Annotated in this window: 56 protein-coding genes and 1 tRNA gene; 14 read left to right on the forward strand and 43 right to left on the reverse strand. The window is 55.5% G+C overall.

Features of this window, described 5'->3' with window-relative positions:
• Positions 1-201 (forward strand): transposase (locus tag ACFPLB_RS06140; RefSeq protein ID WP_378228495.1); only part of this gene is annotated, 201 nt, incomplete at its 5' end.
• 150 nt (positions 202-351) lie between these two features.
• Here ACFPLB_RS06140 and clpA read toward each other — a convergent pair.
• The 3 genes from clpA to ACFPLB_RS06155 form a co-directional block, all read right to left on the reverse strand.
• A complete protein-coding gene (clpA, locus tag ACFPLB_RS06145; protein WP_378228496.1) occupies positions 352-2,811 on the reverse strand; it encodes an ATP-dependent Clp protease ATP-binding subunit ClpA in 2,460 nt (819 codons plus the stop codon).
• A 6-nt stretch (positions 2,812-2,817) separates the two neighbouring features.
• Entirely contained in the window at positions 2,818-3,144 is a 327-nt protein-coding gene (clpS, locus tag ACFPLB_RS06150; protein WP_378228557.1) for an ATP-dependent Clp protease adapter ClpS, read from the reverse strand.
• Between the two features lie 420 nt (positions 3,145-3,564).
• On the reverse strand, positions 3,565-3,897 hold the full coding sequence (locus ACFPLB_RS06155) for a phasin family protein (RefSeq protein ID WP_378228497.1): 333 nt from the start codon (positions 3,895-3,897) through the stop codon (positions 3,565-3,567).
• Between the two features lie 314 nt (positions 3,898-4,211).
• On the opposite strand from ACFPLB_RS06155, the gene ACFPLB_RS06160 reads away from it, so the two are divergent.
• Positions 4,212-5,585 carry an SPOR domain-containing protein gene (locus tag ACFPLB_RS06160; RefSeq protein WP_378228498.1) on the forward strand — a complete coding sequence of 458 codons (1,374 nt, stop codon included), beginning with the start codon at positions 4,212-4,214 and terminating at the stop codon, positions 5,583-5,585.
• 51 nt (positions 5,586-5,636) lie between these two features.
• Entirely contained in the window at positions 5,637-5,894 is a 258-nt protein-coding gene (locus tag ACFPLB_RS06165; protein WP_378228499.1) for a hypothetical protein, read from the forward strand.
• A gap of 64 nt (positions 5,895-5,958) precedes the next feature.
• Here ACFPLB_RS06165 and ACFPLB_RS06170 read toward each other — a convergent pair whose 3' ends face one another.
• From ACFPLB_RS06170 to ACFPLB_RS06195, 6 genes are all read right to left on the reverse strand, one after another.
• On the reverse strand, positions 5,959-6,396 hold the full coding sequence (locus ACFPLB_RS06170; protein ID WP_378228500.1) for a DUF1489 family protein: 438 nt from the start codon (positions 6,394-6,396) through the stop codon (positions 5,959-5,961).
• 85 nt (positions 6,397-6,481) lie between these two features.
• Positions 6,482-7,885 carry an L-serine ammonia-lyase gene (locus ACFPLB_RS06175; RefSeq protein ID WP_378228501.1) on the reverse strand — a complete coding sequence of 468 codons (1,404 nt, stop codon included), beginning with the start codon at positions 7,883-7,885 and terminating at the stop codon, positions 6,482-6,484.
• Between the two features lie 144 nt (positions 7,886-8,029).
• Entirely contained in the window at positions 8,030-8,830 is an 801-nt protein-coding gene (locus ACFPLB_RS06180; RefSeq protein WP_378228502.1) for a YdcF family protein, read from the reverse strand.
• A gap of 21 nt (positions 8,831-8,851) precedes the next feature.
• Entirely contained in the window at positions 8,852-10,333 is a 1,482-nt protein-coding gene (gene gatA, locus ACFPLB_RS06185) for an Asp-tRNA(Asn)/Glu-tRNA(Gln) amidotransferase subunit GatA (protein WP_378228503.1), read from the reverse strand.
• A gap of 57 nt (positions 10,334-10,390) precedes the next feature.
• Complete coding sequence (gene gatC / locus ACFPLB_RS06190) at positions 10,391-10,678, reverse strand: Asp-tRNA(Asn)/Glu-tRNA(Gln) amidotransferase subunit GatC (RefSeq protein ID WP_378228504.1); 288 nt, start codon at positions 10,676-10,678, stop codon at positions 10,391-10,393.
• 81 nt (positions 10,679-10,759) lie between these two features.
• The gene (locus ACFPLB_RS06195) at positions 10,760-11,470 is read right to left on the reverse strand and encodes a metal-dependent hydrolase (protein WP_378228558.1); all 711 of its coding nucleotides are present in this window, start codon (positions 11,468-11,470) and stop codon (positions 10,760-10,762) included.
• Between the two features lie 74 nt (positions 11,471-11,544).
• On the opposite strand from ACFPLB_RS06195, the gene ruvX reads away from it, so the two are divergent.
• Positions 11,545-12,021, forward strand: coding sequence for a Holliday junction resolvase RuvX (gene ruvX, locus ACFPLB_RS06200; protein ID WP_378228505.1), 477 nt, complete (start codon positions 11,545-11,547; stop codon positions 12,019-12,021).
• Positions 12,022-12,085: 64 nt separating this feature from the next.
• Here the strand turns inward: ruvX and ACFPLB_RS06205 are convergent, their stop codons facing one another.
• Positions 12,086-13,717, reverse strand: a complete 1,632-nt coding sequence (locus ACFPLB_RS06205; RefSeq protein WP_378228506.1) for an acyl-CoA dehydrogenase family protein — start codon at positions 13,715-13,717, stop codon at positions 12,086-12,088.
• A 199-nt stretch (positions 13,718-13,916) separates the two neighbouring features.
• On the opposite strand from ACFPLB_RS06205, the gene ACFPLB_RS06210 reads away from it, so the two are divergent.
• The 5 genes from ACFPLB_RS06210 to ACFPLB_RS06230 all read left to right on the forward strand — a co-directional run bounded on the left by ACFPLB_RS06210 (position 13,917) and on the right by ACFPLB_RS06230 (position 19,142).
• The gene (locus ACFPLB_RS06210) at positions 13,917-14,897 is read left to right on the forward strand and encodes an aspartate carbamoyltransferase catalytic subunit (protein WP_378228559.1); all 981 of its coding nucleotides are present in this window, start codon (positions 13,917-13,919) and stop codon (positions 14,895-14,897) included.
• On the forward strand, positions 14,894-16,180 hold the full coding sequence (locus tag ACFPLB_RS06215) for a dihydroorotase (RefSeq protein ID WP_378228507.1): 1,287 nt from the start codon (positions 14,894-14,896) through the stop codon (positions 16,178-16,180). The genes ACFPLB_RS06210 and ACFPLB_RS06215 overlap by 4 nt, the downstream gene beginning before the upstream one ends.
• 152 nt (positions 16,181-16,332) lie before the next feature.
• Positions 16,333-16,920 carry a glycerol-3-phosphate 1-O-acyltransferase PlsY gene (gene plsY / locus ACFPLB_RS06220; protein WP_378228508.1) on the forward strand — a complete coding sequence of 196 codons (588 nt, stop codon included), beginning with the start codon at positions 16,333-16,335 and terminating at the stop codon, positions 16,918-16,920.
• Entirely contained in the window at positions 16,917-18,047 is a 1,131-nt protein-coding gene (gene dprA / locus ACFPLB_RS06225; RefSeq protein WP_378228509.1) for a DNA-processing protein DprA, read from the forward strand. The genes plsY and dprA overlap by 4 nt, the downstream gene beginning before the upstream one ends.
• A 159-nt stretch (positions 18,048-18,206) precedes the next feature.
• Entirely contained in the window at positions 18,207-19,142 is a 936-nt protein-coding gene (locus ACFPLB_RS06230; RefSeq protein WP_378228510.1) for a glycosyltransferase family 92 protein, read from the forward strand.
• 237 nt (positions 19,143-19,379) lie between these two features.
• Here the strand turns inward: ACFPLB_RS06230 and ACFPLB_RS06235 are convergent.
• Positions 19,380-19,454, reverse strand: a tRNA-Lys gene (locus ACFPLB_RS06235).
• A gap of 303 nt (positions 19,455-19,757) precedes the next feature.
• Here ACFPLB_RS06235 and ACFPLB_RS06240 point away from each other — a divergent pair.
• Entirely contained in the window at positions 19,758-20,261 is a 504-nt protein-coding gene (locus tag ACFPLB_RS06240; protein ID WP_378228560.1) for a BA14K family protein, read from the forward strand.
• 61 nt (positions 20,262-20,322) lie between these two features.
• Here ACFPLB_RS06240 and glpK read toward each other — a convergent pair whose 3' ends face one another.
• The 16 genes from glpK to coaD all read right to left on the reverse strand — a co-directional run bounded on the left by glpK (position 20,323) and on the right by coaD (position 35,146).
• A complete protein-coding gene (gene glpK, locus ACFPLB_RS06245) occupies positions 20,323-21,840 on the reverse strand; it encodes a glycerol kinase GlpK (RefSeq protein ID WP_378228511.1) in 1,518 nt (505 codons plus the stop codon).
• A gap of 78 nt (positions 21,841-21,918) precedes the next feature.
• On the reverse strand, positions 21,919-23,643 hold the full coding sequence (locus ACFPLB_RS06250; protein ID WP_378228512.1) for an ABC transporter substrate-binding protein: 1,725 nt from the start codon (positions 23,641-23,643) through the stop codon (positions 21,919-21,921).
• A gap of 85 nt (positions 23,644-23,728) precedes the next feature.
• Positions 23,729-24,016: a DUF2160 domain-containing protein gene (locus ACFPLB_RS06255; RefSeq protein ID WP_378228513.1), complete on the reverse strand. Its 288-nt coding sequence runs from the start codon at positions 24,014-24,016 to the stop codon at positions 23,729-23,731.
• A 2-nt stretch (positions 24,017-24,018) separates the two neighbouring features.
• Positions 24,019-24,933, reverse strand: coding sequence for a carbohydrate ABC transporter permease (locus ACFPLB_RS06260; RefSeq protein WP_378228514.1), 915 nt, complete (start codon positions 24,931-24,933; stop codon positions 24,019-24,021).
• A 1-nt stretch (position 24,934) separates the two neighbouring features.
• Positions 24,935-25,801, reverse strand: coding sequence for a carbohydrate ABC transporter permease (locus ACFPLB_RS06265; RefSeq protein WP_378228515.1), 867 nt, complete (start codon positions 25,799-25,801; stop codon positions 24,935-24,937).
• A 1-nt stretch (position 25,802) separates the two neighbouring features.
• Entirely contained in the window at positions 25,803-26,900 is a 1,098-nt protein-coding gene (locus ACFPLB_RS06270; RefSeq protein WP_378228516.1) for an ABC transporter ATP-binding protein, read from the reverse strand.
• A 9-nt stretch (positions 26,901-26,909) separates the two neighbouring features.
• Entirely contained in the window at positions 26,910-27,989 is a 1,080-nt protein-coding gene (locus tag ACFPLB_RS06275; protein WP_378228517.1) for an ABC transporter ATP-binding protein, read from the reverse strand.
• Entirely contained in the window at positions 27,982-29,562 is a 1,581-nt protein-coding gene (gene glpD, locus ACFPLB_RS06280; protein WP_378228518.1) for a glycerol-3-phosphate dehydrogenase, read from the reverse strand. The genes ACFPLB_RS06275 and glpD overlap by 8 nt, the downstream gene beginning before the upstream one ends.
• 104 nt (positions 29,563-29,666) lie before the next feature.
• Positions 29,667-30,449 carry a DeoR/GlpR family DNA-binding transcription regulator gene (locus tag ACFPLB_RS06285; RefSeq protein ID WP_378228519.1) on the reverse strand — a complete coding sequence of 261 codons (783 nt, stop codon included), beginning with the start codon at positions 30,447-30,449 and terminating at the stop codon, positions 29,667-29,669.
• Between the two features lie 94 nt (positions 30,450-30,543).
• Entirely contained in the window at positions 30,544-30,780 is a 237-nt protein-coding gene (locus tag ACFPLB_RS06290) for an Lrp/AsnC ligand binding domain-containing protein (RefSeq protein ID WP_378228520.1), read from the reverse strand.
• 60 nt (positions 30,781-30,840) lie between these two features.
• Positions 30,841-31,971, reverse strand: coding sequence for a tRNA guanosine(34) transglycosylase Tgt (gene tgt / locus ACFPLB_RS06295; RefSeq protein WP_378228521.1), 1,131 nt, complete (start codon positions 31,969-31,971; stop codon positions 30,841-30,843).
• The gene (queA, locus tag ACFPLB_RS06300) at positions 31,968-33,044 is read right to left on the reverse strand and encodes a tRNA preQ1(34) S-adenosylmethionine ribosyltransferase-isomerase QueA (RefSeq protein WP_378228522.1); all 1,077 of its coding nucleotides are present in this window, start codon (positions 33,042-33,044) and stop codon (positions 31,968-31,970) included. Before queA ends, tgt begins: the two co-directional genes overlap by 4 nt.
• Positions 33,044-33,493 (reverse strand): DMT family transporter, encoded by a 450-nt coding sequence (locus tag ACFPLB_RS06305; protein WP_378228523.1) that lies wholly within the window; start codon positions 33,491-33,493, stop codon positions 33,044-33,046. The genes queA and ACFPLB_RS06305 overlap by 1 nt, the downstream gene beginning before the upstream one ends.
• Positions 33,494-33,512: 19 nt before the next feature.
• On the reverse strand, positions 33,513-34,028 hold the full coding sequence (locus ACFPLB_RS06310; RefSeq protein ID WP_378228524.1) for a peptidylprolyl isomerase: 516 nt from the start codon (positions 34,026-34,028) through the stop codon (positions 33,513-33,515).
• A 25-nt stretch (positions 34,029-34,053) separates the two neighbouring features.
• Positions 34,054-34,629, reverse strand: a complete 576-nt coding sequence (locus ACFPLB_RS06315) for a peptidylprolyl isomerase (protein WP_378228525.1) — start codon at positions 34,627-34,629, stop codon at positions 34,054-34,056.
• Between the two features lie 16 nt (positions 34,630-34,645).
• Positions 34,646-35,146 (reverse strand): pantetheine-phosphate adenylyltransferase, encoded by a 501-nt coding sequence (gene coaD / locus ACFPLB_RS06320; protein ID WP_378228526.1) that lies wholly within the window; start codon positions 35,144-35,146, stop codon positions 34,646-34,648.
• Positions 35,147-35,419: 273 nt separating this feature from the next.
• Here coaD and ACFPLB_RS06325 point away from each other — a divergent pair, with 273 nt between their 5' ends.
• The gene (locus tag ACFPLB_RS06325) at positions 35,420-35,560 is read left to right on the forward strand and encodes a hypothetical protein (RefSeq protein WP_378228527.1); all 141 of its coding nucleotides are present in this window, start codon (positions 35,420-35,422) and stop codon (positions 35,558-35,560) included.
• A gap of 95 nt (positions 35,561-35,655) precedes the next feature.
• Here the strand turns inward: ACFPLB_RS06325 and gyrA are convergent, their stop codons facing one another.
• A complete protein-coding gene (gyrA, locus tag ACFPLB_RS06330) occupies positions 35,656-38,478 on the reverse strand; it encodes a DNA gyrase subunit A (protein ID WP_378228528.1) in 2,823 nt (940 codons plus the stop codon).
• 240 nt (positions 38,479-38,718) lie between these two features.
• Between gyrA and ACFPLB_RS06335 the strand changes: the two genes are divergently transcribed.
• The 3 genes from ACFPLB_RS06335 (at position 38,719) to ACFPLB_RS06345 (ending at position 40,040) form a co-directional block, all read left to right on the forward strand.
• Complete coding sequence (locus tag ACFPLB_RS06335; RefSeq protein ID WP_378228529.1) at positions 38,719-39,348, forward strand: MarC family protein; 630 nt, start codon at positions 38,719-38,721, stop codon at positions 39,346-39,348.
• A 92-nt stretch (positions 39,349-39,440) separates the two neighbouring features.
• Positions 39,441-39,647, forward strand: a complete 207-nt coding sequence (locus ACFPLB_RS06340) for a hypothetical protein (RefSeq protein ID WP_378228530.1) — start codon at positions 39,441-39,443, stop codon at positions 39,645-39,647.
• 12 nt (positions 39,648-39,659) lie between these two features.
• Positions 39,660-40,040: an MliC family protein gene (locus tag ACFPLB_RS06345; protein WP_378228531.1), complete on the forward strand. Its 381-nt coding sequence runs from the start codon at positions 39,660-39,662 to the stop codon at positions 40,038-40,040.
• Positions 40,041-40,059: 19 nt separating this feature from the next.
• Here ACFPLB_RS06345 and ACFPLB_RS06350 read toward each other — a convergent pair whose 3' ends face one another.
• From ACFPLB_RS06350 to nuoG, 15 genes are all read right to left on the reverse strand, one after another.
• Positions 40,060-40,740: an ABC transporter ATP-binding protein gene (locus ACFPLB_RS06350; protein WP_378228532.1), complete on the reverse strand. Its 681-nt coding sequence runs from the start codon at positions 40,738-40,740 to the stop codon at positions 40,060-40,062.
• Positions 40,740-42,023, reverse strand: coding sequence for a lipoprotein-releasing ABC transporter permease subunit (locus ACFPLB_RS06355; protein ID WP_378228533.1), 1,284 nt, complete (start codon positions 42,021-42,023; stop codon positions 40,740-40,742). The genes ACFPLB_RS06350 and ACFPLB_RS06355 overlap by 1 nt, the downstream gene beginning before the upstream one ends.
• Complete coding sequence (gene proS, locus ACFPLB_RS06360) at positions 42,020-43,384, reverse strand: proline--tRNA ligase (protein ID WP_378228534.1); 1,365 nt, start codon at positions 43,382-43,384, stop codon at positions 42,020-42,022. The genes ACFPLB_RS06355 and proS overlap by 4 nt, the downstream gene beginning before the upstream one ends.
• Positions 43,385-43,846: 462 nt before the next feature.
• Positions 43,847-44,116, reverse strand: coding sequence for a DUF1467 family protein (locus ACFPLB_RS06365; RefSeq protein ID WP_378228535.1), 270 nt, complete (start codon positions 44,114-44,116; stop codon positions 43,847-43,849).
• Positions 44,113-44,520, reverse strand: coding sequence for a methylmalonyl-CoA epimerase (mce, locus tag ACFPLB_RS06370; RefSeq protein ID WP_378228536.1), 408 nt, complete (start codon positions 44,518-44,520; stop codon positions 44,113-44,115). The genes ACFPLB_RS06365 and mce overlap by 4 nt, the downstream gene beginning before the upstream one ends.
• A 152-nt stretch (positions 44,521-44,672) precedes the next feature.
• Positions 44,673-46,343 (reverse strand): ribonuclease J, encoded by a 1,671-nt coding sequence (locus ACFPLB_RS06375; RefSeq protein ID WP_378228537.1) that lies wholly within the window; start codon positions 46,341-46,343, stop codon positions 44,673-44,675.
• 112 nt (positions 46,344-46,455) lie between these two features.
• Positions 46,456-47,322 carry a biotin--[acetyl-CoA-carboxylase] ligase gene (locus ACFPLB_RS06380; RefSeq protein WP_378228538.1) on the reverse strand — a complete coding sequence of 289 codons (867 nt, stop codon included), beginning with the start codon at positions 47,320-47,322 and terminating at the stop codon, positions 46,456-46,458.
• Positions 47,322-48,758, reverse strand: coding sequence for an NADH-quinone oxidoreductase subunit NuoN (gene nuoN, locus ACFPLB_RS06385; protein ID WP_378228539.1), 1,437 nt, complete (start codon positions 48,756-48,758; stop codon positions 47,322-47,324). The genes ACFPLB_RS06380 and nuoN overlap by 1 nt, the downstream gene beginning before the upstream one ends.
• An 18-nt stretch (positions 48,759-48,776) precedes the next feature.
• A complete protein-coding gene (locus ACFPLB_RS06390; RefSeq protein WP_378228540.1) occupies positions 48,777-50,282 on the reverse strand; it encodes an NADH-quinone oxidoreductase subunit M in 1,506 nt (501 codons plus the stop codon).
• Positions 50,279-52,252, reverse strand: a complete 1,974-nt coding sequence (nuoL, locus tag ACFPLB_RS06395; RefSeq protein WP_378228541.1) for an NADH-quinone oxidoreductase subunit L — start codon at positions 52,250-52,252, stop codon at positions 50,279-50,281. Before nuoL ends, ACFPLB_RS06390 begins: the two co-directional genes overlap by 4 nt.
• 9 nt (positions 52,253-52,261) lie before the next feature.
• A complete protein-coding gene (gene nuoK, locus ACFPLB_RS06400; RefSeq protein WP_378228542.1) occupies positions 52,262-52,570 on the reverse strand; it encodes an NADH-quinone oxidoreductase subunit NuoK in 309 nt (102 codons plus the stop codon).
• A 1-nt stretch (position 52,571) separates the two neighbouring features.
• On the reverse strand, positions 52,572-53,192 hold the full coding sequence (locus tag ACFPLB_RS06405) for an NADH-quinone oxidoreductase subunit J (protein WP_378228543.1): 621 nt from the start codon (positions 53,190-53,192) through the stop codon (positions 52,572-52,574).
• Between the two features lie 133 nt (positions 53,193-53,325).
• Positions 53,326-53,817, reverse strand: coding sequence for an NADH-quinone oxidoreductase subunit NuoI (gene nuoI, locus ACFPLB_RS06410; RefSeq protein WP_378228544.1), 492 nt, complete (start codon positions 53,815-53,817; stop codon positions 53,326-53,328).
• Positions 53,817-54,863 (reverse strand): NADH-quinone oxidoreductase subunit NuoH, encoded by a 1,047-nt coding sequence (gene nuoH / locus ACFPLB_RS06415; protein WP_378228545.1) that lies wholly within the window; start codon positions 54,861-54,863, stop codon positions 53,817-53,819. The genes nuoI and nuoH overlap by 1 nt, the downstream gene beginning before the upstream one ends.
• A 3-nt stretch (positions 54,864-54,866) precedes the next feature.
• Positions 54,867-56,948: an NADH-quinone oxidoreductase subunit NuoG gene (gene nuoG / locus ACFPLB_RS06420; RefSeq protein ID WP_378228546.1), complete on the reverse strand. Its 2,082-nt coding sequence runs from the start codon at positions 56,946-56,948 to the stop codon at positions 54,867-54,869.
• Between the last annotated feature and the right edge of the window lie 36 nt (positions 56,949-56,984).

Raw genomic sequence — 56,984 nt, forward strand, 5'->3', positions numbered from 1 at the left:
CTGATGCCAACGCGCAAACGCTTCCCCGCCTTCGACCACCAACTCTATCGCAAGCGCAATGTGGTTGAGCGGTTCTTCAACAAACTCAAACAGTTCCGTGCGGTCGCAACTCGCTATGACAAGCGTGACGACAATTTCCTCACTTCAGTCCAACTCGCCGCAATCCGAATATGGATCAAAGAAAATGAGTCGGTGACCTAGAGCTTTTTGTGAGCACAGATGAAATCATCTGGCGTCGCACAAATGCGGCTAAAATAAGAGATTAGAGCATTTCATCCGTTTCCATGAAAACAAGAAATGCTCTAATAAATTGGCAACCATGTAAAAAGGTCCCGTTTCCGGGGCCTTTTTTTATTTCCGCGGCAATTGCGGCACAAGGCTGCGCTTGCCACCATCCTTTTTCGGTCCCGGTGTCAGCTTGGCAACGACCGCCTTTTTCACGGGTGCCTTTTTTGGAGCCGCTTTGCGCGTCTTTGGCTGTTCTTCCGGCTCTTTCCTGGGCCGCACCTTCGTTTCATCGGGCAGGCTTTCAAGCTTCAGACCGGTTTCACCCGCCTCCTTGGTCTCGACAGTCACACGCACCGTGCCGCCTTTTTTGAGCTTGCCAAACAGCACTTCCTCAGCCAGCGGCTTCTTGATGTGTTCTTGAATGACACGGCCAAGCGGGCGCGCGCCCATACGCTCGTCATAGCCCTTGTCAGCCAGCCAGGCGATGGCCTCATCCGACAGGTCAAAGGTCACACCACGCTCCGAAAGCTGGGCCTCAAGCTGCATGACAAATTTCTGCACCACCTGGTGAATGACCGGCACCGGCAACGATCCAAAGGGAATGATGGCATCGAGACGGTTGCGAAATTCAGGCGTAAACAGCCGGTTGATCGCCTCCATATCATCACCTTCCCGCTTGGAAGAGCCAAAGCCAATGGCAGATTTTGCCATTTCGGAAGCCCCCGCATTCGTGGTCATGATCAAGATCACATTGCGAAAGTCGATCTGCTTGCCATTATGGTCGGTCAGCCTGCCGTGGTCCATCACCTGCAACAGGATATTGAACAGGTCTGGATGGGCTTTTTCGACCTCATCGAGCAGCAACACGCAATGCGGATGCTGGTCAACACCATCGGTCAAAAGACCGCCCTGATCAAAGCCGACATAGCCCGGAGGCGCACCAATCAGCCGCGAAACCGTGTGGCGCTCCATATATTCGGACATATCAAAGCGCAGCAGTTCCACACCCAAAGACGCAGCCAACTGCTTGGCCACTTCGGTCTTGCCCACGCCGGTCGGGCCTGAAAACAGATAAGAGCCAATCGGCTTTTCAGGCTCACGCAAGCCCGCCCGGGCCAGCTTGATGGCTGAACTGAGCGCCGTGATGGCAACATCCTGACCATAAACAACCCGCTTCAGCTCTTTTTCCAGACCTGCCAGAACCTTTTCATCATCCGCAGAAACAGTTTTTGGCGGAATACGAGCCATGGTGGCGATGGTGGCCTCGATTTCCCGGATGCCGATGGTTTTCTTGCGCTTGCCCTCAGGCAACAGCATCTGTGAAGCACCGGTCTCGTCAATCACGTCGATGGCCTTGTCCGGCAGTTTACGATCGCTGATATAGCGCGCCGACAATTCCACCGCGCCCTTGATGGCGTCAGGCGTATATTTGACCTTGTGATACTCCTCGAAATAGGGTTTCAGCCCCTTCATGATCTCGATGGCGTCTTCAACGCTTGGTTCTTGCACATCGATCTTCTGGAAACGGCGCACCAGCGCCCGGTCCTTCTCGAAGAACTGACGAAATTCCTTGTAAGTCGTTGAACCAATACAGCGAATGGCTCCAGATGAAAGTGCTGGCTTGAGCAGGTTGGAGGCATCCATTGCCCCGCCCGATGTTGCCCCTGCACCAATAACCGTATGAATCTCATCGATAAACAACACGGCGCCAGGAAACTCTTCCAGCTCCTTGACCACCTGCTTCAAGCGCTCTTCAAAATCACCCCGATAGCGTGTTCCAGCCAGCAACGTGCCCATGTCGAGCGCAAAGATGGTGGCGTCCAGCAGCACTTCAGGCACGTCGCCTTCCACAATGCGCTTGGCCAGCCCTTCGGCAATCGCCGTCTTGCCGACACCAGGATCGCCTACATAAAGCGGATTGTTTTTGGAGCGGCGACACAGCACTTGAATGGTGCGGTTGATTTCCGGGCCACGGCCGATCAGCGGATCAATCTTGCCCGCACGGGCCTTGGCATTGAGATCCACACAATAGGCGCTCAGCGCATCCTGGGCCTTCTTCTTGCTCTCATCATGCTGCTCACCTGTGCTGTCGCCAGGCTGCTCCTCCTCGGCGCCGCGCGGGACGCGGGTTTCGGCAGCGCCGGGTCGCTTGGCGATACCATGAGAAATATAATTGACCGCATCATAGCGGGTCATCTGCTGTTCCTGAAGAAAATAGGCGGCATGGCTTTCGCGCTCGGCAAAAATGGCCACCAGCACATTGGCCCCCGACACTTCCTCACGGCCAGAGGATTGCACATGGATCACCGCACGCTGGATCACGCGCTGAAAACCGGCAGTCGGCTTGGAATCCTCATCATAGCCGGTAATTAGATTATCCAGTTCAGTGTCGATATAATGAAGGACCACCTGCCGCAATTCATCCAGATCAACATTACAGGCGCGCATGACGGCAGCGGCTTCCGCATCATCGATCAGCGCCAGAAGCAGATGTTCCAGCGTTGCATATTCATGGTGACGCTCATTAGCGATTGTCAGCGCCTGATGCAGCGCCTTTTCCAGACCTTGGGAGAAAGCTGGCATATTACCTCACTTCTTCTCCATCACGCATTGCAGCGGATGTTGATTTTGTCGGGCGAAATCCATGACCTGAGACACTTTTGTCTCGGCTACCTCGAATGTGTAAACGCCACATTCCCCCACTCCGTGGTTGTGCACATGAAGCATGATCCGTGTGGCTGCTTCCCTGTCTTTCTGGAAAAAGCGCTCCAGAATGTGAACGACAAACTCCATAGGCGTGTAATCATCGTTCAAAATCAGGACACGGTAAAGGCTGGGCCGTTTGGTCCTTGTCTGGGTGCGCGTGATGACAGCCGTTCCCCGGCCCCCGCTATTGCCATCCCGGTTTTTTTGCATTGTCACCGCATTCTGTGCGGCAATCGCCCTGCCAATCACCTTGTTTCCTGCCTTATGCTCCAACCCAATTTGTCCCAGTGGACAAATCGTCATGTAGGTTATTATTGACGGATTTTAAGCCCTTCGCCATGGCTGGCAATATGTTAAAGTCCGTCTCCCGAATTTAAGAACCGGTTTCGGGTTCAAGACACGCTCCAAGCACCCCAATTATTCATTAAGGCCTGTCTCCCGAGACTTGAGAAGCAGTTTCGGGATAAAGACATGCGTAAAACAAAGGCTTAAAGCGGGTCGCGTGAATCTGAAAGAAAAGCGACACGCTTTAATGGCTCAAATTATGTGTCAGGGGCTGCTCAAATGCAAAAGCCCGACTGCGCAAGACACAGCCGGGCCCAAAATTTGAAATACGAAATAAAAAAAGTTTTAGCCAGCCTTGGCGACAAGACCTTCAAACGGCTTATAGGCTTCGCGGGCAAGCTCCAGATAAAGATCGCCAAAGCGGGTCGCTCCGGAAACAAAGGTCTCATAAGACTGCTTTGCATAATCGGTCTGGATGCTGACAGCTTCTTCAAACGATTTTGCAGCAATCAGTTTTTCAAAGGCGGCACTGCCAGCCTGCAGGTTTTTCTTTGAATATTCACTGGCCTCGACTGCGATTGCCTGTGCGCCCTTGGAGAGCGAGGCAAAGCTGCGCAGACCGGAATCGGTAAATTCCTTGCCATATTTACTGAATTCTTCGTGAACTGTTGTGGACATGGGAGTGTCCTCCTTTCCTGAAAACATTTTGCAACCAGATGATTTTATCCAGCACCGCCTCTGCGGCCCGATACATAAATCCGACCGTTGATTTTTGCACTAGCGAATAGATATTGTGCAGCGCACAAAATGTCAAGACATGCCACGACGGGCAATTGCTAAAATTTCGATAAAAATTGTGATGACTGCGCCGAAAATGGTGAACGACGCGGTTACCATAAACACATTGGTAACGGTACGCAGTTAGGCTGCATAAAATCAGACCGGGACTGGACCTTTGCCATCCCGGCCAATGAAAGCCAAAGGAAGTAGCAGTGCGTCAGGCATTTTCGGGTATCATTCCCCTTTCCGTGCGTTTTTTTCGGACAGTGGCAATCATCGCCGTAGCAACAGGTATTGCCATCGGTGCAAGCACACCAGGTCAGGCTGCTCCCAAAAATGCCGCCATCGTGATTGACGCCAATACAGGCAAGACACTTTATTCATCAAATGCCAATGCGCGCCGCTACCCGGCTTCGCTGACCAAGATGATGACCCTGTATTTAACCTTTGAAGCGCTTTCCAAAGGCAAGATTTCCAAGTCAACACAGGTGACATTTTCTGCCAATGCCGCAGCCGAGCCGCCAACCAAGCTGGGCGTGCGCAAGGGCGGGTCGATCACCGTCGAGACCGCCATCCGGTCCATGGTGACCAAATCAGCCAATGATTCCTCCACCGCAATGGCCGAATTGCTGGGCGGCAGCGAAGCAAATTTCGCCAAGATGATGACGGCAAAGGCGCGCTCGCTTGGCATGGCCAACACTGTGTTTCGCAATGCCCATGGCCTGCCCAACACGGGCCAGTTTACCACAGCGCGCGACATGGCAACGCTTGGCATCGCACTGCGTGAACATTATCCGCAATATTACAGCTATTTTGCCGAACGCTCCTTCATGTATGGCAAACAGCGCATCAATGGCCATAACCGGCTGCTTGGTCGCATCAAGGGCGTGGACGGTATCAAGACCGGCTACACACGCGCTTCCGGTTTCAATCTGGTCTCATCGGTTTCCGTAGATGGGCGCAAGCTTGTCGCCGTCGTCATGGGTGGCTCCTCCGGGGCGTCCCGCGACAATGAAATGGCGCGTCTCATCAAGGCTTATCTGCCCAAGGCCTCAAAACGCAGTGGTGGAGCCCTGATTGCCCTCAACAATAATGATCAGGCTTCACAACAGATTGCCCGGATCGTGCTGCCCAAACATGGCGCGCCGACACCGGATGCAAAGCCGGTAACGGTTGAGGCCATTGTGGCTTCAACTGCGGCCCTGCCTTCACGCAAGCCCGCCCCGCCACAGCCTGTCGGCCAGCAGGCAGCCGAACCGGCTGACATACCCTTTGCACAGGCCTATGCCGGCGCAGAACCCTCCCAGCAGATCGATCCCGTCAACACCGCTTCCCTGCCATCTGGCTGGGTGGTTCAGGTGGCTGCCTCGCCCAGCAAGACCGATGCCGAGGCGGCACTTGACAAAACCGCTGCTCAAGCGCGCGCCATTCTTGCCAGTGCGTCAGGCTACACCGTTCCTTTCCGCAAAGGCGGTGTGACCTATTTCCGCGCCCGCTTCGGCGGCTTTGAAACCCAGACCGCCGCACTCAGGGCCTGCACGGCGCTGAAAAAACAGCGCATCGAATGCTTTGCCGTACAGCAGTAAACACCGCCATCCATTCCTTAAAAAGTTCAGGGCCAAACAGGAGTTGCAGTCGTGATCGGAAATCAGCAGGAGACCGGCCTTGCCAATCCGCTTCGCCAGTATAATGACGCCGGAACACAGGCTCTCCAGCAGGCTGCCACACGGCTGAAAACCATGCGCCCCGGCAATTCGCGCTTCAGAACCAAGGATCTGGTGGGGCTGCTGATGAGCCATGGGGCGCGCACATGGCGCAACACCCAACCTCTGGTGCAAATTCGCCTGAAAGCGGCCACGCCCGATGGCAAAGCCGCCATCCGCCTTAAATTCTAAAGCCTGTCTCTCGAGACTTGAGAACCAGTTTCGGGAGACAGGCTTTAGATGAAACCATCTGTGCTCACAAAAGCCCGAGTTCGGCCAGTTCCTGCCGCAATTCGGGTGACATTTCAGCGATACCGGTTGCCCCTACCCCCAGATCGGCAGGCGCATCCTCAGGCTTCAGATAGCGCCAGCCCTGAAATGGCCGCCGCGGTTGCCATTGGGTATGGATGATTTCCGCATCCAGAACGATGCGGCAGCGCCTGATGCCTTCAGGGTCGATATAGGGGCGTATATCGGTGATCAACTGCCGACACTGAACATTGCCCTTGATCACCCAATAGAGCGACCCGGCTCCAATGATTTCATCGGCACGGGTGGGCACCATGCGGGTTGTGTGCCAATGCTCGACCGGCTCGCCATTGCGACGGCGCTCTTCCAGCCTGTGCGCAACCCACGCCTCAAGCTCTTCAACACTATCGCAACCGACGCATAATTTGAGAATATTTAATGCCATAGCGGCAAACTAGCGGCTGAACCCTTGCCATTCAACGCGACATCCTGTGCTATCCGGCCCCGTTTTCCACAGGGCCGACTTTGTTTCAGCACTCCACCACATTGACGGCAAGGCCACCAAGGCTGGTTTCCTTATAGCGCTCATTCATGTCCGCGCCGGTCTGGCGCATGGTCTCAATAGCCGCATCAAGCGGCACAAAATGCGTGCCATCCCCCTTGATCGCCAGCGACGCTGCCGTCACCGCCTTAACCGCGCCAAGTGCGTTGCGCTCAATGCACGGCACCTGAACCAGCCCGGCCACCGGATCACAGGTCATGCCCAGATGATGCTCCAGCGCAATTTCTGCCGCATTTTCCACCTGTTCCGGTGTGCCGCCCATCACGGCGCACAGCCCTGCCGCCGCCATGGCCGAGGCAGATCCGACTTCACCCTGACAGCCCACTTCCGCACCGGAAATCGACGCATTGGTCTTGATGATGCCGCCAATGGCTGCCGCCGTTAACAGAAAATCGCGGATCGAAGTCTGATCGGCCTCGGGGTGAAAATGCAGCCAATAGCGCAATACAGCAGGCAGCGTTCCTGCTGCACCATTGGTCGGAGCAGTCACAACCCGTCCGCCCGCCGCATTTTCCTCATTCACCGCCATGGCATAGATGGAGAGCCAGTCATTGGCCAGCACCGGATTGGGCCGATTGCGGCTCCATTCTTCCTGCAACTTGTCGTGAAGCTGGCGTGCACGGCGGCGCACCTTCAGGCCGCCCGGCATAATGCCATCCTGTGTCAGCCCCCGCTCGATACAGGCCAGCATCGCCGCCCAGATATCATCCAACCCGGCATTGAGTTCTTCGCGCGACATATGGGTTTCTTCATTGACGCGTTTCATTTCGGCAATAGACACGCCCTTTTTGGCAGCCATAGCCAGCATTTCAGCAGCGTTTTTAAACGGATATGGTACTTTCTTGCCTTCGGTCGTCACCGAACCGCGCTGCTTCATCAATTGCAGCTCTTCTTCCGAGACGACAAATCCACCGCCAATGGAATAATAGATGCGCTTCAGCAAAAGCCGGTCACTGGCGTCATAGGCATAAAACGCCATGCCATTGGCGTGCCCGGTCAGCGGCGTCTTTTTATCCAGCACCAGATCACGGGCCGGATCAAAGCGATAGGCAGGATGGCCGGGTGGCATAACGCGCTTTTCAGCCTCGACCCGAGCCACGATCGCATCGGCCTGATCGGGATCGACCTTAACGGGAACCAGCCCGGTCAGGCCAAGGATCACGGCGCGGTCACTGCCATGACCGATGCCGGTATAAGCCAGCGACCCATGCAGGCTTGCCCCCACCCGGTCCACCTTGGCGCCAGCCGGACGTGGCCAGTCACTGGCAAGGATTTCCGACAGGAAGCGCGCTGCTGCTGTCATCGGTCCCATAGTGTGGGAACTGGACGGGCCAATGCCGATCTTGAAAAGGTCGAAAACCGAAAGAAACAAGAATATTTACTCCAAAAAATCAGCCCGCAAGTGATCGCTGCTCCTCATATAGGATACAGTCACGATTTTCCGCACTTTTCAATCAGGCTGCGCTGTCCGCGCCGACCTTGCCTGCTCCTTGCACGACATGAGTTGCAACCAGCATTAAGCTTCCGGCCCCGGCAATGGCGAGCCAATCCGCCCCGTCAGCCAGTAAGCATAAAGCCCGATCCATTCGCGAATTGCCAGCGTCAGGTTTTGAAGCGAATCCTGCACATTATCCTGCGCCAGACCAAAATACTCATTCCCGGCCGTGCGATAATCCACCGGCCAGGGCACCACATCAAAGCCGATCTTTTGAAACAGGCCCATTGAACGCGGCATGTGAAAGGCAGACGTCACCAGAAGCCAGATTTCACCGGGCTCCGGCTTCACCATTTCATGCGTAAAGAGGGCATTTTCATGCGTGTTGCGCGATTTTGTCTCCAGAATCAATCGCGCTGGCGCAACCCCCAGCGCCGTCAGCAGGCGCGGCGCTGTCTCACCGTCACCTTCGCCTTCCAGCATCAGGCTGCCGGAGCCTCCGGTCACCACCACAGATGCATCAAGATAACGGCGCGCCAGAATGGCGGCCTCAACAAAGCGGTCACCGCTTGAATTCAATTCATACCCGCCGCGCACAAGGTTGACGCCCCCTTCAAAGCCGCCGCCCAGCACAATGATACCGGCAATAGAGGATGGTGCAGGATCAGGGCGCTGGAACCGATCCTCCAGCGGATGCAGCAAAAGCGCACCGGTTGAGGTCCATGCGCCGACAGCAAGGATCAAAAAACCCAGACAAGACCCCAAAAGCGCCAGACGACGCCTGCCAGACAGCGCAAGAACAATGCTGGCGCACAAAAGCAGGCCAATCAGATTGATCGGCTGCGCGCCAAACCAGAACAGTTTGGAGAGATAATAAAACACATCATCCCCCCATCTATTTGCCTACCACCATTTTTCAGGCTGGAAGCCACCAGCTGCCTGTTCAACGACATGAGCCGTGCGCAACAGTGTTTCTTCCTCGAAAGGCCGACCAATCAATTGCAGACCAAGCGGTAGACCTTTCGCATCCAGTCCTGCCGGGACCGAAATGCCGGGCAGGCCAGCCATGTTGACGGTTACGGTAAAAATGTCGTTCAGATACATTTTGATCGGGTTTTCGTCCTGATCATGGCCGCCAAGACCAAAGGCGGCAGAGGGGGTTGAAGGTGTCAAAAGCACATCCACACCCGCGGCAAAAGCCTCGTCAAAATCCTTCTTGATCAGTGTGCGCACCTTCTGGGCGCGCACATAATAGGCATCATAATAACCGGCCGAGAGCACAAAAGTGCCCATCAGGACACGCCGCTTCACCTCGTCGCCAAAACCGGCGGCGCGGGTGTTTTCATACATTTCGGCAATATCCTTGCCCGGAACGCGCAAACCGTAGCGCACACCATCATAACGGGCGAGATTGGAAGACGCTTCAGCCGGTGAGATGATGTAATAGGTCGGCAGCGCATATTTGGTATGCGGCAGTGAAACATCGATAATTTCCGCGCCCGCATCCTTTAACCAGGCAATACCCTGCTGCCACAGGCTCTCAACCTCCTGCGGCATGCCCTCAACCCGGTATTCGCGCGGAATACCGACTTTTAGACCTTTCAGCGACTGGCCAAGAGCAGCCTCATAATCGGGCACCGGATGATCTACCGAGGTGGTATCCTTCTCATCGACAGACGCCATGGATTTGAGCAAAATGGCGGCATCGCGAACATCACGCGCGATTGGACCGGCCTGATCAAGCGACGAGGCATAAGAAATAATACCCCAGCGCGAGCAGCGGCCATAGGTGGGCTTAAGGCCAACCGTTCCGGTAAAGGCGGCTGGCTGGCGGATCGAACCGCCCGTATCGGTGGCGGTTGCACCAGCGCATAAAAAGGCGGCAACGGCCGCTGCCGAGCCACCCGACGAGCCGCCAGGAACATAATCTGCCTGTGAGCCCTTGGCCCGCCACGGGTTTTTCACCGGACCATAATAAGAGGTCTCATTGGAAGAGCCCATGGCAAACTCATCCATGTTGAGCTTGCCCAGCATCACGGCCCCATCGGTCCACAGATTGGCGGTCACCGTTGATTCATAGGCCGGCTTGAAACCATCCAGCACATGGCTGCATGCCTGTGTGTGCACACCTTGCGTGGCAAACAGATCCTTGACGCCAAGTGGAATGCCTTCCAGCGCCCCGCCCTGCCCGGAAGCCAGCCGGGCATCAGACGCCTTTGCCATATCGCGCGCCTTGTCGTGGGTGACAGCCACATAAGCGTTGAGCGCACCATTGGCGCCATCAATGGCGTCAAGATAGGCATCCGTCAGTTCGACTGCGGAAATCTCTTTGGCGCGCAGCTTGGTGCGGGCCTGCGAAATCGTCAATCTGGTCAGATCAGTCATCGAAAAAACTTCTTCTGGAAAAACAGGGGCAGAGGCAGTTGGGCGCTTTGGGAAGGATTATTCAACAACTTTGGGCACCAGAAAGAAATTTTCCTCCGTTGCCGGTGCATTGCCCACAATATCGGCAATTTTGTCGCCATCGCTGACCACATCTTCACGTTTTCTCATGGTCATGGGAAGCACCGAAGTCATCGGCTCGACACCGCTCACATCGATTTCATTCAGTTGCTCGACAAAACCAAGCGTGGAATTGATCTTGTCCGCCATGGCGGACGCCTCCGCCTCATTGATTGCAATACGAGCCAGATGCGCAACGCGCTTGACCATATCCAGATCGACCGTCATGTGAAAACCTGCTTCAAAGTCTGATTGGAACCTGTCTGCGCTATAGCCGTGCAGACAGGCGCGCGCAACAGCAAGAGCGGCTCAGAGTGCAATCGTCTCGCCAATTTTCGGCAAGGCCACCTTGATGCCAGACCCTTCCAGCCCTTCCGCAAATTTGTCGGCTGTTGGATCAAGCAGCGGAAATGTGCCGAAATGACAGGGCACAACCGTATCGAATTTGAAAAACCGCCGACATGCAAGGGCTGCCACCGCACCGCCCATGGTAAAGCGGTCGCCAATCGGCACGATACCGATTTTTGGCTCATGCAATTCGTTGATCAGCGCCATATCGGAAAAAATATCGGTATCCCCCATGTGATACACTGTTGGCGCATCCGAAAAATGCAGCACCAGCCCGCCCGAATTGCCCAGATAGATATTGCCGCCCCCTTCCGCGGAGGCAGATGAGGAATGCAGTGCCTGCACAAAGGTTGTGGTGAAATTACCGCAATCGACCGTGCCGCCGATATTGCCGGGATTGATCTTGTCTTGGGCCACAACACCTTGCCCGACCAGATACATGCAGATCTCGAAATTGGCGACCAGCATGGCTCCTGTCTTGTTTAAAACCTCGGCCGCACCGCTCATATGATCATCATGGCCGTGGGTGATCAAAACATGTGTCACCCCCTCGGCAGGTTTTTCCCAACCGCCATCCCAGACCGGATTGCCTACCAGATAAGGATCAATCAGGATTTTTGCATCGCCCGTCTCGATGCAAAATGTGGAATGGCCATACCAGGTCAGTTTCATCATCTGTGTCCTCGATTATTATGGGTGGCAAGGATAGAAGCCTCATCACACATGTCAAAGGAAAGCGCACGACCTTGAACATCATCGACGTGGAAGAACTGGCAACACACCTGCAACCGGGCGAAACCCTTGCCGGACTTGATCTTGGCGACAAGACAATCGGCATTGCGGTTTCAGATGCGCGCCTGTCATTTGCCCATCCGCGCCCTGTCATCATGCGCAAGAAATTCACACAGGACGCCCAGACCCTGCTGTCCCTGCTGGAAGGGGAAAAAGCTGGAGCAATCGTCATCGGCCTGCCGGTCAATATGGACGGGTCGCACGGGCCGCGCGCACAAAAATCACGCGCTTTTGTGCGCAATATGGCGCCCTTGACCAACCTGCCCTTTTTGTTCTGGGACGAGCGCCTGTCCACGGTGGCAGCCGAACGCACCCTGATCGAGATGGATTTTTCACGCGCAAGGCGGGAAGGCAAGATCGATTCGGCAGCCGCATCCTTTATCCTGCAAGGCGTTCTCGACCGGCTGCACCATTTGCGCAATTCTGACTAACAAACATATTTGTGACACCAGATGCTTATATTGGCATCGCAAAAATGCTCCGGCAAAAGGCTGTTCAACCTGTCGGCGGATAAAGCGTATCGACGATCAAGGCTGCATCATGGCGCGTGTCCAGCAGCCCATAGGTGGTGCGCCACTGGCCTGCCAGCCGCGTTTCCACAAAGGCGTCGGCAATACGGCCTGCCCCCAGCCGCCGCAATTCAGCCGCCGCAGCCGCAAGCGCCAGTTGCTCGGTCAAAATACGCGCCGACCCCTCATCGCTGGACGCCACCTGCATGGCTGCCTTCAACACCCCCACCGTGCCATGGCCGCTTGCGCCCAGATCACGATCGATACCGATCAGCACCTCGTCAAACAGGCCAGGTGCACGGCCAAGCACGCGCAGCACATCCAGCGCCATCACATTGCCCGACCCTTCCCAGATCGCATTGACCGGAACCTCACGATAATAGCGGGCAAGTGGCGCATCCTCGACATAGCCATTGCCGCCCAGACACTCCATCGCCTCATAAAGAAGGCCAGGCGCCAGCTTGCACACCCAATATTTCACCACCGGCGTCATGGCGCGCGCAAAAGCGGCCTCCCCCCGGTCGCTGGCGGCCTCATCAAAAGAACGCGCCAGTCGGAAGGAAAGGGCAGTTGCTGCCGCAACATCGAGCGCCATATCGGCCAGCACACGCTGCATCAGCGGCTGATCGGTCAGATTTTTACCGCCAACCCGACGATTGCGGCAATGATGCACGGCTTCAGCCAGACCGGCGCGCATCAGGGCAGAAGAGGAAATGGCGCAATCCAGCCGGGTTAATGTAATCATATCCATAATGGTGCGCATGCCTGCACCGGGTTCGCCCACCATCTCACCAATGGCGTTTTCAAACTCCACCTCGGCAGTCGCATTGGAGCGATTGCCCAGCTTGTCTTTAAGCCGCTGAAAACGAAAGCCATTATTTTCGCCATCGCCCAAAATGCGCGGCACGAGAAAACAGGACAGGCCTTCTGTCGCCTGCCCCAGCACCAGAAAAGCATCCGACATGGGCGCCGACATGAACCATTTATGGCCACTTAACCGGAAAAACCCGGTTGAGCCGGCCCGCTCGGCCCGGGTGCTGTTGGCGTTCACATCCGTGCCACCCTGTTTTTCTGTCATGCCCATGCCCAGCGTCAGGCCGCTTTTTTCCACCGGCGATTTCTGGGTCTGGTCATATTTGCGGGTAGTCACACGTGGCGCCCACTCACGAAATATCTTCGGACTGGCCATCAATGCTGCCAGTGATGCGCTGGTCATGGTGACAGGACATAAATGGCCGCTTTCCAGTTGGGCGCTCAGATAAAACCGGGCAGCGCGAATCTGGTGACGGCGGCCAATCTCGGCCTCGCCATTTTCCCAAATGGACGAATGCAGCCCACCCGCAACCGAACGGCGCATCAAGGCATGATAGGCCGGGTGATATTCCACCAGATCAGCGCGTCTGCCATAGCGGTCATGCGTGTGCAGGCGCGGAGTTTCCGTATTGGCAAGCCGGGCAAGGTCTTGCGCTTCATGCGTCAGCACAAATCGACCAAGCCCGTCGAGATCCTTGCGCACCGGATCGGAAAACTGCTCGGCAAGCTGGATCAGCAGCGGGTCGCCTCGCCAGGCATTGGTGCCGGTAAGCGGTGGCGGCTGGTTCGTCACGTCGTCTGTCACGCAATATCCCTGTATGTTGGCGGCCGCCGGGATCAGGAGCTGTTCTGATACTTGTCGAATCCGCACCAAACTGCCTTATACCTTAAGACGGCAGTGGCGACGATGAAAATAGGGGAAGATGCCCATGCAATACAAAGCGCACGCTTGCGGGTCTGCCCGGCTGGGCCTATAGCAGGCTTTTAAGATGACCCAGACACACATGCCCCCTCTGCCACCCCTGCCGCTTTTTCCCCAGCGCCATCTGCTTGGCATCAAGGACCTTTCAGCGCCCGATATAGAGCTTTTGCTGGACTGGGCCGACCGTGCCGTTTCCATTTCGCGCCAATCCGAGAAAAAAACCTCAACGCTGCGCGGACGCACACAAATCAACCTGTTTTATGAAGCCTCCACCCGCACGCAATCGTCTTTTGAACTGGCAGGCAAGCGTCTTGGCGCCGATGTCATGAACATGTCGGTGGCCAGTTCTTCCGTCAAGAAAGGGGAGACCCTGATTGACACGGCCATGACGCTGAACGCCATGCACCCCGACATTCTCATCATCCGCCATCAATCTGCCGGTGCTGCGGCCCTTCTGGCGCAAAAGGTTGGCTGCGCGGTGATCAATGCCGGTGACGGCACCCATGAACACCCCACACAAGCCCTGCTCGATGCGCTGACCATTCGCCGCGCCAAGGGCCGCATCAGCGGGCTGACGGTTGCTATCTGCGGTGACATTCTCCATTCCCGCGTTGCCCGCTCCAATATCATACTGCTCAATGCACTGGGCGCACAGGTGCGTGTTGTTGCCCCCTCCACGCTGTTGCCCTGCGGCATAGAACAAATGAGCGTCCATGTTTTTCGCGACATGGAAGAAGGCTTGAAAGACGCCGATGTCGTGATGATGCTGCGCCTGCAACGTGAACGGATGGAAGGCAGCTTTGTGCCTTCCATCCGCGAATATTTCCGCTATTTCGGTCTGGATGCGCAGAAGCTGAGAGCGGCAAGGGAAGATGCCCTTGTCATGCATCCCGGCCCGATGAACCGGGGCGTGGAAATCGCCTCTGAAATTGCCGATGGCCCCCAGAGCGCCATTCAGGAACAGGTGGAAATGGGCGTTGCCGTGCGCATGGCGGTGATGGAAGCGCTGCTTGATCCGCGCCGCACCCCGGAAGGCCATAATCCAGAAAGATCGGGCGCATGAGCACCACCCTTTTTACCCATGCCCGGATCGTTGACCCCTCCCGCGGGATGGACGAAATTGGCGCCGTCATTGTTGAGAATGGCAAAATTTCCGCTGCTGGCCCCCAGGCCCTCAATCAGGGTGCGCCCGAAGGTGCAACCATTATTGATTGCTCTGGAAAAACCATCATTCCCGGTCTGGTTGACAGCCGCGTGTTCATTGGCGAACCGGGTGGCGAGCACCGGGAAACCATTGCCTCCGCCAGTCAGGCCGCCGCCGCTGGCGGTATCACCTCCATCATCATGATGCCCGACACCAACCCGGTCATTGACGATGTGGCGCTGGTCGAATTTGTCTTGCGCACGGCCCGCGATACGGCCTGCGTCAATGTCTTTCCTACGGCCGCCATTTCCAAAGGCCTGCAAGGCCGGGAAATGACCGAATTTGGCCTGCTCAAACAGGCAGGCGCCGTTGCCTTTACCGATGGCCACCACACCATTGCCAATTCTTTGATCATGCGCCGGGCGCTCACCTATGCCCGCGATTTCGGCGCAACCATCATGCATGAGACGCTCGACGCCGACCTTGGCGGCACGGGCGTCATGAATGAAGGCCTGTTTGCCAGTTGGCTTGGCCTGTCCGCCATTCCTCGTGAAGCTGAAACCATTCCGCTGGAGCGCGATCTGGCACTCGCCCGCCTGACCGGCGGCCAGTATCATGCGGCAAAACTTTCAACCGGCATGGCAGCCAATGCAATGCGTCGCGCCAAGGCTGATGGCGCCAATGTCAGTGCAGGCGTCGCCATCTACAATCTTGCCCTTAACGAGTATGATATTGGCGAATATCGCACTTTTTTCCGGCTCAATCCTCCACTTCGCGCTGAAGAAGACCGGCTTGCCATGATCGAGGCGCTCAAAGACGGTACGCTCGACATCATTGTGTCCTCGCATGATCCGCAAGATGTCGATACCAAGCGCCTGCCTTTTTCCGATGCGGCAGCCGGCGCCATCGGTCTGGAAACGCTGCTGGCGGTTGCCTTGCGCCTGTATCACAATGACGAGGTGCCGCTGATCCGGCTTGTGGAAACATTGTCTACCGCACCGGCGCGCCTGTTTGGCCTGCCCGGCGGTACGCTCAAGCCCGGCGCGGCCGCTGATCTGGCCCTTGTCGACCTTGATGAACCCTGGGTGGTCAATGAGGCAGGCATCCGCTCGCGTTCCAAAAACACCTGTTTTGAAAATGCGCGCTTGCAAGGTCGGGTCTTGCAAACCATGGTCGCTGGCCACACAGTGTTTCACACATAGAGCATTTTGTGAGTACAGATGGAATCATCTGACATTGCCAGAATGCGACCATGACAGAGTTTGAAGCATTTCGTGAAAACAAGAAACGCTCCAGACCAACAGACCGGACATAGAAATCCGGCCAACAAATATCCGGCCAGCGGGGGCCAGGCATGATCATCACCATCATTGCAGCGCTGATTTTTGGCTATCTGCTGGGCTCTGTTCCCTTTGGCCTGCTTTTGACGCGCGCCGCCGGACTGGGCGATGTGCGCTCCATCGGCTCCGGCAATATCGGTGCAACCAATGTGCTGCGCACCGGCAATAAAAAACTTGCCGCAGCAACCTTGCTGCTGGATGCGCTTAAAGGTACGGCAGCCGTTCTGATTGCCCGGTCTTACGCACCCGACCTTGCACTGTGGGCTGGTTTTGCAGCCTTTATCGGGCATTTGTTTCCGCTCTGGCTTGGCTTCAAGGGCGGCAAGGGCGTGGCCACCTATCTGGGTGTGCTGACTGGGCTTTCCTGGCAGGTAGCGCTGATTTTTGCGGCGGTGTGGCTGCTGTTTGCCATTCTGTTTCGCTATTCTTCACTGGCCGCACTGTGTGCAGCCAGTGCAACACCCCTGGCCTTGTGGCTGCTTGATCTGCCCCAACTGGCTGGCCTGTTTGTGCTGATGAGCCTCATCTTATTCCTCAAGCATCATGCCAATATCAAGCGGCTGGCGGCAGGAACCGAAGGCAGGATCGGAGCCAAGGGATGAGTTCTGCCACGTCCGGTCTAAGCGAGACACAACGCCTTGCCTGGCTGCGGCTGATCAGGACCTCCAATGTCGGACCGGCTTCCTTTCGCGATCTGATCAACCGCTTCGGCTCTGCCCAGAACGCCCTGGACAGGCTGCCCGAGCTTGTCCGCTCCAGCGGCTCGCGCCGGACCATGCGCATCCCCGATGAAGCCGAAATTTTGCGCGAAATGGACCATGTGACAGAATTTGGCGCCCGTTTTGTCTATATCAGCGATCCCGACTATCCACCTTTGCTGAAACGAATCGACCATCCTCCACCCATTCTTGCAGTGATCGGTGCAGGCGATGTTTTGCAGCGCCCGGCCATTTCGGTGGTTGGGGCGCGCAACGCTTCCGCAACAGGTGCAAAACTGGCTGCCTCCCTGTCAGCGGGAATGGGACAGGCAGGTTATGCCATCGTTTCGGGCCTTGCACGCGGCATTGACACCGCCGCCCATCGTGGCGGTCTCGATACGGGAACCATCGGTGTTCTGGCAGGCGGGCTGGATCGCCCCTACCCGCCGGAAAATACCGATCTATATCGTGAGATTGTGGACAAGGGTGGCGCCATCATTTCAGAAATGCCGTTCGGCTGGCAGCCACGCGCACAGGATTTTCCACGCCGCAACCGGCTTGTGGCCGGAATGGCGCATGGGCTTCTTGTGGTTGAGGCGGCAAAGCGTTCCGGCTCGCTGATCAGCGCCAGACTGGCCGCGGAAATGGGCAGGCTGGTATTTGCCGTGCCCGGCTCTCCACTCGATCCACGCGCCAGCGGAACCAACAGTCTGCTCAAGGACGGGGCAATTTTAACGACTGAAGCCAGTGATGTGCTTGACACCATCCGACCACTTTACGGCAAGGGCAGCCACTCGTTGCAATTGCCACTGGAAGAGCCGCCTGATCTTTCGCTTGTGCCTGAGCCTCAGGAAAATGATCGTCAACGGGTCATCAGCGCGCTTGGACCAACCCCTGTAGAGATTGACGCCCTCATCCGCCACACCGGGCTTGAGCCTGCACAGATACAAATGGTGCTGCTTGAACTGGACCTTGCCGGAAAGCTGGAACGCCATGCTGGCGGGCATGTTTCTCTGCTGGATTTTGAGTAGGAAACCGCTTGATGATGGTGAGCCAGGAGAGGACCAAGCCCTCAACCACATGATTAAAAGTCAGGTTTCTTTCGGCATGGCACACACCATCATTCCAGCTTGCATTGGCAGGGCCTACCTCATAGAAATCCATGATCGTCTGCATATCGGGTGCTTTGCATGCTGTTTTTTAAAAAGAAACCACCATTTTCAAAGCAACTCCGCATAACTCCACCGGTACCTCAAGCTAACCGGCATGGGGTTGCCGTCGTAACCATGCTGAAAGACGAAGAAACCTATATTGATGAATGGTTGATTTTTCATCAAGCTGCCGGAATCCAGCATTTTATCATTTATAATGATGGCTCAACTGATCAAACTGAAAATATCATCAAAGCCAGATTATCGCCAAACGAGTTAACGCTTGTGCCATGGGCTGGCCGCCTAGTTGACCTGGCTGCCGGAACACAACTCAACAGTCAAGTTCTTGCTGTTGCACATGCAATTCACAATTTCGGATCAGCTTTCCGGTGGATGGCGTTTATTGATGTCGACGAATTTTTGCTACCCAAGCACGGCAACACCATTGAAGAAGCGCTAGAGCCAGTAAACGGTTTTCCAAACGTCTCACTGCCTTGGCATATGTTTGGAACAGGAGGTCACACGAAAAGGCCGCAGGGTGGTGTTCTTAGAAACTATACGATGAGGGCAGCCAAACCAATTGGCACAAAAAAGAACATAACTAATTTCAAATGTATCTTCAATCCGTGTGCAGTCAGTGAGGTTAGTGTTCACCACTTCGAAACGCAACAGTATGGAAGCAAAACCTGCAATGATGCAGGTAAGGTTTTCGCGCGGAAAGAACGAATAAACCCTGCCTTTTATTCAGCAGATAATCTGCAGCTTAATCATTACTATACAAAATCACTTGAGGAGTTTGAGGCAAAGATTCGAAAAGGACCAGTCTCTCCTGGAACACACAGCATGGACGAAAAACGCCTGCAAGAAGTACTTGAAAAACGATTACGAACTGCTCTTGAAAACATTGAATCTGATTTAGTAGAAGATAATCAAATAGTTGATTTTATAGATAAAAATCAGATTTTTAATATTTAAGCCAATCCACTATACCCTCAATATTCTAAGGGCATACGCACTTTAATGCCATGATCGACAAGCTGCGCATGGCGCTTAAAAACCTCTGTCGAAGCAGCCTTGAATGATAGCTTGGAACAGGCAGAGAACAACCGTGCGAGAAACCATTTCTCGCACGGTTATTTTTGTCGCACAGGTTCACGTTGCGTTCTTTTGCGCAAAACACATTTTTATATAATGATTTCAATCTTTTGATGATGGTGAGCCGGGAGGGGATCGAACCCTCGACCACATGATTAAAAGTCACGTGCTCTACCGCTGAGCTACCGGCCCATCATGACCACAAGGCAAATTTTACCTGATTAAGGAACCACTTATCTGAAACGGATCAGCATGGCCGCTTCCTTACCTGTGATTTCGTAAAATCGCTCCGTAGAATCCGCCGGAACATAAGGAGGAGCACCGTGCTGGTCAACCGAGAAAAGGGCTTATTCTCAACACTTTCCTTATTTGTCGCGCCTGCAACACAAACCCGCATAAAACCGGCCCGCTCTATTTGGGATTTTTGGGAACAATTTCGCCTCAAAATTGTTGTAATATCGAAAATGAAGGGAATCACAAGCACAGGAAAACATGATGAAACGTATCGTCACCAGCCTTTTGGCATCAGTTGTGTCGCTGTCTTTTGTCGTGGCCGATGTGGCTTTAGTCAGTGCAGCGCCAATCAATATCGCCCCTGTTCAGCAGGTACAAACCTCTCTGGACGATGTGCAACTGGTGCAAAGCAGATCAGAGCGTCGCCTACGCCCAAGATATAAGCGGCAGCACCGTCGCCATGTTAACCGCAATGAATTTCGCCGGCATTCCAATGGAAATGTGTATTGGCGCGGGCATCGCGGTTATCGCCATCACCGGCCCGGCTATCGCCGCCACGGAGATTTCTGGTTCCCGCTTGCCGCCTTTGCCACGGGCGCCATCATCGGTGGCGCACTTTCCAACAGCGCTCCGCCACCTGCCTATCGGGGTGGAAATGCGCATGTGGAATGGTGCTATGGCCGCTATCGCAGCTACAGAGCCTCCGACAACACGTTCCAGCCTTATAATGGGCCGCGCAAACAGTGCATCTCACCCTATTATTAAAAGAGGCAACGCCAAAAAAAGACCCGCAATTTTGCGGGTCTTTTTTCATGATCATCACAAATCAATGATCGCGCTTTACGCTGTCCTGCTCTCCCGTCAAGGTCCGGCGTACCGCATCACGCCATCCTTTAAGTTTTGTCCGGCGTCTTGCGGCATCCATTTCAGGCTCAAAGCGCCGGTCCAGCGCCCAGCTTTGTGAAAACTCCACCATGCCCGGCCACACACCGGCTTTGGAACCGGCCAGCCATGCCGCCCCCAATGCCGTGGTTTCCAGAATTGTCGGCCGGTCAACCGGTGCATCCAAAAGATCCGCCAGCCGCTGCATGGTCCAGTCAGACGCAACCATGCCGCCATCCACCCGCAATACGGTATCTGCATGGCCCGACTTCCAGTCCTTGTGCATGGCATCCAGCAGATCGCGGGTCTGGTAGGCAACCGATTCCAGCGCCGCATGTGCAAACTCGGCAGGCCCGGTATTGCGGGTCAGACCATAAATGGCGCCGCGCGCTTCCGCATCCCAATGTGGCGCACCAAGCCCGACAAAAGCCGGCACCAGATAAACCGATTGTTCCGGATCAGCCTGCCGCGCCAGCGGGCCGGTTTCATCGGCGCGGCTGACAGTTTTCAAGCCATCGCGCAGCCATTGCACGGCGGCCCCTGCAATAAAGATCGAGCCTTCCAGCGCATAGGTGGTGCGGCCATCGAGGCGATAGGCAATGGTGCTCAGCAGCCGGTTTTTGGAACGCACAAGATCATCGCCCGTATTGAGCAACGCAAAACAGCCGGTGCCATAGGTGGATTTCATCATGCCGGGTTCAAAACAGGCCTGCCCGATCGTGGCAGCCTGCTGGTCACCGGCAACCCCCAGAATGGGAATGGCTGCGCCAAACAGGTTTTTATCGGTCACGCCATAATCATCGGCGCAATCCTTGACCTGCGGCAGCAGCACTGAGGGTATATCGAGGATGCGCAAAAGCTCGGCATCCCACTCATTCTTCTTGATATTATAAACCAGCGTGCGTGAAGCATTGGTGGCGTCAGTAGCGTGAACCTTGCCGCCAGTCAGCCGCCAGATCAGAAAACTGTCAATAGTGCCTGCCAGCAACTCGCCCTTTTCAGCCCGCTTTCTTGCGCCCTTCACCTTGTCCAGCATCCATGAAATTTTGGTGCCGGAAAAATAAGGATCAAGCAGCAGGCCGGTCTTGCGGGTAAATTTCGGCTCCAGCCCCTGCTTCTTCAGCTTGGCGCAAAGGGCGGCAGAGCGGCGGTCCTGCCAGACAATGGCGTTGTGGATCGGCTTGCCGGTTGCCTTGTCCCAGATGACGATAGTTTCACGCTGATTGGTAATGCCGATGGCCGCCACATTTTTGGCTGCACAGCCAGCATTTTCCAGCGCCTGTTTGACGGTTGCAACCACCGTTTCCCAGATTTCTTCCGGGTCATGCTCAACCCAGCCGGAAGCAGGGTAATGCTGGGTAAATTCCTTCTGGCCAAGGCCCGCGACTTTTCTGTTTTTATCAAACAGGATCGCGCGGCTTGATGTGGTGCCCTGATCGATGGCGAGAATGAATCCATCCACTGTGATTTCTCATGATTAAAGAAAAGAAAAAAGAAAAAACGGGGACAGCAAATGCCGCCCCCGCCAATAGAGCAAAAATTACTCCTGCCAGCTCTTGACCAGTTCGTCATAACCAACGGTCAACGGCTGTTCCTTTTCATTCTCGATCTTCAACTGTGGCGCAAGATTGCCCTTTGCCACGGCATCATTGTGCCAATATTCAAGATCGTGCTCTTCAGCCATTTTCGGGCCGATATCGCCCTGCACACCGGAACGCTCAATCCGCTCCATGACCTTTTCCTGCTCGGCGCACAGTGAGTCCATGGCTTCCTGAGCCGTCTTGGCTCCCGATGAAGCATCACCAATTGCCTGCCACCAGAGCTGTGCCAGCTTTGGATAGTCTGGAACATTGGTGCCGGTTGGCGACCACTGCACACGGGCTGGCGAGCGATAGAACTCGATCAGACCACCAAGCTTGGGCGCGCGTTCGGTGAAGCTGTCATGGCGAATGGTGCTTTCACGAATGAAGGTCAGGCCAACATGCGCCTTCTTCACATCCACGGTCTTGGAGGTGACGAACTGCGCATAAAGCCAGGCGGCCTTGGCGCGGTCTTCAGGCGTCGACTTCATCAGCGTCCACGAGCCGACGTCCTGATAGCCGAGCTTCATGCCCTCTTTCCAGTAGACACCATGCGGTGAGGGTGCAAAACGCCATTTTGGTGTGCCGTCTTCATTGACGACCGGCAGACCTTCCTTGACCAGATCGGCGGTAAAGCCGGTATACATGAAGATCTGCTGCGCAACCTCACCCTGCCCCGGAACCGGGCCGGATTCGGAGAAGGTCATGCCCTGTGCGGCAGGCGGAGCATAGTTCTTCAGCCAGTCAAGGTATTTTTCGATCGAGTAAACGGCGGCAGGGCCATTGGTGTCACCACCACGGGCGACGCAAGAGCCGACAGGACGGCTGTTTTCGTCAACCTTGATGCCCCATTCGTCAACCGGCAGACCGTTGGGAAGCCCCTTGTCGCCATTACCGGCCATCGACAGCCAGGCATCGGTAAACCGCCAGCCAAGTGACGGGTCCTTCTTACCGTAGTCCATATGGCCATAGACCTTCTGGCCGTCGATTTCACGGCCGGTGAAGAATTCGGCAATGTCTTCATAGGCCGACCAGTTGACCGGAACGCCCAGATCATAGCCGTATTTTTCCTTGAAATCGGCCTTGTTTTTCTCGTCGTTGAACCAGTCATACCGGAACCAGTAAACATTGGCGAATTGCTGGTCGGGAAGCTGATAAAGCTTCTTGTCCGGTGCTGTGGTGAAGGAAATCCCGATAAAGTCCTCAAGGTCGAGGTTCGGGTTGGTCACATCCTTGCCTTCATTGGCCATGAAGTCGGTCAGGTTGCGCACCTGATCATAGCGCCAGTGGGTGCCGATCAGGTCAGAGTCATTGACCCAGCCATCATAAAGGTTCTGGCCGGTCTGCATCTGGGTCTGGATTTTTTCGACAACATCACCTTCCTGAATGATGTCATGCGTGACCTTGATGCCGGTAATGGCCTCAAATGCCGGGGCCAGAACCTCAGATTCATAGGAGTGCGTGGTCATCGCTTCCGAAACCACCTTAATCTCCATGCCTGCAAAAGGCTGGGCGGCATCAATGAACCATTGCATTTCAGCTTCCTGGCCAGCGCGGTCAAGCACCGACAGATCGCCGATTTCCTTGTCCAGAAATGCCTTTGCCTCATCCATTCCTGCATAGGCGCTGCTTGCACCCAGCAGAAGGACGAGCGCTGTCGTCGATGTTAAAAATTGCCGTCGCATGAGTTTCCTCCACTGTTTAAAGTCAATTCCTCAACCCGGCGCTTGCTCCCGCTTCCTGCGGGGGATTTTCGCCACCGTCCTCCCTCTACACGTAGCGAAATACCAGAATGGCATAGACTACGGATAAAGCGAGAGCCCACCACAGGCTAAAGCCAACAAGCCCCAGCCATGCGAGATGGATGAATGCGCTGCCAAGCAGCGATATGAAGAGACGGTCGCCGCGCGTCGTCTCGAAATGCAACAGGCCCACACGTGGATTGCCTCCGGGCGAAACATATTCCCACACGCTCATGCCAATCAGCAAAAGGGCAATCACCAGAAAGAAGCTGGCCGTCGGCCAGGTCCATGCCATCCATGACAGGTCAAAACTCATGATCAGACCCTCCCCAGGGCAAAGCCCTTGGCGATGTAATTGCGCACAAACCAGATGACGAGCGCCCCCGGGATCAGCGTCAGCACACCGGCAGCCGCAAGCAGACCCCAATCCATGCCCGCCGACGAGACGGTGCGGGTCATGGTTGCCGCAATCGGCTTGGCGTCCGTTGTGGTCAGCGTACGGGCAATCAGCAGTTCCACCCAGGAAAACATGAAGCAGAAGAAACAGGCGACCCCAATGCCCGATGCAATCAGCGGCATGAAAATCTTGATGAAGAAACGCGGGAAGGAATAGCCGTCAATATAGGCCGTCTCGTCGATTTCCTTGGGCACACCCGACATGAACCCTTCCAAAATCCACACAGCCAGCGGCACGTTGAACAGGCAATGCGCCAGCGCCACGGCAATATGGGTGTCGATCAGGCCGAAGGCCGAATAAAGCTGGAAAAACGGCAGTGCAAACACTGCTGGCGGGGCCATACGGTTGGTAAGCAGCCAGAAGAACAGATGCTTGTCGCCAAGGAAGCGATAACGTGAGAAGGCATAGGCGGCAGGCAGCGCCACAGCCACCGAAATCACCATGTTCAAAACGACATAGATGATGGAGTTGATATAGCCCGAATACCATGCGGAATCGGTAAAAATGATACGGTAATTGCGCAGCGTCGGCTCATGCGGATAAAGCGTCAGCGACGAGATGATCTCCGTATTGGTTTTAAAACTCATATTGATGAGCCAGTAGATCGGCAGCATCAGGAACACGATATAAAGCGTGGGGATGATCCACCACCATTTCGATTCCTCACCCCGACGCTTCATCAACCGGCCAATGGCTTCCTGCGACAGGCTTGATTGAGCCGCCCCCGCCACTCTGGACGATGCGGTTCGTTCGGTATTTTGGTTGACGCCCACCATATCAACGCTCCGCGTCATGGTTGACCATGACGGTGTAAAACACCCAGGACAACAACAAGATGATAAGAAAATAGATCAGCGACATGGCTGCCGCCGGTCCCAGATCGAACTGACCAAGCGCCATTTTGACCAGATCAATCGACAGGAAGGTCGTGGAATTGCCGGGGCCACCGCCGGTCACGACGAAAGGCTCGGTATAGATCATGAAGGAATCCATGAAGCGCAGCAGAACCGCAATCAAAAGCACACGCTGCATCTTGGGCAGTTGAATGTAACGAAACACCGACCAGCGTGAAGCGCCATCAATCTTTGCCGCCTGATAAAAGGCATCGGGAATAGAGGCCAGCCCCGCATAGCACAGCAAGACGACAAGGCTTGTCCAGTGCCAGACATCCATGATGATGACCGTCATCCAGGCATCGAACGGATCGCGCACATAATTATAGTCAATGCCGATGGCGTTGAGCGTATAGCCAAGCAGGCCAATATCGGTGCGGCCAAACACTTGCCAGATGGTGCCCACCACATTCCACGGAATGAGCAGCGGCAGCGCCATCAAAACCAGACAGACCGGAACGCCCCAGCCTTTACGTGGCATGTTAAGCGCGATGAAAATACCGAGTGGCACTTCAATAGCCAAAATGATGAAGGAAAAGACGAGATTGCGGCCCATCGCTTCCCAGAAGCGGCTGGAGCGCAGCATTTCTTCAAACCATTCGGTTCCCGCCCAGAAAAACTGATTATTGCCAAAAGTGTCCTGAACCGAATAATTTACTACGGTCATCAACGGAATGACGGCTGAAAACGCCACCAGAACCAGCACCGGCAACACAAGAAACCATGCCTTGTTGTTCCAGGTCTTGTCCATGTCAGCCCCCCTTCCCGCTTTGCGCCGCCGCCTGGCCTTCCATCTCCACCCGCCATGAATCGGCATAGATGTTGATGGCGGAAGGCTCAAAGCTTATATGCGGCTCGGCCGGAACCGAGGCATCCTCGCCAAGGATGGCCGCAATCGCATGACCTTCCAGCCTGGCATGCAGCACTTTGTGGCGGCCCACATCATCAATGCGCGTGACGGAAACCGGCAGGCCTTCACGGCCAAGTTTTACATATTCGGGACGGATGCCAAGTTCTGCCTTGCCGCCCTGCAGGGCTGGTGCGCCGGGCAATTTGATCTGCTGTGTTCCCAGATGCGCCATGCGCCCTTCAATCTCGACGGGCAGAAAATTCATGCCCGGCGAGCCGATGAAATAGCCGACAAAACTGTGGCGCGGCTCTTCAAACAATTCAGCCGGTGTGCCGATCTGCACGATCTGGCCATCATACATGACCACGACCTGATCGGCGAAGGTCAGCGCTTCGGTCTGGTCATGGGTGACATAAACCATGGTGTGCCCATACCGCCGGTGAAGCTGCTTGAGCTGCGAGCGCAGCACCCATTTCATATGCGGATCAATGACGGTCAGCGGCTCATCAAATAAAATCGCATTGACATCGGCGCGCACCAGACCGCGCCCCAGCGAGATTTTCTGCTTCTGGTCGGCCGTCAGCCCGCGCGCCTTGCGCTTTGACCAGTCAGCCAGATCAATCATGTCAAGCGTTTCGCGCACCTTGCGATCGACATCGGCCTCTGCAACACCGCGATTGCGCAGCGGAAAGGCCAGATTGTCGTAAACGGTCATGGTGTCGTAAACGACTGGAAACTGGAACACCTGTGCAATGTTGCGCTCTTGCGTCGACAGGCCGGTGACATCCTTGCCGTCAAACAACAGTCTGCCGTGTGAGGGTGTGAGCAAGCCTGAAATAATATTGAGCAATGTGGTCTTGCCGCAGCCGGAAGGCCCCAGCAAGGCATAGGCGCTGCCGTCCTGAAAAACATGATGCACTTCGCGCAGCGCAAAATCTTCTTCCTTGACTGCCTGTGGCAAGTAAGAGTGGCGGATATGTTCAAGATCAATACGGGCCATATCGCACTCCTATGCCGCCTGAGGCAAAGTGACGACCGAGCGCCCGGTCAAGTCAAACACCATGATATGGCGCGGATCTATAAAAACGCCAATCTCTTCATCCAGCTCAAAACGATGGATGCCATGAGCCAGCATGATCCAGCGCGTATCAGCAAAATCCAGATGCACAAAGCTCTCCGATCCGGTGATTTCAATGGCGGTGACCTTGGCGCGCACCGGCACCGAGGCAGCACTGGTCTGCTCCAGCGTCAGGTGATGTGGCTGAAACCCGATCGTGTAATTGCCGTCTGCTATTGCAGCAGCCGTTTCGGGAACCGGCAGTTGAATCCCGCCATCAAGCAGGAAATGGCTGCCCTTCTTGACCAGTTCAATGGTGTTAAGGGGCGGATCGGCAAAGGTTTTTGCCGTCAAAAGATCAACCGGCTTGCGAAACACCTCAACGGTTGGCCCAAATTGCGTGACCTGCCCTTGCGAAAGGGTGGCCGTATTGCCGCCCAGAAGCAGCGCCTCATGCGGCTCGGTGGTCGCATAAACAAAGATGGTTCCTGATTCAGCAAAGATACGCGGCAATTCCTGGCGCAACTCTTCGCGCAGCTTGTAGTCCAGATTGGCCAACGGCTCATCAAGCAGCACAAGGCTGGCATTTTTGACAATGGCGCGGGCAAGGGCGGTGCGCTGCTGCTGGCCACCCGACAGATTGAGCGGCGTGCGCTCAAGATAAGGGGTGAGCTTGAGCAGATCGGCAGCCCGGCGCACCTCACGGTCGATGGTTGCCTTGTCCGCACCGCTCACCCGCAGCGGTGAAGCGATATTTTCATAAACCGTCATCGCCGGATAATTGATGAACTGCTGATAGACCATGGCGACATTGCGCTTCTGGACAGGAACACCGGTCACATCCTGGCCGTCAAACCAGATCGAGCCGGAACTTGGCGCATCCAGTCCCGCCATCAGCCGCATCAGGCTGGTTTTTCCCGACAATGTCGGCCCCAGCAGCACATTGAGCGAGCCATGGGCAAGCTCAAGCGAAACATCGGCAATATGGGTCTCACGACCGACAATTCTGGAAACATTGCGCAATTCAAGCATTGGCCTCTCTCCCTGACCCTGCCGCTCCAACAGACCGGCACCCAAGGCCCATCATGAATTCATTCAGCCCAGCCGCTTCCACTTCTGTCAACCACAGACCACGCTTGGTCCTGCGCCACAACACATCTTCAGCCGTCATTGCCCATTCATTTTCAATCAGATAGCGCACTTCCGCCTCATAAAGATCAGAACCAAAATGGCGTCCGAGATCCGCCATCGACTGCGCGGACCCCGGCAACACGGCGTGTGCGCGCGTACCGTAAAGCCGCACCAGACGCCGCGCATGGGCAATGTCCAGAAAGGGATAGGTGCTTTTGAGCTTTTCAACCTCGGCCTCATAGCCGGTGGCGGCAAAATCACCGCCCGGCAGCGGCGCACTGGCCGTCCATTTTGCGCCTTTTGGCCCCAGATATTGGCCAATCTTGTCGAGCATGGCCTCCGCCAACCGGCGATAGGTGGTGATCTTGCCGCCAAAAACATCGATCACCGGGCCCGAGCCGGCGCCCCCACCCGGCTCGGCGCCCGGCCCGGCACTTGGCTCCACGCGCAACACATAGTCGCGTGTCGCCTCCTGTGCTTTGGAAGCCCCGTCATCATAAAGCGGGCGAACCGCAGAGTAGGACCAGACAATATCGGCGCGCCTGACGGCTTCCGAAAAATACTCGCTGGCCGCAGCACACAGATAATCGATCTCTGCCTCGGTGATTTTCACCTTATGCGGGTCCCCCACATAGTCCTGATCGGTTGTGCCAATCAGAGTAAATTCTTCCTCATAAGGAATGGCAAAGACGAGACGGCCATCGGCATTTTGAAAAAAATAGGCGCGTGGATCATCAAATTTTTTGCGCACGACAATATGGCTGCCCTGCACCAGCCGCACATTGTGAACATCAGGATGCTTCAAAACCTGCGACAACACATGGTCAACCCATGGTCCCGCCGCATTGACGATCAGCCGCGCCCGTACCGCATAGCGCACCCCATCGATCAGATCGTGCAGCCGGACGGTCCACGCCCCATCCTCATAATCAGCCCCTTCCACCTTGGTACGGGTGCGAATTTGCGCCCCCCGGTCAGCAGCATCACGCGCATTGAGCACAACAAGACGCGCATCATTGACCCAGCCATCCGAATATTCAAAAGCCTTGACAAAACCCGGCTTGAGCGGTTTTCCAGCCACATCGGTGCGCATATCAAGTGTGCGCGTTGGCGGCAGCAGCTTGCGGCCGCCAATATGGTCATACAGGAAAAGACCAAGCCGCAGCATCCAGGCAGGCCGCAAGCCCTTGCTGTAAGGCAAAATAAAGCGCAACGGCCAGATGATGTGCGGCGCATTGCGCCACAGAACCTCACGTTCCGTCAGCGCCTCGCGCACCAGCCGGAATTCATAATATTCCAGATAGCGCAAACCACCATGGATCAGCTTGGTGGAGCCGGAGGACGTGCCGCTGGCCAGATCATCCATTTCAGCCAGGAAAACAGAATAGCCACGCCCCACCGCATCACGGGCGATGCCGCAGCCATTGATGCCGCCACCAATGACAAAAACGTCATGGATCGGGGTTTTGTCCACCTGTTTCCTCCCACGGATTTTTTGACACGCAATTCATGCGCGCCAGAACCGCTAAGAGAATTATTGTGAACCTTATACGAATGTCAAACGAAATATTTTGAACCTTAGCCATCGGGCCGGAAAGCTTCGATCAACCTGACATCATTTTCGCTGCAAATCTGGCGAACCCGCTCAATAGCGCAACGATCGGTAATAAAGCTGTTGACCTGTGACAAATGTCCGATGCGCACCGGGGCCGTGCGCTCAAACTTGGTGCTATCTGAAACAAGAATGACATGGCGGGCATTGGCAATGATGGCCTGCGCCACCTTCACTTCGCGAAAATCGAAATCCAGAAGCGCGCCATCATGGTCGATGGCCGAGGCCCCGATCACCGCATAGTCAACTTTGAACTGGCGGATGAAATCAACAGCCGCTTCGCCCACAACACCGCCATCAGAGCCACGCACCACACCGCCTGCAATCACCACTTCCATGGCAGGGTAAACCCGCATCCTGTTGGCAACATTGATATTATTGGTGATGATCATCAATCCGGAATGATCAAGAAGCGCCTTGCTGACAGCCTCGGTCGTGGTGCCGATATTGATAAACAAAGAGGCATTGTCGGGAATGAGTGCGGCGGCAGCCTTGCCGATGGCGTCCTTTTCATCAGCCGCAATTTTTCGGCGCGCCTCATATTCCATATTTCCGATACCGGAAGGAAGCACCGCCCCGCCATGGATGCGGGTAAGCAGTCGCCGCTCGCACAGATCATTGAGATCTTTGCGAATTGTCTGTGGCGTGACCTTGAAATGCGCCGCAAGATCATCGACCAGAACCCTGCCCTGATCCTTTGCCAGTTGCAGAATGTCACGATGGCGTGACGGCAGGTAAAGATCTTGCATGAATTTTCGCTCCCATTTTCGTTTTCCTGTTCTTAAACGAAAACGAAAGTCTGTAACAGCAAAAATTCATTCACCAAATTAATGGGCCTTGGTTCTAAAAAGCGCGAAACGTCACGGTTGTGAACGTATCCTTGATGCCGGGAATGATCTGCACCCGCTGATTGACGAAATGGCCAATATCTTCATCATCATCGACATAAAACTTGGCCAGCAGGTCATATTGTCCGGCTGTCGAATAAATTTCCGAAGCAATTTCAGCATTGGCAAGTTCGCTGGCAACCTCATAGGCCTTGCCCAGGTCGCATTTGATCTGCACGAAAAATGTCTTCATAGCCTGTCCAGTCCGCTGTTTATATGATGGGCCGTTATAATGGTATTGCCGCACAACCAGTTATAATGGCAAAATATCACCCTGTGCCCAGCCTTCCGAGATTAAAGCAGCACGTTCGTTAAACTGGCCAGCCTCGATAGAATCGCGAATATCCTGCATCAAATGCTGATAATAGGCCACATTGTTCCAGCTTAGCAGCATGGCGCCCAGCGCCTCTTGCGAGCGCACCAGATGATGCAGATAGGCTCTGGAATAATCGCGTGCTGCCGGGCAATCGCTTTCTTCATCCAGCGGGCGGTGATCTTCGGCATGGCGGGCATTGCGCAAATTCACCTTGCCGCGCCGCGTATAGGCAAGGCCATGGCGTCCTGCACGTGTCGGCATCACGCAATCAAACATGTCAACGCCACGCGCCACCGATTTCAATATGTCGTCTGGCGTGCCAACCCCCATCAGGTAGCGCGGTTTTTCAACCGGCAATTCAGGACAGGTCACCTCCAGCATTTCCAGCATCATTGCCTGCGGCTCGCCCACAGCCAGCCCGCCAATGGCATAGCCTTTCAGGTCCATCTCCTTCAGCGCCTGCGCCGAGCGCACCCGCAATTTCGCATCATCGCCGCCCTGAACAATGCCAAACATCGCCTTGCCCGGCTGATCGCCAAAGGCTGCCTTGCAACGCAGCGCCCAGCGCAGCGACAATTCCATAGCGCGCTCGATTTCAGAATATTTTGCAGGCAGCGCCGTACATTCATCCAGTTGCATCTGAATATCGGAATCCAGCAACCCCTGGATCTCGATCGAGCGCTCCGGCGTCATTTCATAGGCCGCGCCATCAATATGCGAGCGGAAAGTAACGCCATTCTCATTCAGTTTGCGCAGCTTGGACAGCGACATGACCTGAAAGCCGCCAGAATCGGTCAGGATCGGCCAGGGCCAGCGCGCCAGTTCATGCAGTCCGCCAAGGCGGGCCACCCGCTCTGCACCCGGGCGCAACATCAGGTGATAGGTATTGCCAAGGATAATATCAGCCCCGGCATTGCGCACCTGATCCATATAAAGCGCCTTGACCGTGCCCCCCGTTCCCACCGGCATGAAGGCAGGCGTGCGCACTGTACCGCGCGGCATGGTCACTTCACCGCGCCGCGCTGCGCCATCAGTGGCAATCAGGCGAAAGGAAAATTTTGTGTTCATCTCATCTGCCTGAAAAGAAGGCTGGCGTCACCATAAGAGTAAAAGCGATAGCCTGCCGAAATCGCATGTGCATAGGCCGCCTGCATGGTATCCAGCCCGCAAAAGGCGCTCACCAGCATGAACAGCGTCGAGCGCGGCAAATGGAAATTGGTCATCAACATATCCACCACCCTGAAACGATAGCCGGGTGTAATGAAAATATCAGTCGCGCCCGACCATTCTTCAAGAATTCCATTCTCGTCTGCCGCACTTTCCAGCAGGCGCAATGATGTGGTGCCAATCGCCACAATGCGCGCACCGCGCAACCGCGCTGCATTTATAGCGGATGCCGTGCTGGAAGATACAAAGCCCGATTCAGAATGCATGTGATGCTGGTCGGTATCATCTGCCTTGACCGGCAAAAAAGTGCCTGCTCCGACATGCAGGGTGACAAAATGGCGTTCCACCCCCATCTTGTCGAGGCTGGCAAATAATTCCGGGGTAAAATGCAGGCCAGCAGTGGGAGCCGCCACCGCTCCTTCCTCACGCGCATAAATGGTCTGGTAATCGCGGCGATCGCGCTCATCATCCTCACGCTTTGAGGCGATATAGGGCGGCAGCGGAATATGGCCGATACTGTGCAGGGCCTCATCCAGAAATGGCCCCGACAGATCAAAACCCAGCAGAACCTCGCCACCCTCGCGCTTTTCCACAATTGTGGCGTCCAGTTGTCCCAGAAAACACGAATTTCCATCATGGCCAAAATGAATGCGGTCGCCCGCAGCAATGCGTTTTCCGGGCCGCATGAAGGCCAGCCACCGGTCGGGCGCAACCCGCATATGCAAGGTCGCTTCCACCTGAGCCGCTGCCTCACCGCGTCGGCGAATACCTTTCAAATGTGCAGGGATCACCCTTGTATCGTTAAAAACCAGCACATCGCCTGCCTGAAGCAGCAAGGGCAGGTCAGCAATGGTGAAATCCTCAAACGGTGCGCCGGGTGCTATTTTCAAAAGCCGTGCGGCTTCACGCGGCTTTGCAGGGCGCAGGGCAATGCGCTCTTCAGGAAGATCAAAATCAAACAGATCGACACGCATCAGAGGTAGCGCACCATCACCGCACCGACAATCAGCAAACACGCCCCGGCAAGACGGCCAAGGCTGATTTCACGCATCGCCACACCAAGAAAGCCGATCCGGTCAATAAGCATGCCCGCAACAAGCTGTCCGGTGATCAAAAAGGCAATCAGCGCCGCAGCGCCGATCCGCGGAATCAGCAAGATGCTGGTGGTGACATAAACAGCGCCAAGCATGCCGCCCACCACAAACAGCCATAGCTCCGGTTCACGCCAGGCAATGGAGACCCCCTGAAAGCGGATGACAAGAAATGTCAGCGCACTCAGCATAAGGGCGCCTGAAAAGAAGGAAATGGCGGCGGCCGCCAGCGGCGAACCAAGGCCGCGTGCAAGCTCTGCATTGATGGGCACCTGTATGGCCACAAATGCGCCGGCCACAATGCCAAGCAGCCCCCAGAAAACCCCCGCCATTTTCTCTATTCCTTGAGCTTCAGGCTGCAATATCAGCCGCAACCTTCAGCGATACAATCGTATCAGGATCCTGCACCGGCTCGCCGCGCTTGATCTTGTCAACATTTTCCATGCCTTCAATCACCTGTCCCCAGACCGTATACTGACGGTTAAGGAAGGAAGCGTCGCCAAAGCAGATAAAGAACTGCGAATTGGCGGAATGCGGGTTCTGGGCGCGCGCCATCGAGCAGGCGCCACGGCCATGATTGGCATTGGAAAATTCCGACTTCAGGTCCGGCTTGTCAGACCCCCCCATGCCAGCACGCGACGGATTGAAATCCTTCGATCCGGTCTTGCCAAATTTCACATCGCCGGTCTGCGCCATGAAGCCATCAATGACACGGTGGAAAACCACACCATCATAAGCGCCTTCACGGGCCAGTTCCTTGATACGGTTGACATGGCCCGGCGCCAGGTCAGGGTAAAGTTCAATCACCACCTGCCCTTGCGTGGTTTCCATGATGAGCGCGTTTTCGCGATCCTTGATCTGGGCCATAATAACTCCTTTTTTATAAAAAAAATCAGTTGTCGGAGGCGATACGCGCCTTGACGATCCGGTCGGGGTTGGCCACTGCGCCATTTTGCGCCGATGAGCCTTTTTCGATATTGTCCACTCTGTCCATACCGTCCTCGACATTGCCGATAATGGTATAGGCCCCGTTCAGCGAAGGTGCGGGCGCAAACATGATGAAAAATTGCGAATTGGCCGAGTCCGGGTTCTGCGAGCGCGCCATGCCAACCACACCGCGTTCGAATTTTTCATTGGAAAATTCTGCGGGCAGATCCGGCAGGTCTGAACCACCGGTACCGGTCGCGCCCGGATTATAATCCTTTTCCATATTGCCGAATTTCACATCGCCGGTCTGCGCCATGAAACCATCAATAACACGGTGGAAGGCAACATTGTCATAAGAACCGTCACGCACCAGTTTCTTGATCTGCTCGACATGTTTGGGCGCAAGATCAGGGCGCAAGGCAATCGTGACATCCCCATCCTTAAGCGTCAGAACCAGCGTATTTTCCGGCTCGGCGGCAAAAAGGGGAGTGGCAAGCACTGAGCCAGCCAGAATGGCAAGGGCAGCCAATGTCTTTAGCATGATGAGGTCTTTCCTGCTATTTTGCGAATTTTTTCTTCAAGGGGGCTACGATATCTGCCGGTACAAAAGGCGCAATATCGCCCCCCATGGAAGCGATCTGCCGTACAAGTGTGGCGGTAATGGTGCGCACGGCAGGGCTGGCCGGTAAAAAAACCGTCTGCAACTCTGGCGCCATCACTTCATTCATGCCTGCCATCTGCATCTCATAATCAAGATCGGTGCCGTCACGCAGTCCCCTGATCATGATCGTAGCGCCATGCTGGCGCGCTGCATCCACCACCAGCCCGTCAAAAGAGATGATCGTGATGCGCCCGGCGTCATTGCCCAATTCCTGCGCGGCAACGGCCTTGATCAGGCCAACCCGTTCCTCAAAGGAAAACAATGGCTGTTTGCCCGGATGAATGCCAATGGCTGCATAAATCCGGTCAGCAACCGTCAGCGAGGCTTTGAGCACATCCAGATGGCCGTTGGTCAGCGGATCAAAGGAGCCTGCATAGATGGCGATACGTTCAGTCATGGTTTTTGCTTCTAGAGCATTTTGCAGTCAGATGGAACCATCTGACGTCGCACAAATGCGGCTAAAACAAATAGATAGAGCACCTGGCCCGTTTCCAATGAAATAAGAAAACAATCCGGAAACTGCAGGAGCCAAAGGCAACGCATCACACATCAATAGATGAACAGCAGATGAACCGCACCATCAGCAGCCGTTCAAGCTCAATAATGAATATTAACCAGCACAATGAAACAAAAACCGCATGAGTGCGTTGGTATCACAGGAGGTAGCCCCATGATTATCTACATGTTTGCCGCCGCTATGACCGTTGCCATGTTGATCGCCACAGTTTTCGGACTGCATCAGGAAGCTGTGCGCAATCGCGTTCCACATCGCAATCGCAACTTTCCGCTGCGCTCACGCAACCCCTATTAAATAGAGGCTATTCAACAGGCGCTCTTACAAGAAACTGGCCGGACAAGACTGACCGGCCAGATAAAATTGCAAGCTGGAAATCTGGAGCCGCAGATTTATTCTGCCTGCGGCTCATTTCCTTCATCGGTTGCGGCCTCATCTGCCACATCTTCTGATGCACCCTCTTCAACCAGTGCGTCTTCACCCTCGCCGTCCTCCTCGTCAGAGCCCGGCTCGGAAATTCGCTCCACCGACATCACCTTCTCGCCTTCGGCGGTGTTGAAGATCGTAACGCCCTTGGTGGCACGGCTGGCAAAGCGAATACCGTGCACCGGCACACGAATCACCGTCCCGCCATCTGAAACCAGCATGATCTGGTCTTCCGAAGCAACCGGGAAAGCAGCCACCAGTGGGCCGATCTCGTCCACCTTGGAAACGTCAGTGGCGCGAATGCCCTTGCCACCACGACTGGTCTGACGGAAATCATAAGAAGACGAGCGCTTGCCATAGCCCAGTTCGGTAACGGTCAGGACAAACTGCTCATGCGCCTTCAGGAACTCATAGCGTTCTTCCGGCAGTTCAGCATCTTCGCTCACCTCTTCATTGGTAAGCGCAATCTCCTCATCCTCGCCATTGCCGGACAACAGACGCCGCTCGGCGGCAGAACGTTTCAGATAGGCAGCCCGCTCCGTCGCATCGGCCTCAACATGTTCCAGAATGGTCATGGAAATGGCGCGGTCGCCTTCCGGCATGGAAATACCACGCACACCAACCGAATTGCGGCCGGCAAAGACGCGAACATCCTGAACCGGGAAGCGGATACACTGGCCTGTCGCCACCGTCAGCAGCACATCGTCATTTTCGGTGCAGGTCTCAACGCCGAGAATCTCGTCGCCCTCATCCAGCTTCATGGCAATTTTACCATTGCGGTTGACCTGAACGAAATCAGACAGCTTGTTGCGGCGAACCGTGCCACGTGTGGTGGCAAACATCACATCCAGCTCACTCCAGCTTGCCTCATCTTCCGGCAGCGGCATGATGGTGGTGATGCGCTCTCCCTGCTGCAGGGGCAGCATGTTGATCAGCGCCTTGCCACGCGATTGCGGGCTGCCGATCGGCAAACGCCAGACCTTTTCCTTATAGACAATGCCGCGCGAGGAGAAAAACAGCACCGGCGCATGGGTATTGGCCACAAACAGCCGTGTGACGAAATCCTCATCGCGGGTCGACATGCCCGAGCGACCCTTGCCACCGCGGCGCTGCGCCCGGTAGAGCGACAAGGGCACACGCTTGATGTAGCCGGAATGGCTGACGGTGACGACCATATCTTCACGCGGGATGAGGTCTTCATCATCCATATCCGCGCCGCCGTCAGTCAGTTCGGTGCGCCGGGGCGTGCCGAATTCATCGCGCACTGCCGCCAGTTCATCCTTGACGATCTGCTGAATGCGCGCCCGCGACGACAAGATATCCAGATAGTCACGAATTTCTTCGCCAATCTTGCCCAGTTCATCGCCGATCTCGTCACGCCCAAGGGCGGTCAGGCGCTGGAGGCGCAGTTCAAGAATGGCGCGCGCCTGTTCTTCCGACAGATTATAGGTGCCATCCTCATTGAGGCGGTGGCGCGGATCGTCAATCAGCAGGATCAGCGATTCCACATCACTTGCCGGCCAGTGGCGCTCCATCAATTGCTCACGCGCCGCCTGCGGATCAGGCGCATGACGGATCAGTTTGATGACCTCGTCGATATTGGCAACCGCAATCGCCAGACCGACCAATACATGCGCCCGCTCGCGCGCTTTGCGCAGCAGATATTTGGTGCGACGGCTGATGACTTCTTCACGGAAGGCCGTAAAGGCCCTTAGCATATCCAGAAGCGTCATCACTTCCGGCTTGCCGCCATTGAGCGCCACCACATTGGCGCCAAACGATGTCTGCAATGGCGTATAGCGGTAAAGCTGATTGAGGATCACCTCGGCATTGGCGTCGCGCTTCAGTTCCACCACCACCCGATAGCCATGCCGGTCGCTCTCGTCGCGAATGTCGGAAATGCCCTCGATGCGCTTGTCACGCACCAGTTCGGCCATTTTCTCGATCATCGACGCCTTGTTCACCTGATAGGGAACCTCGGTGATGATAATGGCTTCACGGTCACCGCGCGACTGCTCGATATCGACCTTACCGCGCATGATGATGGAGCCGCGCCCGGTGGAATAGGCGTTATGAATGCCTGCACGACCCAGCACAATGCCCCCGGTCGGGAAATCCGGACCCGGAATGATCTCCATCATTTCCGCCAGTTCAATGGCCGGATTGTCGATAATGGCGATCGCACCATTACACACTTCGGTCAGATTATGCGGCGGGATATTGGTAGCCATACCAACAGCAATGCCGCCCGAACCATTGACCAGAAGATTGGGAAAGCGAGCCGGCAGAACGCGAGGTTCCTGCGCTGAGGCATCATAAGTATCCTGAAAATCGACCGTATCCTTGTCGATATCTTCCAAAAGCTCATGCGCCACCTTGATCAGGCGCGCTTCCGTATAACGCATCGCTGCTGGCGGATCACCGTCAATCGAGCCGAAATTGCCCTGCCCGTCGATCAGCGGCACGCGCATCGACCAATCCTGGGCCATACGCACCAAGGCATCATAGATCGAGGCATCGCCATGCGGGTGATATTTACCCATCACATCGGCGACCGGGCGGGCCGACTTCACATATTTGCGGTTCCAGTGATAACCGCTCTCATGCGAGGCATAGAGGATGCGTCGATGGACAGGCTTCAATCCGTCGCGCACATCAGGCAAGGCGCGGCTGACGATCACGCTCATCGCATAATCGAGATAGGAGCGCTGCATCTCCTCGACGATGGAAATCGGTTCAATGCCGGTCGGATCGCCGTCGGCACCATGCGGTGTATCTTGTTCGCTCAAATCAGATCACACATTTGGGGAATCATATTTATCTTATATAGGAACGGGTTCAGATTCTCCAACAGAAGACGCGCTTTTCCAACGCTGATTTTGCACATTATTTCAAATGGATATGCCTCTTTTCATGAAATCGCGTTCCAGCAGAGTTACCAATGGCGCTGGTCCGACAAAATACAGGCTTTCCCAACTGGCGCATAAAGCAGCATTACGTTAGCTTAAACCGATGGGGAGCATATAAAAATGCCGGATTTTGACAGTCTTTTCAACGCCTTCGTCACCATTCTGGTCACGATTGACCCACCGGGGCTGGCGCCTTTGTTTCTGGCTGTCACCGCCAGCATGAACCGCGCCCAGCGTAAACAGGTTTCAATCCGGGCCAGCATTATCGGCTTTACCATTCTGGCGCTTTTTGCCGTGGCAGGCACCGCCATCCTGTCCGTGTTCGGCATAACCCTGGCCGCCTTTCGCGTTGCCGGGGGCTTTTTGCTGTTTTTCATTGCCTTTGAAATGGTTTTTGAAAAGCGCAATGACCGCAAGGAAAAGATTTCCGACACCGCCATCACCCGCGATCATATCCACAATATCGCCGCCTTCCCGCTGGCCATTCCCCTGATTGCCGGTCCAGGCGCCATTTCCGCCACTGTGCTTTTATCCGATTCATTTCAGGGCCTTGCAGGTCAGCTTGCCTTTGTCGGTATTATTTTCCTGTGTCTTGCCGTCACCTATCTGACCTTTCTTCTGGCCGAGCGCATGGATCGCATTCTGGGGCAAACCGGCCGTTCGATCCTGACCCGGCTGCTGGGCGTCATCCTGGCTGCACTGGCTGTTCAATTCGTCGCAGACGGCGTCAAAACACTGATTACCGGCTGAAATCGCCTGAATTTTTGGTTAAAAATTGCAAATCGAAGCAATTTTTTAACCCTCATTTCCGAGTTTCAGACGAAGAAACAAGGAAAAACGATATGAGCAGATTCTTGATCATCACCCTCACCGCTCTGTCGCTATCTGGCTGCGGTTCGTCACAGGCAATGCGAACAGCCAGCGGCGCAGCCATCGGGGCAGGTTCAGGCGCGCTGGCTGGCGCTGCTGTTGGCGGAACCGGCGGTGCAGTTGTTGGCGGCCTGGGCGGTGCTGCCCTTGGCGCCGTGATCGGATCAAACGGGCTGTAAAGGAAAACCAGCATGCGCCATATTCATTTTGCGCTAATCAGTCTCGGCTGCGCCCTGCTTGCAGGCGTAAGCCACGCACAGGAAATTCAGCCGCGCATCACGCTTTCACTGGAAGTGGCGGGCGAGGCAACGGTCAATTCCATCACCTATCAATGCGGCTCAAAAACACTGGCCGTCAGCTATGTGAATGCCGGTCCCAACCTGCTCGCCATTCTGCCGGTTGAGGAACAATCAATCCTTTTCACCTCGGCGATTGCCGCATCAGGTGCGCGCTATACAGCCGGGCCTTATGAGTGGTGGACCAAGGGCAATGAGGCGAGTTTGCGCAATCTCATGGCAGAAGAAGATGCCAAACCTCTGCTGGAATGCAGTGTCGCAAACCAGCCTCAATAAAATAAAAAGCGACGAAAAATCAGAAGGCAACCACCTTGCCTTCTGACAGCGTAACACGCCGGTCCATGCGCGCGGCCAGTTCATGATTATGGGTGGCGATCAGCGCCGCCAGCCCTGACTGGCGCACCAGCGCCGACAATGCCTGAAACACATAAGAGGCGGTCACCGGGTCAAGATTGCCGGTTGGCTCATCGGCCAGCAGCACTAGAGGCGCGTTAGCCACCGCTCTGGCAATCGCCACCCGCTGCTGTTCACCACCCGACAATTCAGATGGGCGGTGTGAAACGCGCTTGCCAAGCTGCATATAATCCAGCAATTGCCCGGCCCGCTCAGTCGCCTCATTGCGTGACAGGCCCTTGATCAGTTGCGGCATCATCACATTTTCCAGTGCAGAAAATTCCGGCAAGAGATGATGGAACTGATAGACAAAGCCAATATCATTGCGGCGGATTGCCGTGCGCTGGTCATCGGCAAGTCTGCCACAAGCGCGCCCGCCAAGCACAACCTCACCGGCATCGGGCCTTTCTAAAAGGCCTGCCGTGTGCAGCAAGGTTGATTTTCCCGTGCCAGAAGGCGCCACCAGCGCCACCATTTCACCGGCATGCAGGGTAAAATCGGCGCCACTCAAAATGGTAAGCCTGCGTTCACCCTGTACATAATGGCGCTCGACATTTTTCAGTTCAAGAACAGCGCGCGCCATTATTCATACCTCAGCGCTTCAACCGGATCGAGCCGGGCCGCCCGCCAGGCAGGAAACAGCGTGGCGATGAAAGACAATATCAGCGCCATGGCAATCACCGACAAGGTTTCGCTCAAATCCATTTTGGCAGGCAACTGGCTAAGGAAATAAAGCTCGGGGTTAAACAGGACCGTGCCTGAAATCCACGAAAAGAACTGGCGTATATGCTCGACATTGAGGCAGATCACCACGCCCAGCACAAAACCGGCCAGCGTGCCGACCATTCCGATGGCCGCTCCCGTCATCAGGAAAATGCGCAAGATCGCCCCGCGTGTTGCGCCCATGGTGCGCAAGATTGCAATATCGTGACCCTTGTCCTTCACCAGCATGACAAGACCGGAGATGATGTTGAGGGCTGCCACCAGTACAATCAGCGTCAGGATCATGAACATGACATTGCGCTCGACCTGAAGCGCGGAAAAGAAGGTTTCGTTGCGCTGACGCCAGTCGCTAAGCAGGACAGGGCGCTGTGCGGCCTCCTCCACACGTGGCTTGAGCGCATCCACCGCATCAGGATCATCGACATAAATCTCGATGCTTTGCGCCAGATTTTCCATGTTGAAATAAAGCTGCGCCTCGCCCAGCGGCATATAGACAATCGAACTGTCATATTCCGACATGCCAACCTCAAAGATCGCAACAATCGGATAGCCCTTGATTCTGGCCGTGGTGCCAAAGGGGGTGACATCGCCTTCAGGTGACGTCAGCGTGATGGTGTCGCCAACCGCAAGCCCCAGATTGCTGGCCATGCGCGATCCTACCGCCACACCGTCGGACTGATCGAAATTGTCCAGCGTCCCGAAGCGGATATTATCGGCAACCATGTCCACTTTTGAAAGATCGTCCCCGCGCACGCCGCGCACCAGCGCGCCTGTGCCTGAGCCAATATTGCCCTGTGCCAGCACCTGCCCGTCAATCAAGGGCAGCGCATATTTAATCCCGCTCACACCATTGATGCGCGCTGCCACCTGATCATAATCTTCAAGCGGCAGATCAATCGGCGTCACAATGATATGGCCATTGACGCCCAGAATACGGGTCAGCAATTCGGCGCGAAAACCATTCATCACCGCCATGACCACAATCAGCGTTGCAACGCCCAGCATAATGCCGAGAAACGAAATCGAGGCGATGACCGAAATGACCGTTTCCTTGCGGCGTGAACGCAGATAGCGCCACGCCACCATGCGTTCAAAACCGGAAAACGGCCCGGCGGCGGAAGTCTGCGCAGCCGCCTTGCTCATGCAGTGTCACCAGGCCGGGCAGCATCACCAGGACGGGCAGTAGCACCAAGACGGGCAATGGCTTGTGCAACAGGCAGGTTTTCGCGCTCACCGGTTTTACGGTTTTTCAATTCCACCTCGCCAGCAGCCGCACCACGCGGCCCGACAATCACCTGCCATGGCAGGCCGATCAGATCGGCAGTGGCAAATTTCCCACCCGGGCGCTGGTCGGTATCATCATATAAAACATCCAGACCCGCCGCCGTCAGAGCCGCTTCCAGTTCCTCACAGATACGGTCACACTCCCCGTCACCAGACTTCATATTGATGAGACCAACATCGAAAGGCGCAATGGATTGCGGCCAGATAATGCCATTTTCATCATGGCTGGCCTCAATAATTGCCGCAATCAAGCGCGACGGGCCGATACCGTAAGACCCCATGGAAACAAAATGTTCCTTGCCATCGGGGCCGGTAACCCTGGCATTCATCGGCTTTGAATATTTATCACCGAAATGGAAAATATGGCCAACCTCGATGCCACGGGCTGAAACCTTGTCATCTTCGCCAATAGCATCCCATGCCGTTTCGTCGTGCATTTCATCGGTTGCAGCATAAGGGCCGGTCCATTTGCTGACGATGTCGGCAATTGCGGCATCATCCGTAAAATCAACATCGGCGCCCGGAACATCGAACTCAAGATAATCGCGGTGGCAATAAACCTGGCTCTCGCCCGTCTCGGCCAGAATGATGAATTCATGGCTAAGGTCACCGCCAATCGGGCCAGTATCGGCGCGCATGGGAATGGCTTGCAGTCCCATGCGTGTAAATGTGCGCAAATAAGCCACGAACATGCGGAAATAGGCAGCCTTGCCCGCTTCAAAATCAAGATCGAAGGAATAGGCATCCTTCATCAGGAATTCACGGCTGCGCATGACGCCAAAGCGCGGGCGCACCTCGTCGCGGAATTTCCATTGAATGTGATAAAGATTAAGCGGAAGATCCTTGTAGGACTTCACATAACCACGGAAGATGTCCGTCACCATCTCCTCATTGGTCGGCCCGTAAAGCATGTCGCGCTCATGGCGGTCCTTGATGCGCAGCATCTCCTTGCCATAGGCATCATAACGGCCACTCTCGCGCCACAGATCAGCCGATTGAATGGTCGGCATCATGATTTCCAGCGCGCCGGAGCGATCCTGCTCTTCACGAATAATCCGGCACACCTTGTCAAGCACACGCTTGCCAAGCGGCAGCCAGGAAAAACTGCCCGCCCCCTGCTGGCGGATCATACCGGCGCGCAACATCAGCCGGTGCGAGACAATTTCAGCCTCACGCGGGTTTTCTTTGAGTATGGGCAAAAAGTAGCGCGATAACCGCATAGCTGATCCGTGAGAAAGGGGATGCCGGAATCGGCACACCGAGGCCTGTTTATCCCGGCTTCATAGCCATTTCATGGCAAGTTGGAAACCCGCAGCCCTATCGGACGTATCGACGCGACTCAAGGTTACCATTTTAAACCGCATTGCAACATCCTATTGTGCAGCGCAACACATTTAAGTTCATGTCGGAGTAAAATATATAGTGACTCAACCAAGTTTATTAGGCTACTGTGCTGCCATAATCGAGAGAATAGAAAAATCTGTTCTCCTACGCGGTCTAAAGTCTTGGGAGGATGTGATCCAGGCGCGGTTACTCGCTGCCGCCGGAAACCGGAAACGGATCGGGCGCGTTTATTTCAGCAAGGCTTTTTAGCCTTGCTTTTTTTTTAAAAATCCCATCGCTTTTTCAGCTTCCCGATCATTCACGGATCATGCCCAGATCATATTTGATCTGTTTTGGGATCACTCAGGCATCGGCACCATGATGGGAATATCGTCAAAACCAAGGCCAAGACCAAATGTCAGCCAGCCATAACCGCCAACGGCCAGCGTGGTTATGATTGTCGTCCAGATGACGGCGCGCCGCATATGTGGCCCACGCGGAGCACTGGCGACAGTGCCCAGCGTCACATTATCATCGTCAGCCTGTGTCTTCACACCAAAAGGCAGAACCAGAAACAGCACCAGCCACCAGCTCACAAAATAGATCGCAACAAGGGAAACCCAGCTCATTCCTGCTCCAGTTCGATCAGAGTTCCGCAAAAATCTTTAGGGTGCAGGAATAAAACCGGCTTTCCATGCGCGCCGGTCTTTGGCTCACCATCCCCTAAAATGCGTGCGCCACCAGCTTTCAACCGGTCGCGTGCGCTGAATATATCAGCCACTTCATAGCACAGATGATGGATTGCGCCCGCCGGGTTCTTCTCCAAAAAAGCGGCAATGGGCGAATCCACGCCAAGCGGCTCCAGCAGTTCAACCTTGCTGTTGGCCAGTTCGACAAACACCACCCTCACCCCATGTTCAGGCAAGCTCTGCGGCGCACTCACCACAGCACCCAACACATCACGATAGGTGGCGACCGCCTTTTCAAGGTCGGGAACCGCAATGGCGACATGATTGAGACGCCCGAGTTTCATGGTTTTGTTCCCCGGATCAAAGTTACAAAATCTTCTTATCTAGAGCATTTTGCAGTCAGACGGAATCGTCTGGCGTCGCAGAAATGCGGCTAAAACAAGAGATTAGAGCATTTCATCCGTCTCCATGAAAACAAGAAATGCTCTAAGCATCTTTACCGCGTCACAAACACTGTCACCAGAGGCTTCTTGCCCCATGCCTGATTGGCAGCGGCCCGCACGGCCCGGCGTACCGATTCCTGCACCAGATCAAGATCCTTGCGCCGTTGTCGCGGAATGGAATCAACAGCCCCGACTGCGGCATCAATCATCAGATCTTCCAGCAATTCACCGGCCGCATCGACCTGCGCCACACCAACAGCCACCAGATCAGGATCGCCTGAAAGCTGGTAGCGATCATCCAGCACCACATTGACCACCACATGACCCGCATAAGACAGTTTGCGCCGCTCGCGAATCCCCATGGTTTCATCGGTGCCCACAAGCCTGCCATCCTTGTAAAGCCGGCCAAAGGGCAGTTTATCGAGAATAGTGGCCGCCCCCGGCCACAGGCGCAGCATGTCACCATTACGCACTTGCGCCACCTGTCCAATGCCTGACATGGCCATCAATGAACCTTGCGCCACCAGATGCGCAGCTTCCCCATGCACCGGAACGCCGATTTGCGGGCGCACCCATTCATACATGCGCTTTAATTCGCTGCGGCGCGGATGACCGGACACATGCACCAGCGCATCACCATCCTCGATGATCCTGATGCCCAGATCGATCAGGCGATTCTTGATTTCCAGAATGGCTTTTTCATTGCCGGGAATGGTGCGCGAAGAAAAAATCACCGTATCGCCAGCGTTAAGCGCCACCGATTTCATTTCATCGCGCGACAGCTTGGCAAGGGCTGCCAGCGGCTCGCCCTGGCTGCCAGTGCAGATGATGACCAGCTTGTCACGGTCGATGAAGCCATAATCTTCTTCCGCCACAAATTCAGGCAGGCCGTCCATATAGCCAAGTTCATCGGCCACATCGATGACGCGCTTGAGCGAACGGCCAAGCACCAGACATTTGCGTCCGGCATCGTGTGCGGCACGGGCAATTGAAATGATGCGCCCGACATTGGAAGAAAAAGTGGTGATTGCCACCCGCCCCTTCTGCCCCTCGATCAGCGCTTTAAGGCTGGCGCCAACCGCTTCCTCGGAAGGTGAATCGCCTTCGCGCAGCGCATTGGTGGAATCACACACCAGCGCCAGAACGCCCTTGTCGCCATAGGCGCGAAAGCGCTCTTCATCGATTTTCTTGCCCAATGTGGGCGCCGGATCAATCTTCCAGTCGCCGGTGTGGATCACCGTTCCGGCTGGCGTGGTAATGGCCAGCGACACGGGTTCTGGAATGGAATGCGTCACGCCAATGGCTTCGATCTCGAAAGAACCGACCGTAAATTTTTCACTGCTGCGATAGATGCTGACCGGAATTTTTGGTGCGCCATGCTCCGATTGCCGCTTGGCTTCAAGCAGACCGGCAGCAAAAGGCGTCATCCAGACAGGCGCTTGCAGGCGCGGCCACAAATCAAGCAGCGCTCCATAATGATCTTCATGGGCATGCGTAATGACAATGCCGCAGAGCCGGTCCAGCTTGTCTTCAATAAATCTTGTATCGGGCAGGATCAGGTCCACACCGGGATGGGCGGCATCTGGAAAAGTTACACCCACATCGACAATCAGCCATTCGCGCGCATGGGCAGGGCCAAAACCATACAGGGCGAAGTTCATGCCAATCTCGCCAACGCCGCCAAGGGGCGCAAACACCAGTTCGGCATTTTCCTTCAAAGCCATATTGTTCTCCAATCTTGCGGAACCTTGTCCGCAGGGCACTTATTCTCATCTTTAGAACATTTCCTGTTTTCACGAAAACGGATGAAATGCTCTAGAAAAATGCCAAAATATTTCAGACAGCACTGGCGCTGGCAACCGCCCCGAAATGGACATCGCCTGCCGCAATCCTTATCACATTGCCATCAGGCTCGCGGATAATGAAATGACACTCTTCGTCAATGGTTTCAAAAATACCGCGGATCACGCGGTTGTCGACCCGCACCGCCACTTCGCCGCCAATGCCTGCCGCCCGTTCCAGCCAGCAATTGCGAATGGCAGCAAGCCCCTGCCCCTTATTCCATAATCGCGCATAGGCTGCCCAGGCCTCGGACAGCGCCTCAAACAGGGTTTCAGCATCACATTTTGAACCAAGATCATGGAGCGAGGTTGCCGGATAAGGCAGATCATCCGGGTAAGCTGCAACATTGATCCCAATGCCAATCGCCACCGCAAAATGATTTTTATCAAGCATGGTCGATTCCAGCAGGATACCCGCCAGCTTTGCCCCTGAGGCCAGCACATCATTGGGCCATTTCAATTCAAAACGATTACCAGCCGCAGCTTTGGAAGAAAAAGCGCCGGAGCCAGCAGCGGCAAAATTGCTGCCCCCATCGGGGCCAACGGAAATGGCAGCTTGAGGTGCAACCGCATCCAGCGCATCGGCCAATGCCAGCCCGGCGACAAAACCAAGCGTCGAGGCAAGCTTCAATTCAAAATCAGCAACGACAAGCAGGGTGGCCGCCAGATTGCCCGGCGGTGAATGCCAGGTCCGGCCACGCCGCCCGCGCCCGCTCTGCTGGTTTTTGGAAACCACCCACAGCTTGCCCGGATCGCCGGCGCGCGCTTGCGCAAGTGCATAGGCGTTGGTGGAATCGATGGTTTCCAGCGCCTCCAGCCGAAAACCATCGGCAACAGCCTTCGGCGCCAGAGCAAATCTCATCAAAACAGCGACTTGGCTGCCGCCTGCGCCAGAGCACCGATCGGAGCGCCAAACAGCACATAGAAGGTGACAAAAGCACCCGACAGGCCAAGAATGGCGCGTAGTTCCAGTGACATCGGCTGGAAACCGCCGACAGGCTCATCAAACCACATGATCTTGATGATGCGCAGATAGTAAAATGCCGCCACAACCGAGGTCAGAACACCGATAACCGCCAGCACGTAAAGACCGGCATTGATGGCAGCCAGGAACACATACCATTTGGCCCAGAAGCCAGCCAGCCACGGAATACCCGCCAGCGAGAACAGCAACAGCGTCATCAGGCTGGCCATGATCGGGTTGGTCTGTGACAGACCGCCAAGATCATCGATCTTTTCCAGATAGTGGTCATTGCGGCGCATGGCGAGGATGAAGGCAAATACCCCCAGCGTCATTGCCACATAGATCACCATATAGATGAGCACGCCGCGCACGCCTGCCTCACTGTTGGCGGCAAGGCCAACCAGTGCAAAACCCATATGACCAATGGAAGAATAGGCCATCAGCCGTTTGATATTACGCTGGCCGATGGCTGCAAAAGAGCCAAGCACCATCGAGGCGATCGACACGAACACGATGATCTGCTGCCAGTCGGCGGCGACAGGCTGAAACGCCTCCATCACCAGCCGCAGGATCAGCGCCATGGTCGCAACCTTGGGAGCCACCGCAAAAAATGCCGTCACCGGCGTCGGCGCCCCCTCATAGACATCGGGTGTCCACATGTGGAAGGGCGCTGCCGAAATCTTGAAGACCAGTCCCGCCAGAATGAAAACAACCCCGAACAGCACGCCGATCTGGCGTTCCTGCCCCGAAATTGTCGCGGCAATCGTCTCAAAACCAATCGAGCCGGTATAGCCGTAAATCAGCGAGATGCCGTAAAGCATCATGCCCGTGCCAAGCGCGCCCAGCACAAAATATTTAAGGCCGGCTTCACTGGAACGCAGTGAATCGCGATTGATGGCGGCAACGATGTAAAGCGCCAGCGACTGCAATTCAAAACTCAGATAAAGCGCCAGCATGTCATTGGCCGACGCCATCAGCAACATGCCGGTACAGGAAAGCATAACCAGAACCGGATATTCGAATGTGTCGAATTTATTGGCCCGGCTGAAACCAACCGACATGATGAGCGCCACTGCAGCACCGCCAAGTGTCAGCAATTTCATGAAACGTGCAAACGCATCGAGCACAAAGGAATTGCCAAATGCAGCACCCTGCCCGGTAAAGCAGGCCAGCCACAGCCCGGCACCCGCCATGACCAGCACGGCAAGCGTCGAGACCAGAGTGCTGGGCCGTCCGCTGGAAAAAACCCCGATCATCAAAAGCGCCATGGCGCCAACGACCAGGATAAGCTCAGGCGTTACGAGTGCGAGACTGGTGGAGAGTTCCGCTGTCATTGTTACCTCGGTCTCCGGTCAGTTTATGGCCGCGGTCTGCGCGGCATTGAGTGATGTATTGACGTTTTCCAGAAGCGCTTTCACCGATTCAGCAGTGACATCGAGAATGGGCGCTGGATAGATACCGTAGAAAATCGTCAGAACCAGCAGCGGATAAATGACCAGCTTTTCGCGCAGCGACAGATCAAGCATGGCCTTCAGGCTATCCTTGGTCAGCGCACCGAACACGACGCGCCGGTAAAGCCACAGCGCATAACCGGCCGACAGGATCACACCTGTCGTGGCAAACAGCGCCACCCATGTATTGACCCGAAACGCCCCCAGCAAGGTGAGGAACTCACCAACAAAACCACTGGTGCCCGGCAGGCCGACATTGGCCATGGTGAAGATCAGGAAGGCCACTGCATATTTTGGCATGTTGTTGACCAAGCCGCCATAGGCGTCGATCTCACGGGTGTGCAGACGGTCATAGATAACGCCAACGCACAAGAACAGCGCCGAAGACACAAGGCCATGCGACAGCATCTGGAAGATCGCGCCATTGATGCCTTCCCCATTCATGGCGAAAATACCCAGCGTCACATAGCCCATATGCGCCACCGATGAATAGGCAATCAGCTTTTTCATGTCGTCTTGCATCAACGCCACCAGCGACGTGTAGATGATGGCGATCACCGACAGGGCAAACACGAAAGGCTGGAACATTTCCGAAGCCAGCGGAAACATTGGCAATGAGAAACGCAGGAAGCCATAGCCACCCATTTTCAGCAGGATACCGGCCAGAATGACCGAACCTGCGGTGGGAGCTTCCACATGCGCATCCGGCAGCCATGTATGCACCGGCCACATCGGCATTTTCACCGCGAAGGAGGCAAAAAACGCCAGCCACAACCATGTCTGCATATTGGCCGGGAAATCATGGGCCAGCAGCGTTGGAATATCCATGGTGCCCGCATTCCAGTACATGGCCATGATGGCCAGCAGCATCAGCACCGAACCAAGCAGCGTGTAGAGAAAGAACTTGAACGAGGCATAGACGCGCCGCTTGCCGCCCCACACGCCGATGATGATGAACATCGGGATCAGGCCGGCTTCAAAGAAGACGTAAAACAGCACCAGATCCAGCGCACAGAACACGCCGATCATCAAGGTCTCAAGCAGCAGGAAGGCGATCATATAGGCCTTGACCCGCTTCTGCACGGCTTCCCACGACGCCAGAATGCACAGGGGCATCAGGAAGGTGGTCAGGATGACGAACAGCATGGAAATGCCATCGACGCCCATATGATAGGACAGGCCGCTATCCAGCCATTGGGCCTTTTCGACCATCTGGAAGCCGGATTGCGAATTATCGAACCCGATCCAGATAAACAGCGACACCACAAAGGTGATCACCGTCGTCAAAAGCGTGATCGAACGGATATTGCGCAGGCCATTTTCAGTTCTGTCATTGATCAGCAGCAGTAAAACTGCGCCGACCAGCGGCAAAAACGTGACCGTGGAAAGAATGGGCCAGTCGGTCATAGCATCATCCAGGTGGCAAGTGCGGCAACGCCGATCAGCATTGCGAATGCGTAGTGATAAAGATAGCCGGACTGGAGCTTGACGACACGCTGTGTCACGTCAACGACACGTGCCGAAATTCCGTCCGGTCCAAGCCCGTCAATGATCTTTCCGTCGCCGGTCTTCCACAAGAAGCGGCCGATCACCTTGGCGGAGCGCACAAACAGGAAGTCGAACAATTCGTCGAAATACCACTTGTTCAGCAGGAACTGGTAAAGACCACGATGCTGGGCTGCAAGGTTTTTCGGTGTCTGCGGCGAGCGGATATAAAACTGATAGGACAACAGGAAGCCGATCACCATCGCCACGAAAGGCGACAGCTTCACCCACATCGGTACATTATGCATGTCATGCAGGACATGATTGTCGGACGAGGTAAACAGCGCCGTCTTCCAGAAGGCTTCATAGCCTGCTCCGATGAACTGGTCGGCAAACACGAAACCGGCAAATAGCGCACCGACAGCCAGAATATAAAGCGGCACCAGCATGACGGGCGGTGATTCATGCACATGGTGCAAGACCTCATTGCTGGCGCGCGACTTGCCATGGAAGGTCATGAAAATCAGCCGCCAGGAATAGAAGGAGGTAAAGCAGGCCGAGATCACCAGAAGCACGAAGGCAAATCCTGCCACGGCGTTCTGACCGACAAAGGCGCTTTCAATGATCGCATCCTTGGAGAAGAAGCCTGCCGTACCGATGACGGTTGCCGGAATACCAACGCCGGTCAGCGCCAGTGTGCCGATGATCATCATCCAGTAGGTGGTGGGGATCAGCTTGCGGATACCGCCCATCTTGCGCATGTCCTGCTCATCCGACATGGCATGAATGACCGAGCCGGAACCAAGGAACAAAAGCGCCTTGAAGAAGGCATGGGTAAACAGGTGGAAAATGGCGGCGCCATAAGCCCCGACCCCCAGCGCCACAAACATGTAGCCAAGCTGCGAACAGGTCGAATAGGCAATCACGCGCTTGATGTCATTTTGCACCAGACCGACGGTGGCGGCAAAAAAGGCGGTGGTGGCCCCGATGAAGGTGACGACCATCAGCGCATTGTGCGACAGTTCAAACAGCGGCGACAGACGCGCCAGCATGAACACACCAGCCGTAACCATGGTGGCGGCGTGAATCAGCGCCGAAACCGGGGTCGGGCCTTCCATCGCATCCGGCAGCCATGTGTGCAGCGGCACCTGTGCCGACTTGCCCATCGCGCCCATGAACAACAGCAGACACACCACGGTGACAGCCGCAGTCTTGTCCAGCGAATAGCCAAGGAAGGTCAAAACCGTATCGGCGTCTGCGCCGGCATCAGCCGGAATATAGGTGGCGGTGCTGGTAAAGATGGTGGAAAAATTGACCGAGCCAAACAGCACGAACACACCAAACAGGCCAAGCAGAAAGCCGAAATCGCCAACGCGGTTGACGATGAAGGCCTTCATCGCCGCAGCACTGGCCGTTGGCTTCTTGTACCAGAAACCAATCAGCAGATAGGAAGCCAGACCAACCCCTTCCCAACCAAAGAACATCTGCACCAGATTGTCAGACGTCACCAGCATGAGCATGGCAAAGGTAAACAGCGACAGATAGGCAAAGAAACGCGGACGATGCGGATCGTGGTGCATATAGCCGATCGAATAGATGTGAACCAGCGCCGAGACGGTATTGACCACCACCAGCATGACAACGGTCAGCGTATCGATGCGCAAGGCCCAGGCAACATCCAGACCGCCAGTCTCGATCCAGCGCGCCACCGGCACGATGAGCGTGGGTGCATCGGAAAACCCGACCGAGAAAAAGGCTACCCATGACAGGAGCGCTGCAATCACCAGCAGGCCGGAGGTGATATATTCAGACGCGCGAGCCCCCAATGCGGTGCCAAACAGCCCGACAATCAAAAAGCCTGCAAGCGGTAAAAAGACGATGGCTTGATACATGGTCGTGCCTCAACCCTTCATCATATTCACATCTTCGACCGCGATCGAGCCACGGTTACGGAAGAAGACAACGATAATCGACAGGCCAATGGCGGCTTCTGCGGCCGCAACGGTGAGCACGAACAGCACGAAAATCTGTCCCATCATATCGTTAAGCACTGAGGAGAAGGCGACCATATTGATATTGGCAGCCAAGAGCAGCAACTCGATCGACATCATGATGACGATGACGTTTTTGCGGTTCAGGAAAATGCCGAACACGCCAATCGTGAACAGGATGGCTGAAAGTGTCAGATAATGTCCGATACCGACGCTCATATCAGATACCCTTCCCCGTCTCGACCTTGCGGATCTCGATGGCGGCTTCAGGTGTACGGGCAACCTGATCGGCAATCGACTGGCGTTTGACGCCCGGTTTGTGGCGCAGCGTCAATACGATGGCCCCAATCATGGCAACCAGAAGCACGAGACCCGCCATCTGGAAGAAATGAATATAATCTGTGTAGAGAATGTCACCTAACGCTGCCGTATTGCTGCGCTGTGCCAGATCAGGGATCGGTCGCACAACAGAACTGCTCAGGTTCGGCGACAGGATATAGCCGCCAGTGACGATAATAAGCTCGGCTGCAAACACCAGCCCGACCAGCGCGCCAATAGGCGCATAATGCAGCGCACCTTGCTTGAACTCGGCAAAATCGACATCCAGCATCATGACCACGAACAAGAACAGCACCATGACAGCGCCGACATAGACGATGAGCAGGATCAGCGCCACGAACTCGGCTCCAGCCAGCAGGAAAAGCCCTGCCGCGTTGAAAAACGCGAGGATCAGGAACAAGACCGAATGAACGGGATTGCGTGACGAGATGACCATCAGGGCCGACGCGACCGCGACAAGGGCGAAGAGGTAGAAAAAAGCCGCCTCTAATCCTTCAAGCATGGGTTCCCCCGGTTTCCAATTTTTGATTCCGTGCCGTCTTTGGCCACGAAACCGCGTGTTCCTTAAACGAGCCGTTGCGGCCCGTCCATGTCTCAAATGCCAATGTCAGGGCTGATTGCCCGGCATCGGCGCTCTAGCGATAAGGCGCATCCATTTCCATGTTGCGTGCAATCTCACGTTCCCAGCGGTCGCCATTGGCCAGCAGCTTTTCCTTGTCATAGTAAAGCTCCTCGCGCGTTTCGGTGGCGAACTCAAAATTCGGCCCCTCAACAATGGCGTCAACCGGGCAGGCTTCCTGGCAAAAGCCGCAATAAATGCACTTCACCATATCAATATCGTAGCGCACCGTGCGGCGGGTGCCGTCATTACGGCGCGGGCCTGCCTCGATGGTGATGGCCTGCGCCGGACAGATCGCTTCGCACAATTTGCAGGCAATGCAGCGTTCTTCACCATTGGGATAGCGGCGCAGCGCATGTTCACCGCGAAAACGCGGAGAAATCGGCCCCTTTTCATGCGGATAGTTGATGGTTTCCTTGGGCTCGAACATCTTTTTGACGCCCAGCCAGTAACCGATCACAATATCCTTGAGGATCAGCGATTTAGCCGCTTGTGCAAATGTAGACATCAGGCAAGCCCCGTCAGCTTGAGGAACGCGGCCGTGGCCACGACCATGAACAGCGAGATCGGCAAGAACACCTTCCACCCCAGCCGCATGAGCTGGTCATAGCGATAACGGGGAAGAACACCCTTGGCCATCGAGAAAATAAAGAAGACCAGGCAGACTTTCAGCACAAACCAGACAACGCCCGGCACCCATGTGAAGGGGGCGAAGTCAAACGGTGGCAGCCAGCCTCCGAGGAACAGGACCGTGGTCAGCGCGCACATCAAGACGATGGCTACATATTCACCGAGGAAGAACAGCAAAAACGCCGTTGATGAATATTCGACCATGTGACCGGCCACCAGTTCGGATTCGGCTTCGACCAGATCAAAGGGCGGCCTGTTGGTTTCTGCCATTCCTGAAATGATGAAGATGACGAACATCGGAAACAGCACCAGCCAGTGCCAGTCAAGGAAGGAGTTGGACAGGCCAAGCCAGGTGCCGATACCATCAGTCTGTGCCAGAACAATATCGGTCAGGTTCAAGGAGCCAACCAGCAGCAGGACCGTGACAATGACAAAGCCGATAGAGACCTCGTAAGACACCATCTGGGCTGCCGAACGCAGCGCCCCAAGGAAGGGATATTTCGAGTTGGAGGCCCAGCCGCCCATGATCACGCCATAGACCTCAAGGCCCGAAAACGCCAGAATATAAAGAATGCCGACATTGATATTGGCAACCGCCCAGCCTTCATTGACCGGGATAACCGCCCATGTCGCCATCGCCAGCACTGAAGTGATCAGCGGGGCCAGCAGGAACACCGCCTTGTTGGCGCCAGACGGGATCACCGGCTCTTTAAAGACGAATTTGAACAGGTCGGCAAAAGCCTGAAACAGACCCCACGGACCAACCACATTCGGCCCGCGACGTCTTTGCACCGCTGCCCAGATCTTGCGGTCGGCATACAGGATGTAAGCCACGAATATCAGCAAAATGACCAGCAGCGCCAGCGATTTTGCCAGAATGATCAGCGCTGGCAGGATGTAAAAGGAAAAGAAGCTGTCGTCCATGTCCTATTCCGCTGCCTGCTTGGAGCTGTCCTGCGCCAGTGCCGAACATTCGGCCATCACCGCCGAAGCGCGCGCAATCGGGTTGGTCAGGTAGAAGTCGCGCACAGGCGACACGAAACCGGTTTTTTCAACCGTACCGGAAAGTTTTTGCATGGCCGCAATCTCTTCCAGCCCACCAGCCTCGATCTGATTGAGGCGGGCCAGATGCGGATATTCACCATACAGTTCCTTGCGAAGCTGAGCCAGTGAATCGAAAGGCAGTTTGTGGCCGAGCACTTCGGAAAGAGCGCGTAAAATCGCCCAGTCTTCACGTGCATCGCCCGGCGCAAAACCAGCACGACGGGTCTGCTGCACACGCCCTTCGGTATTCACATAGGTTCCCGATTTTTCAGTATAGGTCGAAGCAGGCAAGATCACATCGGCGCGGTGGGCGCCGGCATCGCCATGCGTACCGATATAAACCACAAAGCCGCTCTTGACCTTGTTCATGTCGATTTCGTCGGCGCCGAGCAGGAACAGCACATCGGTGTCATCCTGCATGGAAGCAACATTCTTGCCCCCCTCGCCCGGCACAAAGTCGACATCAAGAGCACCAACGCGGGCTGCTGCCGTATGAAGAACCGCAAAACCGTTCCACTCCGGGCTGACAGCACCAATATCGGTGGCAAGTTTAGCAGCAAGACCAAGCACGGCTGCACCATCGCCACGGGCCAGCGCGCCCTGCCCGACAATGATGAGCGGATGCTGCGCCCTCTTGAGCCTGTCAAGGAAATCGCCCTTGCCTGCAGCAAGCTCCTTCAAGGTTTCAGGCCCGGCGCCGAGCGCTTCATAATCATAGCGCAGATCGCCAAAGGCTCCGATCACGCCGATCGGCAGCGGACCTGCACGGAACCGCTTGCGGATACGGGCGTTCAAGACAGAGGCTTCAAAGCGCGGATTGGCGCCGATGATGAGAATTGCATCGGCATCTTCAATACCTTCAATGGTCGGATTGAAAATATAGCTGGCACGGCCAAGCGCCGGATCAAGGGTTGCCCCTTCCTGCCTGCAATCCATATTGGCAGAGCCAAGCGAGATCATCAGGCGTTTCAAGGCATAGATTTCTTCAACGGCGGCCAGATCACCGGCAATGGCGCCGATCCGGTCAGGAGTTGTGGCGCCCACGGCATCGCCAATTGCGGCAAAGGCTTCAGCCCAGCTGGCAGGCTTGAGCTTGCCGTCACGGCGCACATAGGGTCGATCAAGACGCTGGGTACGCAACCCGTCCCAGATGAAGCGGGTCTTGTCCGAAATCCATTCCTCATTCACCGCATCATTGTTGCGCGGCAGAATGCGCATGACCTCACGGCCGCGCGTATCGACCCGGATGGCCGAGCCAACAGCGTCCATTACGTCGATGGATTCGGTCTTGGTCAATTCCCATGGACGTGCCTGAAATGCATAAGGGCGCGCCGTCAGCGCACCGACCGGGCACAGATCGATGACATTGCCCTGCAATTCAGAGGTCATCGCCTGTTCCAGATAGGTGGTAATTTCGGCATCCTCACCCCGGCCGATCAGGCCAAGTTCAGAGGTTCCCGCCACCTCGGTGGCAAAGCGGACACAGCGCGTGCAATGGATGCAGCGTGTCATGATCGTCTTGACCAGCGGGCCGATATATTTGTCTTCAACCGCGCGCTTGTTTTCATGAAAGCGCGAAGAATCCATACCAAAAGCCATAGCCTGATCCTGCAGATCGCACTCGCCGCCCTGATCGCAGATCGGGCAATCCAGCGGGTGGTTGATCAACAGAAATTCCATGACCCCTTCACGGGCCTTTTTAACCATCGGCGTATTGGTGAAAACTTCCGGCAACTGGCCTTCCGGGCCGGGGCGCAGATCACGCACACCCATGGCGCAGGACGCCTGCGGCTTGGGCGGGCCACCTTTCACCTCAACCAGGCACATGCGGCAATTGCCGGCAATCGACAGCCGCTCATGGAAACAAAAGCGTGGCACTTCCGCGCCCGCTGCCTCTGCTGCCTGCAACAGCGTATAGTGGTCGGGAACCTCAATTTCTTTCCCGTCAACCTTGAGCTTTGCCATCTTGCCTCAACCCCGCGGACTAACCGCGATTTTCAC

The sequence above is a fragment of the Aquamicrobium segne genome (genome assembly GCF_042656785.1).
In the GTDB taxonomy this organism is placed as follows: Bacteria; Pseudomonadota; Alphaproteobacteria; order Rhizobiales; family Rhizobiaceae; genus Mesorhizobium; species Mesorhizobium segne.

Excerpts from the sequence above, each read along its gene's own strand:
- ACFPLB_RS06350 (WP_378228532.1), bottom strand. The coding sequence starts at position 40,740 with ATGGCGCGCGCTGTTCTTGAACTGAAAAATGTCGAGCGCCATTATGTA.
- gatC (WP_378228504.1), bottom strand. The coding sequence starts at position 10,678 with ATGACGGTCGATCTGGATATGGTCAAGCGCGTTGCGCATCTGGCTCGT.
- coaD (WP_378228526.1), bottom strand. The coding sequence starts at position 35,146 with ATGACTGAACGTATCGCCATCTATGCAGGCTCCTTTGATCCGCTGACC.
- dprA (WP_378228509.1), top strand. The coding sequence starts at position 16,917 with ATGAGTTCTGCCACGTCCGGTCTAAGCGAGACACAACGCCTTGCCTGG.
- tgt (WP_378228521.1), bottom strand. The coding sequence starts at position 31,971 with ATGAACACAAAATTTTCCTTTCGCCTGATTGCCACTGATGGCGCAGCG.
- ACFPLB_RS06310 (WP_378228524.1), bottom strand. The coding sequence starts at position 34,028 with ATGGCCCAGATCAAGGATCGCGAAAACGCGCTCATCATGGAAACCACG.
- nuoK (WP_378228542.1), bottom strand. The coding sequence starts at position 52,570 with ATGAGCGTCGGTATCGGACATTATCTGACACTTTCAGCCATCCTGTTC.
- nuoN (WP_378228539.1), bottom strand. The coding sequence starts at position 48,758 with ATGACAGCGGAACTCTCCACCAGTCTCGCACTCGTAACGCCTGAGCTT.
- clpA (WP_378228496.1), bottom strand. The coding sequence starts at position 2,811 with ATGCCAGCTTTCTCCCAAGGTCTGGAAAAGGCGCTGCATCAGGCGCTG.
- ACFPLB_RS06240 (WP_378228560.1), top strand. The coding sequence starts at position 19,758 with ATGAAACGTATCGTCACCAGCCTTTTGGCATCAGTTGTGTCGCTGTCT.
- ACFPLB_RS06305 (WP_378228523.1), bottom strand. The coding sequence starts at position 33,493 with ATGGCGGGGGTTTTCTGGGGGCTGCTTGGCATTGTGGCCGGCGCATTT.
- ACFPLB_RS06230 (WP_378228510.1), top strand. The coding sequence starts at position 18,207 with ATGCTGTTTTTTAAAAAGAAACCACCATTTTCAAAGCAACTCCGCATA.
- ACFPLB_RS06210 (WP_378228559.1), top strand. The coding sequence starts at position 13,917 with ATGCCCCCTCTGCCACCCCTGCCGCTTTTTCCCCAGCGCCATCTGCTT.
- ACFPLB_RS06390 (WP_378228540.1), bottom strand. The coding sequence starts at position 50,282 with ATGACCGACTGGCCCATTCTTTCCACGGTCACGTTTTTGCCGCTGGTC.
- ACFPLB_RS06355 (WP_378228533.1), bottom strand. The coding sequence starts at position 42,023 with ATGAGCAAGGCGGCTGCGCAGACTTCCGCCGCCGGGCCGTTTTCCGGT.
- ACFPLB_RS06265 (WP_378228515.1), bottom strand. The coding sequence starts at position 25,801 with ATGGACAAGACCTGGAACAACAAGGCATGGTTTCTTGTGTTGCCGGTG.
- ACFPLB_RS06315 (WP_378228525.1), bottom strand. The coding sequence starts at position 34,629 with ATGCTAAAGACATTGGCTGCCCTTGCCATTCTGGCTGGCTCAGTGCTT.
- ACFPLB_RS06195 (WP_378228558.1), bottom strand. The coding sequence starts at position 11,470 with ATGAAACTGACCTGGTATGGCCATTCCACATTTTGCATCGAGACGGGC.
- ACFPLB_RS06405 (WP_378228543.1), bottom strand. The coding sequence starts at position 53,192 with ATGCTTGAAGGATTAGAGGCGGCTTTTTTCTACCTCTTCGCCCTTGTC.
- ACFPLB_RS06275 (WP_378228517.1), bottom strand. The coding sequence starts at position 27,989 with ATGCTTGAATTGCGCAATGTTTCCAGAATTGTCGGTCGTGAGACCCAT.
- plsY (WP_378228508.1), top strand. The coding sequence starts at position 16,333 with ATGATCATCACCATCATTGCAGCGCTGATTTTTGGCTATCTGCTGGGC.
- ACFPLB_RS06155 (WP_378228497.1), bottom strand. The coding sequence starts at position 3,897 with ATGTCCACAACAGTTCACGAAGAATTCAGTAAATATGGCAAGGAATTT.
- gatA (WP_378228503.1), bottom strand. The coding sequence starts at position 10,333 with ATGACTGATCTGACCAGATTGACGATTTCGCAGGCCCGCACCAAGCTG.
- ACFPLB_RS06285 (WP_378228519.1), bottom strand. The coding sequence starts at position 30,449 with ATGCAAGATCTTTACCTGCCGTCACGCCATCGTGACATTCTGCAACTG.
- ACFPLB_RS06170 (WP_378228500.1), bottom strand. The coding sequence starts at position 6,396 with ATGGCATTAAATATTCTCAAATTATGCGTCGGTTGCGATAGTGTTGAA.
- ACFPLB_RS06270 (WP_378228516.1), bottom strand. The coding sequence starts at position 26,900 with ATGGCCCGTATTGATCTTGAACATATCCGCCACTCTTACTTGCCACAG.
- ACFPLB_RS06335 (WP_378228529.1), top strand. The coding sequence starts at position 38,719 with ATGCCGGATTTTGACAGTCTTTTCAACGCCTTCGTCACCATTCTGGTC.
- mce (WP_378228536.1), bottom strand. The coding sequence starts at position 44,520 with ATGAAACTCGGGCGTCTCAATCATGTCGCCATTGCGGTTCCCGACCTT.
- nuoI (WP_378228544.1), bottom strand. The coding sequence starts at position 53,817 with ATGTCTACATTTGCACAAGCGGCTAAATCGCTGATCCTCAAGGATATT.
- ACFPLB_RS06325 (WP_378228527.1), top strand. The coding sequence starts at position 35,420 with ATGATTATCTACATGTTTGCCGCCGCTATGACCGTTGCCATGTTGATC.
- ACFPLB_RS06365 (WP_378228535.1), bottom strand. The coding sequence starts at position 44,116 with ATGAGCTGGGTTTCCCTTGTTGCGATCTATTTTGTGAGCTGGTGGCTG.
- queA (WP_378228522.1), bottom strand. The coding sequence starts at position 33,044 with ATGCGTGTCGATCTGTTTGATTTTGATCTTCCTGAAGAGCGCATTGCC.
- ACFPLB_RS06250 (WP_378228512.1), bottom strand. The coding sequence starts at position 23,643 with ATGCGACGGCAATTTTTAACATCGACGACAGCGCTCGTCCTTCTGCTG.
- nuoG (WP_378228546.1), bottom strand. The coding sequence starts at position 56,948 with ATGGCAAAGCTCAAGGTTGACGGGAAAGAAATTGAGGTTCCCGACCAC.
- nuoH (WP_378228545.1), bottom strand. The coding sequence starts at position 54,863 with ATGGACGACAGCTTCTTTTCCTTTTACATCCTGCCAGCGCTGATCATT.
- nuoL (WP_378228541.1), bottom strand. The coding sequence starts at position 52,252 with ATGTATCAAGCCATCGTCTTTTTACCGCTTGCAGGCTTTTTGATTGTC.
- ACFPLB_RS06290 (WP_378228520.1), bottom strand. The coding sequence starts at position 30,780 with ATGAAGACATTTTTCGTGCAGATCAAATGCGACCTGGGCAAGGCCTAT.
- clpS (WP_378228557.1), bottom strand. The coding sequence starts at position 3,144 with ATGCAAAAAAACCGGGATGGCAATAGCGGGGGCCGGGGAACGGCTGTC.
- ACFPLB_RS06345 (WP_378228531.1), top strand. The coding sequence starts at position 39,660 with ATGCGCCATATTCATTTTGCGCTAATCAGTCTCGGCTGCGCCCTGCTT.
- ACFPLB_RS06260 (WP_378228514.1), bottom strand. The coding sequence starts at position 24,933 with ATGGTGGGCGTCAACCAAAATACCGAACGAACCGCATCGTCCAGAGTG.
- proS (WP_378228534.1), bottom strand. The coding sequence starts at position 43,384 with ATGCGGTTATCGCGCTACTTTTTGCCCATACTCAAAGAAAACCCGCGT.
- ACFPLB_RS06215 (WP_378228507.1), top strand. The coding sequence starts at position 14,894 with ATGAGCACCACCCTTTTTACCCATGCCCGGATCGTTGACCCCTCCCGC.
- ACFPLB_RS06255 (WP_378228513.1), bottom strand. The coding sequence starts at position 24,016 with ATGAGTTTTGACCTGTCATGGATGGCATGGACCTGGCCGACGGCCAGC.
- ACFPLB_RS06380 (WP_378228538.1), bottom strand. The coding sequence starts at position 47,322 with ATGAGATTTGCTCTGGCGCCGAAGGCTGTTGCCGATGGTTTTCGGCTG.
- ACFPLB_RS06340 (WP_378228530.1), top strand. The coding sequence starts at position 39,441 with ATGAGCAGATTCTTGATCATCACCCTCACCGCTCTGTCGCTATCTGGC.
- ACFPLB_RS06375 (WP_378228537.1), bottom strand. The coding sequence starts at position 46,343 with ATGGCTTTGAAGGAAAATGCCGAACTGGTGTTTGCGCCCCTTGGCGGC.